General features: G+C 60.3%; 52 protein-coding genes and 2 pseudogenes (1 of these 54 running past the window's edge). 28 read left to right on the forward strand and 26 right to left on the reverse strand.

The window, feature by feature from the left end:
• Positions 1–66 precede the first annotated feature (66 nt).
• On the reverse strand, positions 67–537 hold the full coding sequence (locus tag HU765_RS20670) for a DUF1289 domain-containing protein (protein ID WP_186622626.1): 471 nt from the start codon (positions 535–537) through the stop codon (positions 67–69).
• A gap of 467 nt (positions 538–1,004) precedes the next feature.
• Here HU765_RS20670 and acnB point away from each other — a divergent pair, with 467 nt between their 5' ends.
• Positions 1,005–3,614 carry a bifunctional aconitate hydratase 2/2-methylisocitrate dehydratase gene (gene acnB / locus HU765_RS20675; RefSeq protein ID WP_186622702.1) on the forward strand — a complete coding sequence of 870 codons (2,610 nt, stop codon included), beginning with the start codon at positions 1,005–1,007 and terminating at the stop codon, positions 3,612–3,614.
• Positions 3,615–3,866: 252 nt separating this feature from the next.
• On the opposite strand, the gene HU765_RS20680 is transcribed toward acnB, so the two are convergent.
• From HU765_RS20680 to HU765_RS20690, 3 genes are all read right to left on the reverse strand, one after another.
• Positions 3,867–5,147, reverse strand: a complete 1,281-nt coding sequence (locus HU765_RS20680; protein ID WP_186546706.1) for an HAAAP family serine/threonine permease — start codon at positions 5,145–5,147, stop codon at positions 3,867–3,869.
• Positions 5,148–5,391: 244 nt separating this feature from the next.
• A complete protein-coding gene (locus tag HU765_RS20685) occupies positions 5,392–5,574 on the reverse strand; it encodes a hypothetical protein (RefSeq protein WP_186546687.1) in 183 nt (60 codons plus the stop codon).
• 58 nt (positions 5,575–5,632) lie between these two features.
• A complete protein-coding gene (locus tag HU765_RS20690) occupies positions 5,633–5,827 on the reverse strand; it encodes a hypothetical protein (RefSeq protein WP_186622627.1) in 195 nt (64 codons plus the stop codon).
• A 248-nt stretch (positions 5,828–6,075) separates the two neighbouring features.
• On the opposite strand from HU765_RS20690, the gene HU765_RS20695 reads away from it, so the two are divergent.
• From HU765_RS20695 to HU765_RS20715, 5 genes are all read left to right on the forward strand, one after another.
• Entirely contained in the window at positions 6,076–6,459 is a 384-nt protein-coding gene (locus tag HU765_RS20695) for a tautomerase family protein (RefSeq protein WP_186622628.1), read from the forward strand.
• Between the two features lie 216 nt (positions 6,460–6,675).
• Positions 6,676–7,200 carry a cysteine hydrolase family protein gene (locus tag HU765_RS20700; protein ID WP_186622629.1) on the forward strand — a complete coding sequence of 175 codons (525 nt, stop codon included), beginning with the start codon at positions 6,676–6,678 and terminating at the stop codon, positions 7,198–7,200.
• A gap of 371 nt (positions 7,201–7,571) precedes the next feature.
• The gene (locus tag HU765_RS20705) at positions 7,572–8,072 is read left to right on the forward strand and encodes a DUF4822 domain-containing protein (RefSeq protein WP_186622630.1); all 501 of its coding nucleotides are present in this window, start codon (positions 7,572–7,574) and stop codon (positions 8,070–8,072) included.
• Positions 8,073–8,087: 15 nt separating this feature from the next.
• On the forward strand, positions 8,088–8,513 hold the full coding sequence (locus tag HU765_RS20710; protein WP_186622631.1) for a hypothetical protein: 426 nt from the start codon (positions 8,088–8,090) through the stop codon (positions 8,511–8,513).
• A gap of 172 nt (positions 8,514–8,685) precedes the next feature.
• Positions 8,686–9,654, forward strand: coding sequence for a 2-hydroxyacid dehydrogenase (locus HU765_RS20715; protein WP_186546689.1), 969 nt, complete (start codon positions 8,686–8,688; stop codon positions 9,652–9,654).
• Here HU765_RS20715 and HU765_RS20720 read toward each other — a convergent pair.
• Positions 9,651–9,845: pseudogene (locus tag HU765_RS20720) on the reverse strand (type VI secretion system protein TssA); the annotation flags it as partial. The gene HU765_RS20715 and the pseudogene HU765_RS20720 overlap by 4 nt on opposite strands.
• Positions 9,846–9,916: 71 nt before the next feature.
• Between HU765_RS20720 and HU765_RS20725 the strand changes: the two are divergent.
• Positions 9,917–10,021: pseudogene (locus HU765_RS20725) on the forward strand (toxin-antitoxin system YwqK family antitoxin); the annotation flags it as partial.
• Positions 10,022–10,137: 116 nt separating this feature from the next.
• Here HU765_RS20725 and HU765_RS20730 read toward each other — a convergent pair.
• A complete protein-coding gene (locus HU765_RS20730) occupies positions 10,138–10,533 on the reverse strand; it encodes a DUF4280 domain-containing protein (protein WP_186622632.1) in 396 nt (131 codons plus the stop codon).
• Between the two features lie 190 nt (positions 10,534–10,723).
• On the opposite strand from HU765_RS20730, the gene HU765_RS20735 reads away from it, so the two are divergent.
• Together HU765_RS20735 and HU765_RS20740 are read left to right on the forward strand one after the other, a co-directional pair.
• The gene (locus HU765_RS20735; RefSeq protein WP_186546691.1) at positions 10,724–11,791 is read left to right on the forward strand and encodes a phosphotransferase family protein; all 1,068 of its coding nucleotides are present in this window, start codon (positions 10,724–10,726) and stop codon (positions 11,789–11,791) included.
• 37 nt (positions 11,792–11,828) lie between these two features.
• On the forward strand, positions 11,829–12,596 hold the full coding sequence (locus HU765_RS20740; protein ID WP_095120260.1) for an SDR family oxidoreductase: 768 nt from the start codon (positions 11,829–11,831) through the stop codon (positions 12,594–12,596).
• Positions 12,597–14,161: 1,565 nt separating this feature from the next.
• Here HU765_RS20740 and HU765_RS20745 read toward each other — a convergent pair.
• The 4 genes from HU765_RS20745 to HU765_RS20760 form a co-directional block, all read right to left on the reverse strand.
• Complete coding sequence (locus HU765_RS20745; RefSeq protein WP_186622633.1) at positions 14,162–14,419, reverse strand: DUF1652 domain-containing protein; 258 nt, start codon at positions 14,417–14,419, stop codon at positions 14,162–14,164.
• A gap of 138 nt (positions 14,420–14,557) precedes the next feature.
• Positions 14,558–16,054, reverse strand: a complete 1,497-nt coding sequence (locus tag HU765_RS20750; protein ID WP_186622635.1) for a helix-turn-helix transcriptional regulator — start codon at positions 16,052–16,054, stop codon at positions 14,558–14,560.
• Positions 16,055–16,255: 201 nt separating this feature from the next.
• Entirely contained in the window at positions 16,256–17,539 is a 1,284-nt protein-coding gene (locus HU765_RS20755; protein WP_186622637.1) for a Zn-dependent hydrolase, read from the reverse strand.
• Between the two features lie 133 nt (positions 17,540–17,672).
• Positions 17,673–19,157 (reverse strand): NCS1 family nucleobase:cation symporter-1, encoded by a 1,485-nt coding sequence (locus HU765_RS20760; protein WP_186622639.1) that lies wholly within the window; start codon positions 19,155–19,157, stop codon positions 17,673–17,675.
• Between the two features lie 623 nt (positions 19,158–19,780).
• On the opposite strand from HU765_RS20760, the gene hydA reads away from it, so the two are divergent.
• The 3 genes from hydA (at position 19,781) to preA (ending at position 24,020) form a co-directional block, all read left to right on the forward strand.
• A complete protein-coding gene (hydA, locus tag HU765_RS20765) occupies positions 19,781–21,220 on the forward strand; it encodes a dihydropyrimidinase (protein WP_186622641.1) in 1,440 nt (479 codons plus the stop codon).
• A 157-nt stretch (positions 21,221–21,377) separates the two neighbouring features.
• The gene (locus HU765_RS20770) at positions 21,378–22,745 is read left to right on the forward strand and encodes an FAD-dependent oxidoreductase (RefSeq protein WP_186622643.1); all 1,368 of its coding nucleotides are present in this window, start codon (positions 21,378–21,380) and stop codon (positions 22,743–22,745) included.
• The gene (gene preA / locus HU765_RS20775; RefSeq protein ID WP_186622651.1) at positions 22,746–24,020 is read left to right on the forward strand and encodes an NAD-dependent dihydropyrimidine dehydrogenase subunit PreA; all 1,275 of its coding nucleotides are present in this window, start codon (positions 22,746–22,748) and stop codon (positions 24,018–24,020) included.
• A gap of 115 nt (positions 24,021–24,135) precedes the next feature.
• Here the strand turns inward: preA and HU765_RS20780 are convergent, their stop codons facing one another.
• From HU765_RS20780 to HU765_RS20790, 3 genes are all read right to left on the reverse strand, one after another.
• A complete protein-coding gene (locus HU765_RS20780) occupies positions 24,136–24,756 on the reverse strand; it encodes a TetR/AcrR family transcriptional regulator (protein WP_186622652.1) in 621 nt (206 codons plus the stop codon).
• Positions 24,757–24,907: 151 nt separating this feature from the next.
• Positions 24,908–26,050, reverse strand: coding sequence for an HlyD family secretion protein (locus HU765_RS20785; RefSeq protein ID WP_186551874.1), 1,143 nt, complete (start codon positions 26,048–26,050; stop codon positions 24,908–24,910).
• Positions 26,047–27,702 carry an MFS transporter gene (locus HU765_RS20790; protein ID WP_186622653.1) on the reverse strand — a complete coding sequence of 552 codons (1,656 nt, stop codon included), beginning with the start codon at positions 27,700–27,702 and terminating at the stop codon, positions 26,047–26,049. Before HU765_RS20790 ends, HU765_RS20785 begins: the two co-directional genes overlap by 4 nt.
• A 414-nt stretch (positions 27,703–28,116) precedes the next feature.
• On the opposite strand from HU765_RS20790, the gene HU765_RS20795 reads away from it, so the two are divergent.
• From HU765_RS20795 to HU765_RS20820, 6 genes are all read left to right on the forward strand, one after another.
• A complete protein-coding gene (locus HU765_RS20795; protein WP_238344743.1) occupies positions 28,117–29,304 on the forward strand; it encodes an OprD family porin in 1,188 nt (395 codons plus the stop codon).
• A gap of 266 nt (positions 29,305–29,570) precedes the next feature.
• The gene (locus tag HU765_RS20800; protein ID WP_186622656.1) at positions 29,571–30,395 is read left to right on the forward strand and encodes an NAD(P)-dependent oxidoreductase; all 825 of its coding nucleotides are present in this window, start codon (positions 29,571–29,573) and stop codon (positions 30,393–30,395) included.
• A 45-nt stretch (positions 30,396–30,440) separates the two neighbouring features.
• Complete coding sequence (locus HU765_RS20805) at positions 30,441–31,334, forward strand: SMP-30/gluconolactonase/LRE family protein (RefSeq protein ID WP_186622658.1); 894 nt, start codon at positions 30,441–30,443, stop codon at positions 31,332–31,334.
• A gap of 61 nt (positions 31,335–31,395) precedes the next feature.
• A complete protein-coding gene (locus HU765_RS20810) occupies positions 31,396–32,367 on the forward strand; it encodes a TRAP transporter substrate-binding protein (protein WP_186622660.1) in 972 nt (323 codons plus the stop codon).
• A gap of 74 nt (positions 32,368–32,441) precedes the next feature.
• Positions 32,442–32,969: a TRAP transporter small permease gene (locus HU765_RS20815; protein ID WP_186622662.1), complete on the forward strand. Its 528-nt coding sequence runs from the start codon at positions 32,442–32,444 to the stop codon at positions 32,967–32,969.
• Positions 32,969–34,249 (forward strand): TRAP transporter large permease, encoded by a 1,281-nt coding sequence (locus HU765_RS20820; protein WP_186622664.1) that lies wholly within the window; start codon positions 32,969–32,971, stop codon positions 34,247–34,249. The genes HU765_RS20815 and HU765_RS20820 overlap by 1 nt, the downstream gene beginning before the upstream one ends.
• Positions 34,250–34,361: 112 nt before the next feature.
• Here HU765_RS20820 and HU765_RS20825 read toward each other — a convergent pair whose 3' ends face one another.
• The 3 genes from HU765_RS20825 to HU765_RS20835 all read right to left on the reverse strand — a co-directional run bounded on the left by HU765_RS20825 (position 34,362) and on the right by HU765_RS20835 (position 36,922).
• A complete protein-coding gene (locus HU765_RS20825; RefSeq protein ID WP_186622666.1) occupies positions 34,362–35,162 on the reverse strand; it encodes a sulfite exporter TauE/SafE family protein in 801 nt (266 codons plus the stop codon).
• Between the two features lie 9 nt (positions 35,163–35,171).
• Entirely contained in the window at positions 35,172–36,416 is a 1,245-nt protein-coding gene (locus tag HU765_RS20830; RefSeq protein WP_186622668.1) for an FAD/NAD(P)-binding oxidoreductase, read from the reverse strand.
• A 164-nt stretch (positions 36,417–36,580) separates the two neighbouring features.
• Positions 36,581–36,922 (reverse strand): metalloregulator ArsR/SmtB family transcription factor, encoded by a 342-nt coding sequence (locus tag HU765_RS20835; RefSeq protein WP_016775194.1) that lies wholly within the window; start codon positions 36,920–36,922, stop codon positions 36,581–36,583.
• Between the two features lie 92 nt (positions 36,923–37,014).
• On the opposite strand from HU765_RS20835, the gene HU765_RS20840 reads away from it, so the two are divergent.
• The gene (locus tag HU765_RS20840; RefSeq protein WP_186622669.1) at positions 37,015–37,878 is read left to right on the forward strand and encodes an MBL fold metallo-hydrolase; all 864 of its coding nucleotides are present in this window, start codon (positions 37,015–37,017) and stop codon (positions 37,876–37,878) included.
• 87 nt (positions 37,879–37,965) lie between these two features.
• Here HU765_RS20840 and bkdR read toward each other — a convergent pair whose 3' ends face one another.
• Positions 37,966–38,454 carry a Bkd operon transcriptional regulator BkdR gene (gene bkdR, locus HU765_RS20845; RefSeq protein WP_039762201.1) on the reverse strand — a complete coding sequence of 163 codons (489 nt, stop codon included), beginning with the start codon at positions 38,452–38,454 and terminating at the stop codon, positions 37,966–37,968.
• 185 nt (positions 38,455–38,639) lie between these two features.
• Here bkdR and HU765_RS20850 point away from each other — a divergent pair, with 185 nt between their 5' ends.
• The 5 genes from HU765_RS20850 (at position 38,640) to HU765_RS20870 (ending at position 44,850) form a co-directional block, all read left to right on the forward strand.
• The gene (locus HU765_RS20850; RefSeq protein WP_007952906.1) at positions 38,640–39,875 is read left to right on the forward strand and encodes a 3-methyl-2-oxobutanoate dehydrogenase (2-methylpropanoyl-transferring) subunit alpha; all 1,236 of its coding nucleotides are present in this window, start codon (positions 38,640–38,642) and stop codon (positions 39,873–39,875) included.
• A gap of 1 nt (position 39,876) precedes the next feature.
• Positions 39,877–40,935: an alpha-ketoacid dehydrogenase subunit beta gene (locus HU765_RS20855; protein ID WP_186622671.1), complete on the forward strand. Its 1,059-nt coding sequence runs from the start codon at positions 39,877–39,879 to the stop codon at positions 40,933–40,935.
• On the forward strand, positions 40,936–42,204 hold the full coding sequence (locus HU765_RS20860) for a dihydrolipoamide acetyltransferase family protein (RefSeq protein WP_186622673.1): 1,269 nt from the start codon (positions 40,936–40,938) through the stop codon (positions 42,202–42,204).
• 7 nt (positions 42,205–42,211) lie between these two features.
• Complete coding sequence (lpdA, locus tag HU765_RS20865) at positions 42,212–43,585, forward strand: dihydrolipoyl dehydrogenase (protein WP_186622674.1); 1,374 nt, start codon at positions 42,212–42,214, stop codon at positions 43,583–43,585.
• Positions 43,586–43,830: 245 nt separating this feature from the next.
• On the forward strand, positions 43,831–44,850 hold the full coding sequence (locus HU765_RS20870; protein WP_186551860.1) for a branched-chain amino acid aminotransferase: 1,020 nt from the start codon (positions 43,831–43,833) through the stop codon (positions 44,848–44,850).
• A 125-nt stretch (positions 44,851–44,975) separates the two neighbouring features.
• On the opposite strand, the gene HU765_RS20875 is transcribed toward HU765_RS20870, so the two are convergent.
• The 3 genes from HU765_RS20875 to HU765_RS20885 form a co-directional block, all read right to left on the reverse strand.
• Positions 44,976–45,797, reverse strand: coding sequence for a TIGR03915 family putative DNA repair protein (locus HU765_RS20875; protein ID WP_186622676.1), 822 nt, complete (start codon positions 45,795–45,797; stop codon positions 44,976–44,978).
• Entirely contained in the window at positions 45,794–47,014 is a 1,221-nt protein-coding gene (locus tag HU765_RS20880; protein ID WP_186551858.1) for a putative DNA modification/repair radical SAM protein, read from the reverse strand. The genes HU765_RS20875 and HU765_RS20880 overlap by 4 nt, the downstream gene beginning before the upstream one ends.
• Before the next feature lie 197 nt (positions 47,015–47,211).
• Positions 47,212–47,967 carry a helix-turn-helix transcriptional regulator gene (locus HU765_RS20885; RefSeq protein ID WP_186622678.1) on the reverse strand — a complete coding sequence of 252 codons (756 nt, stop codon included), beginning with the start codon at positions 47,965–47,967 and terminating at the stop codon, positions 47,212–47,214.
• A 79-nt stretch (positions 47,968–48,046) separates the two neighbouring features.
• Here HU765_RS20885 and HU765_RS20890 point away from each other — a divergent pair, with 79 nt between their 5' ends.
• A complete protein-coding gene (locus HU765_RS20890) occupies positions 48,047–49,156 on the forward strand; it encodes a cytochrome P450 (RefSeq protein ID WP_186622680.1) in 1,110 nt (369 codons plus the stop codon).
• A 61-nt stretch (positions 49,157–49,217) separates the two neighbouring features.
• Here the strand turns inward: HU765_RS20890 and HU765_RS20895 are convergent, their stop codons facing one another.
• Positions 49,218–50,516 carry an Nramp family divalent metal transporter gene (locus HU765_RS20895; RefSeq protein ID WP_186622704.1) on the reverse strand — a complete coding sequence of 433 codons (1,299 nt, stop codon included), beginning with the start codon at positions 50,514–50,516 and terminating at the stop codon, positions 49,218–49,220.
• A gap of 165 nt (positions 50,517–50,681) precedes the next feature.
• Positions 50,682–51,209, reverse strand: coding sequence for a chalcone isomerase family protein (locus HU765_RS20900; RefSeq protein WP_186622682.1), 528 nt, complete (start codon positions 51,207–51,209; stop codon positions 50,682–50,684).
• Between the two features lie 144 nt (positions 51,210–51,353).
• Here HU765_RS20900 and HU765_RS20905 point away from each other — a divergent pair, with 144 nt between their 5' ends.
• Positions 51,354–52,136: a hypothetical protein gene (locus HU765_RS20905; RefSeq protein WP_186622684.1), complete on the forward strand. Its 783-nt coding sequence runs from the start codon at positions 51,354–51,356 to the stop codon at positions 52,134–52,136.
• A 232-nt stretch (positions 52,137–52,368) separates the two neighbouring features.
• Complete coding sequence (locus HU765_RS20910) at positions 52,369–52,926, forward strand: hypothetical protein (RefSeq protein ID WP_186622686.1); 558 nt, start codon at positions 52,369–52,371, stop codon at positions 52,924–52,926.
• On the opposite strand, the gene HU765_RS20915 is transcribed toward HU765_RS20910, so the two are convergent.
• The 4 genes from HU765_RS20915 to HU765_RS20930 form a co-directional block, all read right to left on the reverse strand.
• A complete protein-coding gene (locus HU765_RS20915) occupies positions 52,916–53,632 on the reverse strand; it encodes a prolyl oligopeptidase family serine peptidase (RefSeq protein WP_186551852.1) in 717 nt (238 codons plus the stop codon). The two genes, HU765_RS20910 and HU765_RS20915, sit on opposite strands and share 11 nt — an antisense overlap.
• Positions 53,633–53,816: 184 nt before the next feature.
• Positions 53,817–54,929 (reverse strand): succinylglutamate desuccinylase/aspartoacylase family protein, encoded by a 1,113-nt coding sequence (locus tag HU765_RS20920; RefSeq protein ID WP_186622688.1) that lies wholly within the window; start codon positions 54,927–54,929, stop codon positions 53,817–53,819.
• 198 nt (positions 54,930–55,127) lie between these two features.
• Positions 55,128–55,907 carry an ABC transporter substrate-binding protein gene (locus tag HU765_RS20925; RefSeq protein WP_186622691.1) on the reverse strand — a complete coding sequence of 260 codons (780 nt, stop codon included), beginning with the start codon at positions 55,905–55,907 and terminating at the stop codon, positions 55,128–55,130.
• A gap of 349 nt (positions 55,908–56,256) precedes the next feature.
• Positions 56,257–56,685 (reverse strand): rhodanese-like domain-containing protein, encoded by a 429-nt coding sequence (locus tag HU765_RS20930; RefSeq protein ID WP_186622693.1) that lies wholly within the window; start codon positions 56,683–56,685, stop codon positions 56,257–56,259.
• A gap of 100 nt (positions 56,686–56,785) precedes the next feature.
• Between HU765_RS20930 and ftrA the strand changes: the two genes are divergently transcribed.
• A protein-coding gene (gene ftrA, locus HU765_RS20935) for a transcriptional regulator FtrA (protein WP_186622694.1) crosses the window boundary here: on the forward strand, positions 56,786–56,915 show its 5' end (the start). 860 nt of this gene lie beyond the right edge of the window; the window shows 130 of its 990 coding nt (coding positions 1–130); its start codon is at positions 56,786–56,788; its stop codon lies beyond the right edge, outside the window.

Consider the following 56,915-nt stretch of genomic DNA (forward strand, 5'->3'; position numbering starts at 1 on the left):
GGCTCGCTCCCACATCTGGAATGCATTTCCCTGTGGGAGCGAGCCTGCTCGCGAAGCTTTTGAAGTTCAGGCGCCGAAGGCGTCTTTGAGGAACCCGGGTGCGATATAGCGCTGATAATGCGCTTCCGACAGCAGGAAAAATTCCCGATCAATGGCATCGCGCAACTCTGGCAGATTCCACTCGCGAAACTCCGGCAGCAGCACCATTCCGTAAGCTTCCAGATTAATGATCACCCGTGCGCCCCGGGCAATCAGTTGATACGCCCAGCAATATTCCGACTGATGCGGCACAAAGCGGATCTTGCGCTGTTCCAGTTGCTCGCGCAGGCGCGCCGGGTCGAAGATCTCGACCTTGCTGGCCATCACCTGTGACAGCAATTGCTCCAGACGCAGCCAGACCGCGCGCTTTTCCTCCTCGTTGTAACCGTTCCAATGGATCACTTCGTGGTGGAATCGCTTGCAGCCACGGCACACCAGATCTCCATAAACCGTGGAGCAGAGGCCGACGCAAGGGGTCTTGATGGTCTGATTGGGCATAAGTAGACAAAACACTGAAACGCGGAACAGGCCGGCATGTTAGCCCTTTGTCGGGCATTGATCACCCCTCAAACACCAAGGTCTCAGGCGCGCCGTGGCTTTGCCGCCCCGGCGCGCATTGCCACGAAAGTCCAATAGAGCGCGACTTACCTTTAAATTTTTTTTGCCGTAGAATCAGCCAGCCTTTTAAGGCGCCAATGTCCGTTAGAAGCTGTTTTCAAAGCGTCACGAGCACAGTCGTTCCTTCAGAGCGGTGTTGGCGAAGGGTTTTTCCAGCGGGGAAAAGCCCAACGCCAACCCTCATCAGCTCCCCGTTCTGCAGGCGTAAAACTTTGAAAGCAGCTTCTGTAAGGAATGGTCGGTAATTCTGGCTAAGCGGCCCACAACGCCACGCAGCGCATGAGTACGAGCATTTCGCGACGAGCGTCCCGGACACCCATTTGGGACCACTGATGAGGGTAATAACTGTGCTTGAAGCCTACCGCAAACATATCGAAGAGCGTGCAGCCCTGGGTATCGTTCCCCAGCCGCTTAACGCCGAACAAACAGCAGGCCTGGTCGAGCTGCTGAAGAACCCTCCGGCTGGCGAAGAAGCTTTCCTCGTTGACCTGATCACCAATCGTGTACCACCAGGCGTTGACGAAGCCGCTTACGTCAAGGCCGGTTTCCTGTCTGCCCTGGCCAAGGGCGAAGTCTCCTCCCCTCTGCTGGACAAGAAGCGCGCTGTCGAACTGCTCGGCACCATGCAGGGCGGCTACAACATCGTTACCCTGGTCGAACTGCTGGACGACGCCGAGCTGGCGCCAGTCGCCGCCGAAGAACTCAAGCACACCCTGCTGATGTTCGATGCCTTCCACGACGTCGCGGAAAAAGCCAAGAACGGCAACGTTCACGCCAAGGCCGTGCTGCAATCCTGGGCTGACGGCGAGTGGTTCAAGAAGCGCCCGGTGCTGGCCGACAAGATCAGCCTGCGCGTGTTCAAGGTGACCGGCGAAACCAACACCGACGACCTGTCGCCTGCGCCAGACGCCTGGTCGCGTCCTGACATCCCGCTGCACGCCCTGGCCATGCTGAAAATGGCCCGTGACGGCATCGTTCCGGACGAGCAAGGCAAGACCGGCCCGATGAAGCAGATTGAAGAAATGCGCGGCCAGGGCTTCCCGATCGCCTACGTCGGTGACGTGGTTGGTACCGGTTCCTCGCGTAAATCGGCAACCAACTCGGTGCTGTGGTTCTTCGGCGACGACATTCCTTACGTGCCGAACAAGCGCGCCGGCGGTTTCTGCTTCGGCAGCAAAATTGCACCGATCTTCTACAACACCATGGAAGATGCCGGCGCCCTGCCGATCGAGTTCGACGTATCGAACATGAACATGGGCGACGTGATCGACCTGTACCCGCACGCTGGCAAAGTCTGCAAGCACGGTACCGACGAAGTCATCACCACCTTCGAAATGAAGACCCCTGTGCTGCTGGACGAAGTCCGTGCCGGCGGTCGTATTCCGCTGATCATCGGCCGTGGCCTGACCGAGAAGGCTCGCGCCGAACTGGGTCTGCCAGCGTTCGACCTGTTCAAGAAGCCTGATGCACCGATTGAAAGCACCAAGGGTTACACCCTGGCGCAGAAAATGGTCGGCAAGGCTTGCGGTCTGGCAGAAGGCAAAGGCATCCGCCCTGGCACCTACTGCGAACCGAAGATGACCACAGTGGGTTCTCAGGACACCACAGGTCCCATGACCCGTGACGAACTGAAAGACCTGGCGTGCCTGGGCTTCTCCGCTGATCTGGTGATGCAGTCGTTCTGCCACACCGCGGCCTATCCAAAGCCGATCGACGTGACCACCCACCACACCCTGCCTGACTTCATCATGACCCGCGGCGGCGTTTCCCTGCGTCCGGGCGACGGCATCATCCACTCGTGGCTGAACCGCATGCTGCTGCCAGACACCGTCGGTACCGGTGGTGACTCGCACACCCGTTTCCCGATGGGTATTTCGTTCCCGGCCGGTTCCGGCCTGGTTGCGTTTGCCGCGGCCACCGGCGTCATGCCGCTGGACATGCCGGAATCGATCCTGGTGCGCTTCAAAGGCAAGATGAAACCTGGCATCACCCTGCGTGACCTGGTGCATGCCATTCCGTACTTCGCCATCCAGAACGGTCTGCTGACCGTCGAGAAGAAAGGCAAGAAAAACGCCTTCTCCGGCCGCATCCTGGAAATCGAAGGCCTGGAAGGTCTGACCCTGGAGCAGGCGTTCGAACTGTCCGACGCCTCGGCCGAACGTTCGGCTGCCGGTTGCACCATCAAGCTGTCGAAGGAATCGATCACCGAGTACCTGAACTCCAACATCACCCTGCTGCGCTGGATGATCGGCGAAGGCTACGGCGATGCACGTACCCTGGAACGTCGTGCGCAAGCGATGGAAGCCTGGGTTGCCAACCCGGAACTGATGGAAGCCGATGCCGACGCCGAATACGCCGAAGTCATCGAAATCGATCTGGCCGACATCAACGAGCCTGTGCTCTGCGCACCGAACGATCCGGACGACGCCCGTCTGCTGTCCAGCGTTGCTGGCGAGAAGATCGACGAAGTGTTCATCGGTTCGTGCATGACCAACATCGGTCACTTCCGCGCTGCCGGCAAGCTGCTGGATCAGGTCAAGGGTCAGTTGCCAACTCGTCTGTGGCTGTCGCCGCCGACCAAGATGGACGCTCACCAGCTGACCGAAGAAGGCTACTACGGCATCTACGGCAAGGCTGGCGCACGCATGGAAATGCCAGGCTGCTCGCTGTGCATGGGCAACCAGGCACGCGTTGAGCCGAACAGCACCGTGGTCTCCACGTCGACCCGTAACTTCCCGAACCGTCTGGGCGACGGCGCGAACGTCTACCTGGCTTCGGCTGAGCTGGCGTCCGTTGCGTCGATCTTGGGTCGCCTGCCGACCGTCGAGGAGTACATGGAATACGCTGGCAAAATCGACAGCATGGCGGCCGATATCTACCGCTACCTGTCCTTCGACCAGATTGCCGAGTTCCGTGAGGCTGCTGCGAACGCCAACATCCCGGTCGTTCAAGCCTAACGCTGCAACGCAATAAAAAACGCCGCCCATCGTCAGATGAGCGGCGTTTTTTTTGCCTGTAACAATCCAGAACCACCGCAAATCCCCTGTAGGAGTGAGCCTGCTCGCGATAGCGCTTATTCAGACACGTATGTATACCTGACGCACCGCTATCGCGAGCAGGCTCACTCCTACAAGGGATCGTCGCCATGCGAACGTAAAAAAACCGCTGCACACAGGGCGTGCAGCGGCTGTCGTTCACTTGAAGCGACGTTACATCGTCAGCTTGTAAACCAGCGCCGAAATCGCCACCAGGCCCACCGCCGTGACAAACACGTTCGAGGCCTGGCCGCGATAACGGGCCATCGCTGGCACTTTACGGATGGCGTACATCGGCATCAGGAACAGGATCGCGGCAATCACCGGACCACCGATGGTTTCGATCATGCCCAGGATGCTCGGATTCAGCGTCGCCACGATCCAGCAGATCACCAGCATGAACGCCGCGACGATGCGATCCAGCGCCTTGGCACCCGGACGCTTGCCACTCTTGACGATCAGGCCTTTGAGGCCTTCGCTGGCACCGATGTAGTGACCGAGGAATGACTTGGAAATCGCCACGAACGCAATCAACGGCGCGGCGAAGGCGATGGTCGGGTTGCTGAAGTGGTTGGCCAGGTACGACAGGATCGACAGGTTCTGCGCTTTCGCCTCAGCCAGTTGTTCCGGCGACAGGGTCAGCACGCAGCTGAACACAAAGAACAGCACCATCAGCACCATCAACGCATGGGCGCGGGACAGGATCTGCGAGCTGCGCGCCTCGGCGTGCACGCCGTAACGGCGTTTCTGATCCACCGCAAACGCCGAAATGATCGGCGAATGGTTGAACGAGAACACCATCACCGGAATCGCCAGCCACAGGGTATGCAGCAGCGCCGACGGCGCCGGCACCTGCGATGCCGTGGCGAGGATACCGCCGTTCCAGTGCGGAATCAGGTACACCGCGAGAAACAGCAGCGCGACGATGAATGGGTAAACCATCAGGCTCATGGCTTTGACGATGGCCTGCTCACCGCAACGCACCACGGCCAGCAGCCCGAGAATCAGCACGAACGACAGCAGCACACGCGGCGGCGGCGTGATGTGCAGTTGGTGCTCAAGGAAACTGGCGACCGTGTTGGTCAGGCCGACGCTGTAGATCAGCAGAATCGGAAAGATCGCGAAGAAGTACAGCAGCGTGATCAACGCACCGGCCTTGATGCCGAAATGCTGCTCGACCACTTCGGTGATGTCGGCGCCCTCACGACCGGACAATACAAAACGGGTCAATCCACGGTGCGCATAGAACGTCATCGGGAACGCCAGCAGCGCGAGGATCACCAGCGGCCAGAAGCCACCCAGCCCTGCGTTGATCGGCAAAAACAGGGTACCGGCGCCAATGGCCGTCCCAAACAGTCCCAGCATCCAGGTGGTGTCCTGGCGATTCCAGCTCGAAAGTTCAGCGGGGGCTGCTGCGTCAAAGCGCTTTTCGAGGCTATTGGCCTGATCATTCATCCGGTCGGATCTCCGCATTCCGGTCACTTGCCACTCGGTCGGGACGCGTCGAAAAAAACCGACAGACATGCTCCGGCCGAAACAGGGGCGCGATTCTCCGTGATAAATCAAGCGAAGCAAAGACTTAGCTGAGGAATGGTTGTGCGGAGCAGATTGATGAGCAGTCGTTTTCAGGATATTAACTGTCGTTATCCGACATGATACGTGTCGTTTACTGGAACGAAGCGGACGCCGATGCGCAACATCAAAGGGTTCGGGCCAACACGAACGCGAGTCCGATACCGATGGCAGCCAACAACATACCAAGACCAAAAAGCATAAGCGCTTCACGCATCTCGGCTTTGTGGAAAGGTCTCATGGCCTCCCTGAAATCAAGCTCTTCTTCATACAGCCTTTCTATTCTGGCCCTGCGTTGTTCTGAATTCATAATCGTCTCGTTATTTGAAATAAGCGGAGGGTTGTGACGAGTTCCTTGTCCGGTGGTTTTACAATTTGAGGAATAGTCCAAACACAGACGCGAATGCAGTTAACACTGCGGCGCCTGCCACGAGCGGATAAAAGAACGTCTCGCGCTTCAGCTTTGCTTCCTCAGCCAAGAGCTTGCGCTTCTCCGCCCCGAGTTTTTGAGCTTCCGTCTGAAGCTTTTCAATTTCAGTACTTTCGCGATCATCAAAAAACATGTGCCTTCCCTGGCTTGTCATGGGCATCCGCGGCAAGCACATACTTGATCAGCGTCGCCTTCTTGCATCCATCATTTCGGTTTCAGCAAATGCTGGCTAGCAGACACATCTGCCATCCCCGTAGGCAAAATCCGCGAGTCTCGTAAGCTCCCTCATACACAGAAATCCAAACGATTCCAGACCAATCGCCCGCCAGAATCCCGTGTTTGATCTAGCTTGAGAGAAGCCACTCACCCCAGGAGTCTGCCATGCCACTGGTTCGCGTCGACATCCAGCAAAACCCCGACCCCACCTTCGCCAAACGTATCGGCGAACAGATCTACGCCGCCCTGCGCAGCTGTATCGATGTGCCGGAACACGATAACTTTCAGATCCTCGCCGAACACGACCGCCAGCACTTTGTCTACGATCCGCAATACCTCGGCATCCAGCGCAGCGAGGGCGTGGTGTTCATCCAGATCACCATCAGCGAAGGTCGCACGGTGGAGAAAAAGCAGTTGCTGTTCAAAACCATCGCCGAGAGTCTTCACGCACAATTGGCGGTGCGCCTGGAGGATGTGTTCATCAATCTTGTGGAGGTGAAAAAAGAGAACTGGTCATTCGGCAACGGCCTGGCGCAGTACGTCACCTGATCCGCCGGTTGACAGCCCGAGCGCGCCATGGGCATGCTCGGCCCATGAACCTTTGCGCGCTGTACCTCACCCGCACCACCACGACCACCACCGGCGGGTCGTGGTGTTTCTGTCTGAGGTAACCAGCGCAGCAGACCCACGGCCCCGCCAGCAATGGACGGGGCCTTTTTGTGTCTCCCGTCCGTGCGGCTTGTGCAGCACCCAAGGAGAACCACCATGTCCGCAGCACTGTTGATCATCGATATGCAGGTCGGTCTGTTCCACGGCCCCGAAAAGCCCCACGACGGCGAGCGGGTTCTGGCGAATATTCAGCGCCTGATTGCGCAGGCTCGGGAACGTCGAGTGCCGATTTTCGCCGTACGCCACACCGGACCTACAGGCTCAGCGATTGCCCCTGGCAGCCCATACTGGCAAGCGCTGCCCGCGCTTGAGCTGAACGCTGAAACTGACACGCTCCTCAACAAATTCCGCCCCAATGCTTTCCACGACACCGATCTCGCGCAGCAACTCAACGCCGCGCAGGTCGAAGAGCTTTATCTGGTCGGCATGAAAACCCAGTTCTGCATCGACAGCACCTGCCGCGCCGCCGCCGACCTGGGCTTCAAACCGCTGCTGGTCGCAGACGCCCACACCTGCATGGACACTGCCACGCTGCCGGCCAACGCGATCATCGCGCATCACAACGCGACCCTCGGTGGCGCATTCGCGCAATTGATCAATGGCGCCGAAGTCACGTTCTGAGCCGACACTCGCCAGAGTTGACGTAACTTCGCTAAATAAAGTTGCGTCAATCGGGCACTTGCATTCGATCCCTTCCGCCCTGCAACCCTGTTTAATCAACAACTATATACACGACATTACTGACAGAAGCTCAAGCCTATTTCCGCCGGATATTTCTGAATTATCCTACAACTCAATCCGACCAAAACAACCATGACAATGCATTACCAAAAGTAAATATCAGCCATTTGTTACAAGCGACTACTCGACCATTGAATACTCGCTCTCGACAGGACTATATTTCTTGCGGCCTCACAAGAACTACAAGAACAACAAGAACAACAAGAACTACATAGCCTGCTTAATTTCATTGCTGATCCAGAGGACACCGCATGCATAAGAAAACGATGACCTGCCTGTTACTTGCATCGCTGTTTTTGCCGCTGGCCAGCGTTGCGCAACAGACCCCTTCGACAGCGGACGCGCGCGACCTGGCTTCCTCTGCGCGATGGCTGACCACCCGGGTCTATATCGACGGCGCCCCTGAAACCGACGTGAAAGCAAAGTACCCCGGCGTTGTTGGAATATCGACGTGGGATCCGGAGCGCAATCGATATGAGTTCTTTTACACCGACACCGGAGAATCGAAGTACAACAACGGTGGCGGCGGTTATTTCTTCGTCACTGGCGATAGAAAACACCATGTTCTGGCGCCAGATATCGGGACAACCAAAACGATTGCCCGACGCCTGGAAACATTGAACAACAATGAGTTCACCTACTCCCGGGAAGTCCCCCGCGACATGATCGACGGCAATCCCCTTGTCCGCATTCATGTCGTTCATGCGCCTTATACCGGAACAGTCGAAACCAAATCTGCCATCAAACAATAATTCCAGAGGTCGGACATGCAAAAGATATTTAAAACCTTGCTGATATCGACGCTAATTGCGTCCTCGGTCTATTGCACCGGAGTCAGCGCCCAGGCCGCCAGCCCAACCGCAAAAAGTGTCGCCACCGCAGACAACGCCATGATGCTTACGGTGTTTCTCAAGCACGATCAGTCCCGCCCCTTGAGCGAACTCAAGGCCCAACTCACACAACAAGGCTTCTACAAAACCTTTCCCCCGGCCGGAGTAGAGGTGGTGAGCTGGAATATCATGATGGGCATCGGGCAAGTCGTGACCGTGCGTTTTCCCGCCTCCCGACTGGCTGAAGTGAATCTGGCTCTGGAAAATACCGCTTGGGGCAGTTACCGCACCGAGTTCTACCCGACTTACGATTTCAAGCCAATCGCGCTGGCAGAGCAGAACAAGGCCAAAGCGGCGCAATGAAGGCCATGGCACACCGGACAACCGGTGTGCTGCAAATCCTTGCTTCTTGCTCGATGCCGTCCAGAATCAGAGCATTGCGGCGCGGATGACAGCGATTGCCAAGCCGCTGCGGATTCAGCACGCTGAATGACTTTCGCGACCATCCCCCGCCGCCGATCACAGGAGCCGCGCAATGCCCGCAACCGTTCTGGTACTGGTTGAAACCATCAATGACTATCTGCCGATTCTCGAACGTCAAGGCTTTCACCTGATTCTCGCCCCTACGCCGGCCGAGCGTGCGCAAGCCATCGTCACCCACGGCAGCCGCATCGATGCGGTGCTGACCCGTGGCCCGCTGGGCCTGAACGCCGATGAAATCGCCGCCCTGCCCGCGCTGAAAATCATCACGGTGATCGGCGCCGGTTACGAGCAAGTCGACCTGCAAGCGGCCAGCGACCGCGGCATTACCGTCACCAACGGGGCCGGCGTCAACGCCTCCTCGGTAGCCGACCATGCAATGGCGATGCTGTTGGCGCTGGTGCGTGACATTGCGCGTTGCGACGCTGCCGTTCGCCGCGGTGAATGGCCGAAGATCATGCGTCCGTCGCTGGCCGGCAAACGCCTGGGCATTCTTGGATTGGGTGCGGTGGGCATGGCAATCGCCAAACGCGCGGCCCTGGGCTTTGACATGCAGATCTGCTATCACAGCCGCCAGATGCGCAGCGATGTGCCCTATGCCTTCTGCTCGACACCGACCGAACTGGCGCGGGCCGCGGACTTCCTGATCGTCGCCACCCCCGGCGGACTCGGCACCCAGCATCTGGTGACCCGCACGGTGCTTGACGCCCTCGGACCGAACGGTTTTATCGTCAACATTGCCCGGGCCAGCGTGATCGCCACGGCGGACCTGATCAGCGCGCTCGAGCAACGGCGGATCGCCGGCGCCGCGCTGGATGTGTTCGACCACGAGCCGCACGTGGCGGATGCGCTGAAAGCCCTGAGCAACGTGCTGCTGACGCCACACGTCGCCGGCCTGTCACCGGAAGCCACCCAGGGCACGGTGGAACTGGTGGGCAAAAATCTCATGGCGTTCTTTTCCGGCGAGCCGGTACTGACGCCCATCACGCTGCCGCCCAGGCTCAACGATCAGCGTGTGCACTAAAGTACACCGAGCAGGGTCCACAACCGCCGCGATTCGGCATCGGCGCTGATCAACTCACCCAATAACTCGCTCAACGGTTTATTGCCCCATTCGACCCCGCGCCGGATCAGGTACGGCACCGGGCTGTGGGGTTCGGTGCGGGCCAGGTACTCGGCGATCAGCAGCAACTGCCGATACGCCTCGTCACGGCTGGCCGGTCGCGCAAAGCCTGGGCCACCGCTGCCGGCGCTTCAGGCTGCGTCAGGGCGGACGGTGTTTCGAGGAATAGGGCTTTGCCGAAGATGGGCGGCCGTTGGGGGCGGACGGCAAGCCGATTTCGCGGGTGCGCTGGTGGTATCGGCGGTGGGCGGATCCACAGCAGGCCTGACAGCTCTCTGTTGGCAGAACCGGCCTCTTCGCGAGCAAGCCCGCTCCCACAGTTGATCGCATTCCCATGTGGGAGCGGGCTTGCCCGCGAAGGGGCCGGCACACTCAACTCGGATCTCAGGGAATCAGCATCTGCATCTGCCCCGGCATCACGATCTCGATCACCCCCGCCCAGTTGCACATCAATGTGCTGTTGGCATCGATCGCCGGCATCCCGCCGAGCAACAGCGTCGGCGCGCCCCCAGGGATCCACGGCGTCGCCGTCGCCGGAATGCACGGCATCGGCGTCAGCACGCCGAGCGCCGCCGCGGTGGCGGTCGCCACCATCGGATCGGCCATGCTCATGCACACGCCGAACGGCAAGATGTTGACCAGCGGGATGTGATCCATGATGTTCGCCGCTGGCATCCCGCCCGTCAGGGTGCGATTGACCGGCAACACGTTGAGCATCGACGGCGCAGCGCCGAAGCTGCATTGCAAGGTGGCGCTGGCACAGGCTTGCGGGCAGCCCATTTGCACTCTCCCTGTTGGACACGGCATACCTGCTAAACCTTAGTCGGCTGCGCCCCGTTGTGCACATTCCCACAGGTGATTATTCGGCAACACGCTAACCTATAAGACCTGCCCGCGCTTGTGAGCGACCGAGCGCGCCATTAGATTAGCCAATGATGTCTGGCCTCCAAAATAAGCAGAAGGGATAAGCATGGCGCTTACTGACCAGTCCACCCGTATCCGCTCCGGCGAAGAACTCGATGCCAGCCTGATCGATCCGTACCTCAAGGCGCACATTCCGGGCCTGACCGGCACACCTGCAATCAGCCAGTTTCCCGGTGGTGCGTCGAACCTGACCTACCTGTTGGAATACCCGCAGCAGGAGTTTGTCCTGCGCCGCCCGCCGTTCGGCCACAAAGCCAAATCGGCCCACGACATGGGCCGTGAATTCCGCATCCTCAATCAATTGCGTGACGGCTTTCCCTACTGCCCGAAAGCCTACGTGCATTGCACCGACGAAGCCGTGATTGGCGCCGAGTTCTACGTGATGGAACGCGTCAACGGCATTATCCTGCGCGCCGAACTGCCACCGGAACTGGGTCTCGATTCGGCAAAAACCGAAGCGCTGTGCAAAAGCTTCATCGACCGTTTCGTCGAACTGCACCGCGTTGACTACAACGCCTGCGGCCTCGGCGACCTCGGCAAGCCTGAAGGCTACGTCGCCCGCCAGATCAAAGGCTGGAGCGAACGCTACGAAAAAGCCCTGACCCCGGACGCCCCGCACTGGGAGAAAGTCAAAACCTGGCTCAACGACAAGATGCCGGCCGACCACCCGACCTCGAGCATCGTCCACAACGATTACCGCTTCGATAACGTCATCCTCGACCCGGACAACCCGATGCAAATCATCGGCGTACTCGACTGGGAACTGACCACCCTCGGCGACCCGCTGATGGACCTGGGCAACACCCTCGCCTACTGGATCCAGGCCGACGACCCGGCGCCGGTGCAACTGATGCGCCGCCAGCCGAGCCACGCACCGGGCATGCTGACCCGCCGTGAATTCGTCGATTACTACGCCGAGCGCTCGGGCATCCAGATCGACAATTTCGACTTCTACTACACCTACGGCCTGTTCCGTCTGGCCGGCATCGTGCAGCAGATCTACTACCGCTTCTACCATGGCCAGACCCAGGACAAACGCTTCGCGCAGTTCATTCACATGAACAAACTGCTCGAGCAGATGAGCTTGCAGGTCATTTCGAAATCGAGCCTCTGATCCAGGCCTCCAACAAGACTTTTCACAAGGGAACCCCATGTCCAAGACTCAGTTGTTCGACCTCGACGGCAAAATCGCGTTCGTCTCCGGCGCCAGCCGTGGCATCGGTGAAGCCATCGCCAAACTGCTGGCCCAGCAAGGCGCCCACGTGATCGTCTCGAGCCGCAAACTCGACGGCTGCCAGCACGTCGCCGACGCGATCATCGCCGCCGGCGGCAAAGCCACCGCCGTCGCCTGTCACATCGGTGAAATGGAGCAGATCAGCCAAGTGTTTGCCGGGATCAAGGAACAGTTCGGCCGCCTCGATATCCTGGTCAACAACGCCGCCACCAACCCACAGTTCTGCAACGTGCTCGACACCGATCTGGGTGCCTTTCAGAAAACCGTCGACGTGAACATTCGCGGTTACTTCTTCATGTCGGTGGAAGCCGGCAAGTTGATGCGCGAAAACGGTGGCGGCAGCATCATCAACGTCGCCTCGATCAACGGTATCTCGCCGGGGATTTTCCAGGGGATCTACTCGGTGACCAAAGCCGCGGTGATCAACATGACCAAAGTCTTTGCCAAGGAATGCGCGCAGTTCGGCATCCGCTGCAATGCCCTGCTGCCAGGCCTGACCGACACCAAATTCGCCTCGGCGCTGGTGAAGAACGACGCGATCCTGAAACAGGCACTGACGCAAATCCCGCTCAAGCGCGTCGCCGACCCGAGCGAAATGGCCGGAGCGGTGCTCTACCTGGCCAGCGACGCGTCGAGCTACACCACCGGTGTTGCGCTGAATGTGGACGGCGGATTCCTGTCCTGATTTTTCAAGACACGCTTAACTTCCGTGGGAGAGAGCTTGCTGGCGAACGGTGTGTCAGTCACCTGCATCCGGACTGACACAACGCCTTCGCGAGCAAGCCCGCTCCCACAGGATCGGTGCATGATTCCAGGCTTCCTGCACCCGAGTCATCGCCAACCTTATTGCGTGACGCAGCGGGTAGTCGTGATATGGCGTGTCACCTGCTCATCCACATACATATCCCCGGCCACCTCAGTATTTTCCAATACCTCACACCTGCGTTCCGGCGGTGGCGGCGGCGCTGCCGGCGGAGGGGGTGGCGGGCTGGCACAGCCAGCCATCAACACTGCAAAAAAAGCCAACGGCAACACGCGTTTCCCAAGATTATTCATAGGACGACCCGCGGAAAGTTAGAGACAAATTCCCGCAACCGAACCGGTCACGGGAGACCTGACACCCATTCTTTATAGCCGAGCCCCCGGCGAGCGCCAGTAAAGCCGGGTTTTCGGAGGAGACTGGCTGTCGAAATTGCGTTGCCGGACAGGACGCCTTCGCGAGCAGGCTCGCTCCCACAGTGGAATTGTGGTGGGTCAGGAGGATAGGGGTCGGCTGGCAGGCCGCCTTCGCTGGCAAGCCAGCTCCCACAGTTGGGATGGGGTGAATCTGATGGAAATGAGGCGGTTGGTTGGACGCCTTCGTGAGCAGGCTCGCTCCCACAGTGGGATTGTAGTGGGTCAGGAGGATATGGGTCGGCTGGCAGGCCGTCTTCGCTGGCAAGCCAGCTCCCACAGTTGGGATTGGGTGAAATCTGATGGAAATGAGGCGGCTGGTTGGCCGTCATCGCGAGCTGGCTCGCTCCCACAATGGGATTGTGGTGGGTCAGCAGGATCGGGGGCGGCTGGCAGGCCGCCTTCGCTGGCAAGCCAGCTCCCATAGTTGGGATTGGGTGAATCAGATGGAAATGAGGTGGCTGGTTGGCCCTCATCGCGAGCAGGCTCACTCCTACAATTGAATCGCGTGGAGTCTGATGGATATGGGTCGGCTGGCAGGCCGCCTTCGCTGGCAAGCCAGCTCCCACAGAAAAGCAAAAACAAAAGCAAAGCAAACCGCGCTGGCTTCTAACCACTCATCACAATGAGCGTTAGCTCAAGTACCGCGTTGGCTTCTAACCACTCATCACGATGAGCGTTAGCTCAAGTAAAGCTTTTGCTTCTCACCACTCAACACAATGAGCGTTAGCTCGAGTAAGGCTCTTGATCTTGATGCACGGCGCCCGTCGGCAGGCTGAGCGGAGGGATTGATCCGGGGGTGGGAGCGCAGCGACCGTACGACGCAGTCGTACACAGCGGAAGGAGGTGCAGCGAAGCAAACCGGAAACGCTGCGCCCGGATCGATCCCGCAGCGAAGGCACCCCGAGCCACAGCGAGGGGCCGCACGTCAGGGCAAAAGGCCTTTGGTTACTTTGGGCCCCCAAAGTCACCCGCCGTCAGGGCGGAACCGTAAGCAGCCGTTACCGCAGCAACGGATATGCCCCCCCAAACCCCCAGAGCATGGTCGGCCCAAAGGCCGCCAAGACCAACCGCCCCCTAAGCCAACCCCGAATCCCGCGCCGAGCGCAAAGAATTGCTCTCAAGCTCATACCGCAACTCATCCACCAACGCCTCAACCGACTCAGGCGTACGCAGCGAACCCAGATCAAGACCACTGATCACCAGATCCACCTCCCCCGACTCGGGGTGATACAACTTGACCGTCAGCGAATGATCACCATCCACCGAACAATCACAAGCCAGCGGCGCAAAACTCTGCTCAAGCCGCACGCGCAACTGCGCAAGATTCAACATGGACGTGATTCCTATAGCCGTTTCGAAGGGGCACGATCGCAAGCCCGACATGGCTCGCACCGCACCCCACCAGCCTAAGAACCCACAGCCCTCGCCAAAACATGAATTTGCACCCTTGCACCTAGTGCATTTGCACCCCTAGCGCTGCCCTTTGGTGCCCCACTCTCCGGAAAACAAGCCACGCTCACGAGCCCAGACAATCGCCTCGCTGCGGCTGTGCAGGTCGAGTTTGGAATACACCGTCGCCACATGATTGCGCACGGTATTGGGCGCCAGCTTCAGTCGGGCGGCGATCTCCTTGTCGGCCAGACCTTCGCAGATCAACCCCAGCACATCGCGCTCGCGCGCCGTCAGATCGGTAAACGAGGCGCTGGGCAACTGTGGCGAATTGAACTTCTTCACGTTCGCGAGCTTTTCGATCAGGGTCCGGCTGAACCACGAGGCATCCTTCATCACCTCTTCAATCGCGGCCACCAGCTCCAGCTCCGTACGCTTGCGTTCAGTCATGTCCATCAACACCAGCAAATAGCAGGACGTGTCGTGAATATTCACGGTGTCGGCCGATAATGCGCAGTCCAGCAGATCCTCATTCTTCTTGCGCACCCGTACGTCTACGCGGTCCACCCGACCGTTTTTCGCCAGCGCCGCAAGCAACCCCACACGCACACCGTCGTCGTCAATGAAGTTCAACTGCGTCACGGTTTTGCCCAGCACCTCCTCGCTGTCATAAGCGAGGGTTTCGAGGAAGGCCTGATTGACGTCGATGACGTGCTGATCCTCGGCGCTGCAGATCAGAATCGGCACAGGACTGAGACGAAAAGCCTTGGCGAACCGCTCCTCGCTCTGGCGCAGGGCCACTTCGACTTTGCGCCGTGGCTCCATGTCGACGAAAGACAACAACATGCAGTTCTCGTCGTTGAGCAGCAGCGGCTGCCCGGCAACGATCACCTGTTTGCTGCCGCCATCGGGCAGGCGCAGTTCGGCCTGCATTTGCGGAATGGTCGCAACGTCGCGCAGACGCTGAATGGCAAGGTCGCGTCGCTCGGCCTGTTCGAAAATATCGATTTCATAGGCCGACGTGCCGATCACCTGCTCGCGGGTGTAGCCGGTCATCTCCAGGAAACCCGGATTGACCTTGATATAGCGCAAGTCGCTGAGCCGACAGATCACCGCCGGTGCCGGGTTGGCATTGAAAGTTTTTTCGAAGCGCTGCTCGGCGTTGGCCCAATCGGTGACGTCGCTCATGATCAGCACCAGTGACTCGGGCTGGCCTTCACGGTCAGTCAGCACCATGCTGCGCACACTGTGCACCCAGAGGCGCTCCGGATCGTCCACGGGTGAGACTTCGATGAGCAGGTCATTGAACACCTCACAGCGCGCGACACGGCTGATCGGGTAGTGCTCCGGCGACAAGGTGTGATTATTGCGATAGCGCAGGCTGAAGCGCTTGGCGTACTCGTCGGCGTGGGCGCCCAGATCGCCGATAGTGCTGACGCCGTGCATGGCCAGCGCCGCCTCGTTGGCCCAGAGAATGCTCTGGTCGAGCTCCAGCAAAATGACGCCATCGGACAGGCCGGCAATGATTTGCTGCAACTGACGACGATTGGTTTCGGTGGTCAGGACTTCCTGGCTCATTGGATCTCCACAACGTAATGCGGCTAGGTGAAGAGTACGACCGCAGCGGTTCGGGATCGTGCCACAGCCTCAAAATCGCCAAAAATCCACTGTGGGAGCGAGCCTGCTCGCGAAAGCGTGGTGTCATTCAGAGCATTCATTGACTGACTCAGCGCATTCGCGAGCAGGCTCGCTCCCACAGGTTTGCTGGGTGCGTTTACCTTAGGCGGCACGCTCGCTGGCCGCCACCATCGCCGAAGCCGCCAACATTGCCCTTAGTAACACCGCGCACCCTGCCGCGAGATCATCCGGTGCTGCGTTCTCGATTTCGTTGTGGCTGATCCCGCCTTCACACGGCACAAAAATCATGCCCGCCGGGCCGAGTTCGGCGAGGAAGATCGCGTCGTGGCCGGCGCCGCTGACGATGTCCATGTGCGACAGACCTAGCCCTTTCGCTGCGCCACGCACCGCCTCCACGCAGCCCTTTTCAAAGTACAGCGGCGGGAAGTCGGCGGTCGGGGTCAATTCGTAGGTGAGGCCGTGCTGTTGGCAAGTGGCGTCGATCACCTGCTGCACTTCGGCGATCATCGAATCCAGGCGCGCCGGTTCCAGATGCCGGAAATCCAGGGTCATGCGCACCTCGCCAGGGATGACGTTGCGTGAGCCGGGGTAGGCTTGCAGGCAGCCGACCGTGCCGCAGGCGTGGGGCTGGTGGCCTAGGGCAGCGCGGTTGACGGCGCCGACGATCACGGCGGCACCGACCAGGGCGTCCTTGCGCAAGTGCATCGGCGTTGGGCCGGCGTGTGCTTCGACGCCGCGCAGCTTGAGGTCGAACCACTTCTGCCCTAGCGCGCCGAGTACCACACCAATAGTTTTCTGCTCATCTTCGAGGATCGGGCCTTGTTCGATGTGCGCTTCGAAATAGGCGCCAACCTTGTGTCCGCTGACCTTGCGCGGGCCGGCGTAGCCAATGGCGTTGAGCGCTTGGCCGACCGTGACGCCGTCGGCATCGACCTTGGCCAGGGTCTCTTCGAGGGTGAATTTCTCCGCGAAGACGCCGGAGCCCATCATGCACGGAGCGAAGCGCGAGCCCTCTTCGTTGGTCCAGACCACCACTTCCAGCGGCGCTTCGGTTTGCACGCCGAGGTCATTGAGGGTACGCAGCACTTCGACACCCGCCAGGACACCGAAGCAACCGTCGAACTTGCCGCCGGTGGGCTGGGTGTCGATGTGGCTGCCGGTCATCACTGGCGGCAGATCCGGATTGCGCCCCGGGCGCCGGGCGAAGATGTTGCCGACCGCATCGACCGTGACGCTGCAACCGGCGTCCGTGCACCATTGCACGAACAGGTCGCGGGCCTGCCGGTCGAGGTCGGTCAGGGCCAGGCGACAGACACCGCCCTTGACCGTCGCGCCGAGTTTGGCCAGTTCCATGAGCGAGGCCCACAGGCGATTGCGGTTGATGTGCTGATGGCTCGATTTCAGAACGTCTACGGCTGCGTTCATGGGGATCTCCTCAGGCTGATTTCTATGGTCGTTTCTTTGGTGTCAGGTAAACCGCTATCGCGAGCAGGCTCACTCCTACAGGGGAACGCATTTCAAACTGTAGGAGTGAGCCTGCTCGCGATGACGGCAGTCGCTACACCGCTGTTTTCACGGCAGACGGCTGCGGCCGCATCACGCACAACCCGTAATAAATAACCCCGCCCAGTGCCGAGCCGGTAAACCAGCCATAGCTGTAGAACCAGCTGAACGCGTCACTGCCCAGCGACAGCAAGGTCAGCACCACCGGCACGCCAAACGCGACAAAACCGGCCAGGTTCCACGCCGGATAGACGTCGTCACGGTACAAACCGGCGAGGTCCAGTTGCTGTTTCTTGATCAGGAAATAGTCCACCACCATAATTCCGGCAATCGGTCCGAGCAGGCTCGAATAGCCCAGCAGCCAGTTGGAATAGACACTCTCCAGGCTGACCTCGGAAACGATCCAGCCGAGCTTTTTCATCAGTTCGTGGGCCATCAGCGCCAGCCCCACCAGCCCGGTCAACAACACCGCTTTGGTGCGATTGATGACCTTCGGCGCGAGGTTCTGAAAGTCGTTGGTGGGCGAGACGATATTCGCCGCAGTGTTAGTCGACAGCGTGGCAATGATGATCAGCGCCATCGCCAGCGCGACCCATACCGGACTCTGAATATGGCCGATCAGCGTGACCGGATCAGACACCGTGACGCCAACGAGTTTCACCGACGCGGCGGTCATCACCACGCCCAGCGCGGCGAACAAAAACATGGTCAGCGGCAAGCCGATGATCTGCCCCAGAATCTGGTCCTTCTGGCTCTTGGCATAACGGCTGAAGTCGGGAATGTTCAGCGACAATGTCGCCCAGAAACCGACCATCGCCGTCAGCCCGGCGGCGAAGTAACTGACCACACTGACGCCTTCGGGCCGTTTCGGCGGGATCGCCAGCAACTCCGTCATCGACACATTGGGCATCGCCCACACCAGCAGGCCGATACCTACCGCGACCAGCAGCGGCGCGGACAGGGTTTCGAGCCACTTGATCGATTCGGCGCCACGAATCACCACCCACAGGTTCAGCGCCCAGAACACCATGAAACCGATGACCTCGCCCGTGCCGCCAAGGGATTTCCAGCCCTCGAACACCGACCCGAGGAACAGGTGAATCGCCAGCCCGCCGAACATCGTTTGAATGCCGAACCAGCCGCACGCCACCAGCGCGCGAATCAGGCACGGCACGTTGGAGCCGAGGATGCCAAACGACGAGCGCAGCAGCACCGGGAACGGTATGCCGTACTTGGTGCCGGGGAAGGCGTTCAGCGTGAGTGGGATCAACACGATGATGTTGGCAAACAGAATCGCCAGCAGCGCCTCACCCACGGTCAGGCCAAAGTAGGCGGTGAGCACACCGCCGAGGGTGTACGTCGGCACGCAGATCGCCATGCCGACCCACAACGCGGTGATGTGCCATTTGTTCCAGGTGCGTTCGCGCACCTGAGTCGGTGCCATGTCGTGGTTGTAACGGGGACTGTCGAGGACGTCGCTGCCGGCTTCGAGTTCGTACAAGCCGTCGCGCTCGGTCACTTGCGATCTGATCTGTTGCATGGCCGCTCCACTGTTCTTCTGATTATTTTTTGCTCATCAGGCGGCTGGCACACGCAGGTACAAGCCGGACGATGGCCGGAGGAACTGACAACTTTCTGCACCGACCATCGTGCAGCGGCGGCATCAATAAACGTGCCGGGTGTCCCGCTTGCGCCTCGGACGGTGTCGCCAATGCGGTGCAACTTTCTGATATTCATCAGTTTTAATTGTTGATGGGAGGAGTCCTCGAAAACCGCGCGGCGCGTTCAGGCTAAACGACCGACAAGTTGTCCGAACTGTCAGGACTCAAACTGGTGCACTGCACTTTTTTTTCATCACGGGCGAGCAATCGCAGCTCAACTTCAAGCGGCTGATTTCACATAGGAAATCTTGCTCATATTTCCATCCTGTCAAGTGCGTCAAAATGGTGAGCCGCCTCACCATTTTGGTGAATTAACGATTTAATCGTTACTTTTCAATCATTTAATTCAGACATAAGCTTATAAAAAATAATCTTGATCTATTACAAATCTGCGACTAGTTTCTATTCCTGACAGCACTGACAGGAATACAACCCGCTGTGTTGTCTATCAATAAAACATCTAGAGCCGGCACAAGTCGGTCATGCCTGCGAGGAACTCGGAATGTCTCTGTTGATCCGTGGCGCCACCGTTGTTACCCATGATGAAAGTTATCGCGCCGACGTCTATTGCGCTGACGGCGTGATCAAAGCCATCGGTGAAAACCTCGATATTCCCGCCGGCGCCGAAGTGCTCGATGGCAGCGGCCAATACCTGATGCCCGGCGGCATCGATCCGCACACGCACATGCAATTGCCCTTCATGGGCACGGTTGCCAGCGAAGATTTCTACAGTGGCACGGCGGCCGGTCTGGCCGGCGGCACGACCTCGATCATCGACTTCGTGATTCCCAATCCGCAGCAATCTTTGATGGAAGCGTTTCATCAATGGCGCGGCTGGGCGGAAAAGTCCGCGTCGGATTACGGTTTTCACGTGGCGATCACCTGGTGGAGCGAACAGGTGCGCGAGGAAATGGCTGAGTTGGTCAACCAGCACGGCGTCAACAGCTTCAAGCATTTCATGGCCTATAAAAACGCGATCATGGCCGCCGACGACACCCTGGTGGCGAGTTTCGAGCGCTGCCTGGAACTCGGCGCAGTGCCGACTGTGCACGCCGAAAACGGCGAGTTGGTCTACCACCTGCAACGCAAGCTGATGGCGCAGGGCATCACCGGCCCAGAGGCGCATCCGCTGTCGCGTCCGTCGCAAGTCGAAGGCGAAGCGGCGAGTCGCGCCATTCGCATCGCCGAGACCCTTGGCACGCCGTTGTATCTGGTCCATGTCTCGACCAAAGAAGCCCTCGATGAAATCACCTACGCGCGCAGCAAGGGCCAGCCGGTTTACGGCGAAGTATTGGCCGGACACCTGCTGCTCGATGACAGCGTCTACCAACACCCGGACTGGCAGACCGCCGCCGGTTACGTGATGAGTCCGCCGTTTCGCCCGCGCGGTCATCAAGAAGCGCTTTGGCACGGGCTGCAAAACGGCAATCTGCACACCACCGCCACTGATCACTGCTGCTTCTGCGCGGAACAGAAAGCCGCCGGCCGCGACGATTTCAGCAAAATCCCCAACGGCACCGCCGGTATCGAAGACCGCATGGCGGTGCTCTGGGACGAAGGGGTGAACACCGGGCGATTGTCGATGCAGGACTTCGTCGCCCTGACCTCGACCAACACCGCGAAGATTTTCAATCTGTACCCGCGCAAAGGCGCCGTCCGCGTCGGTGCCGATGCCGACCTGGTGCTGTGGGACCCGCACGGCACGCGGACCATTTCCGCCAAGACCCACCATCAGCAGGTGGACTTCAACATTTTCGAAGGCAAGACCGTGCGCGGCGTGCCGAGCCATACCGTCAGCCAGGGCCGGGTGGTCTGGGCCGATGGCGATCTGCGCGCCGAGCGCGGCGCGGGCCGCTACATCGAACGGCCGGCGTATCCGGCGGTGTTTGATTTGCTCAGCAAGCGAGCTGAGTTGCAGCGCCCGACCGCCGTCAAGCGCTGAAGCGAGGCCTTCGGCCTCATCGCGAGCAGGCTCACTCCTACAGGGGGAACGCATTTCAAATGTAGGAGTGAGCCTGCTCGCGATGAGGCCCGCCCAGACGACACAAAACCACTGCCCACCAGAGGCAGCACCTCAATTAGCCATGAGGCCATAAACCGTGATCGAGACCCTGAACCACCTCCCCCACCCGCACGAAAGCGCGGCCGCCCTCGCCGGCCATTTCACTGATCTGGCGCCGCCGCTCAATGCCCGGCAGGCGCATCTGGAAGCGTCGCGCTGCCTGTATTGCTACGACGCGCCTTGCGTCAACGCATGCCCGAGCGAGATCGATATCCCTTCGTTCATCCGCAACATCCATCAAGACAACGTAGCGGGCGCCGCGCAGAAAATCCTTTCGGCGAACATCCTCGGCGGCAGTTGCGCGCGGGTCTGTCCGACGGAAATCCTCTGCCAGCAAGCCTGCGTGCGCAACAACGCCCAGGAATGCGCACCGGTGCTGATTGGCCTGCTGCAACGCTACGCCGTCGATAACGCCCACTTCACCGAACACCCGTTTCAGCGCGCCGCCGCCACCGGCAAACGTATCGCCGTGGTCGGTGCCGGACCTGCCGGTTTGTCCTGCGCACACCGCAGTGCCATGCACGGTCATGAGGTGGTGATTTTCGAAGCCCGGGACAAGGCTGGCGGCCTCAACGAATACGGGATCGCCAAGTACAAACTGGTCGATGATTACGCGCAGAAGGAACTGGATTTTCTCCTGCAGATCGGCGGCATCGAGATCCGTCATGGGCACAAACTCGGTGAGAACCTGACCCTCAGCGAACTGCATCAGCAGTTCGACGCCGTGTTCCTCGGCCTGGGTCTGAATGCCAGCAAACAACTCGGGTTGGCCCACGAAGATGCGCCCGGCCTGCTCGCCGCCACCGACTACATTCGCGAGTTGCGCCAGGCCGACGACCTCACGCAACTACCATTGGCCGATCGTTGCATCGTTCTCGGCGCCGGTAACACGGCCATCGACATGGCCGTGCAGATGGCCCGCCTCGGAGCGCGCGAAGTGAATCTGGTCTATCGCCGTGGCGCGGCGGACATGGGGGCGACTGTTCATGAGCAAGACATCGCCAAAGCCAATCAGGTGCGCCTGCTGACCTGGGCACAACCGGAGCACGTGCTGCTCGACGAGTTGGGCCGCGTGCGCGGCATGCGTTTCGTCCGTACCGCCCTGGTCGACGGTCGTCTGCAAAGCATCGCAGAGACCTTCGAACTGGCGGCCGACGCGATCTTCAAAGCCATCGGCCAGAGCTTCGACGGTGCGGCCCTCAGCGATCCACTGGCGCGCGAACTCAAGCGCCAGGGCGAACGGATTCAGGTCGATGAAAACCTGCGCACCAGCATCCCCGGGGTATACGCCGGCGGTGACTGCACCAGCCTCGATCAGGACCTCACCGTGCAAGCGGTGCAGCATGGCAAACGCGCCGCCGAGGCGATCAATGTGCAACTGATGCTCAACGTGGAGGCTGCGTAAATGGCCGATCTCTCGATAGTCTTCGCTGGCATCAAGGCGCCGAACCCGTTCTGGCTGGCCTCCGCGCCACCCACCGACAAGGCCTACAACGTCGTCCGCGCCTTCGAAGCAGGCTGGGGCGGCGTGGTCTGGAAAACCCTTGGTGAAGACCCCGCGGCGGTCAATGTTTCATCACGTTATTCGGCGCACTACGGCGCCAACCGCGAAGTGCTGGGCATCAACAACATCGAACTGATCACCGACCGTTCGCTGGAGATCAACCTGCGCGAAATCACCCAAGTGAAGAAGGACTGGCCGGACCGCGCGCTGATCGTTTCGCTGATGGTGCCGTGTGTCGAGGAGTCGTGGAAACACATTTTGCCGCTGGTCGAGGCCACCGGCGCCGACGGCATAGAACTGAACTTCGGCTGCCCCCACGGCATGCCCGAACGCGGTATGGGCGCGGCGGTCGGTCAGGTGCCGGAATACGTCGAGCAGGTGACGCGCTGGTGCAAGACGTATTGCTCGCTGCCGGTGATCGTCAAACTGACGCCGAACATCACCGACATTCGTGTCGCCGCGCGTGCCGCCCATCGTGGCGGTGCGGATGCGGTGTCGCTGATCAACACGATCAACTCGATCACCAGTGTCGACCTGGAACACATGGTCGCCCTGCCCACCGTCGGCAGCAAAAGCACCCACGGCGGTTATTGCGGTTCGGCGGTCAAGCCGATTGCGCTGAACATGGTTGCGGAAATCGCCCGTGATCCGCAGACCCAGGGCCTGCCAATCTGCGGCATCGGCGGTATCGGCAGTTGGCGCGACGCAGCCGAGTTCATGGCACTGGGCAGCGGCGCGGTGCAAGTGTGCACGGCGGCGATGCTGCATGGCTTCCGCATTGTCGAGGAGATGAAGGACGGCTTGTCGCGGTGGATGGACAGCCAGGGTTACGCCAACATCGCCGAGTTTTCCGGGCGTGCCGTGGGCAACACCACGGACTGGAAATACCTCGATATCAACTATCAGGTCATCGCAAAGATTGATCAGGACGCGTGTATTGGTTGCGGGCGCTGCCACATTGCTTGTGAAGACACCTCACACCAGGCGATCGGCAGTCTTAGACAGGCCGACGGCACCCATAAATACGAAGTGATCGATGACGAGTGTGTGGGCTGCAATTTGTGCCAGATCACCTGCCCGGTGGCGGACTGCATTGAAATGGTCGCGGTGGAGACGGGCAAGCCGTTTCTGGACTGGAACCATGATCCGAGGAATCCTTACCATGTTTCTGCTTGAGGGAAGCGGTGCCTGAACCGAAGCCATCGCGAGCAGGCTCACTCCTACATTTGGAATGCGTTCCCCTGTAGGAGTGAGCCTGCTCGCGATGAGGCCCGCCGGCACAGCACAACTCTCAAGGCTCCAGGCCGATCCCGCGCAAAATCACACTAGTCACCGTCTGCACCGCCCGCTCGAACTGCATATCCGACAACGGCTGATGTTCGTTGAGGATATTCACCTGATGATCGAAGTCGGCATAGTGCTGCGTTGACGCCCAGATCATGTACAGCAGACTCGACGGTTCAACCGGCAGGATCCGCTGGTCCTCGACCCACTGGCGGATCTTCGCTTCCTTCATTTTCGCCCAGTCGTACAGGCTGACATCCAGTGCCTCGCCCAGCGTCGGTGCGCCGTGGATGATTTCGTTGGCCCAGACTTTCGAGCCGTACGGCCGGCTGCGCGAATGGTTCATCTTGGCGCGGATGTAGCTGCTCAACACCACGCGCGGATCGTCAAACATTTCGAAGCACAGCGCGTCCTGCTTCCACACTTCCAGCAGGTCGAACAGCACCGCACTGTACAGCTCGCTCTTGGTGCTGAAGTAGTAATGCAGGTTGGAGCGCGGCAGTTGCGCCTGGGCCGCGATGTCGGCCATGGCCGTACCGCCGAAGCCTTTTTCGGCGAAGACTTTTTCCGCCGCCAGAAGGATTTTCTCGACGTTGCTGCGGCGAATTTCGATTTTGTGATTGCCCATGTGGGCTCCCTGACGGCGGCGTTGCTGAAGACTAGCGGATAATGACCTGTAGGAGTGAGCCTGCTCGCGATAGCGATCTTTCAGGCATTTGATCATCGACTGACAGACCGCTATCGCGAGCAGGCTCACTCCTACAATTGATCGCGGTGGATCAATGCGGTTGGGTATCGCCCGCCGCCGTGTCGATGCTGACCACCACCGACATCCCCGGGCGCAGGCGCTCTTCTTCCGGCTGATCCGGGTCAATGGTGATCCTGACCGGCACCCGCTGGGCGATTTTGACGAAATTGCCGGTCGCATTATCGGCCTGCAACAAGGCAAATTCAGAGCCGGTACCCGGCGAAATATGCTGCACATGCCCGGTGAATTTGCGGTGGTTCAGCGCATCGACAGTGAAGCGCACCGGTTGCCCGACCCGCACGTTGGCCATCTGGGTTTCCTTCATGTTGGCGATCACCCATTTCTGCTCGGGCACTAACGCCATCAGTTGCGCGCCGGAGTTGACGTAGGCGCCGAGGCGCACGCCAATCTGGCCGAGCTGACCGTCACGCGGCGCGACAATCCGTGTGTTCGACAGGTCGATCCGCGCCAGTTGCACCGCCGCTTCGGCACTGGCCACCGCCGCTTCCAGCGAGCCGCGATTGACGATCACCGTTTGCAGATCCTGGCGGGCGATTTCCAGATTGGCCTTGGCTTGCGCCACCGCCGCCGTGCTTTGCGCATTGGCCGCCAGGGTCACGTCGAACTCGCGCTTCGACACCGAACCGTCGCGCACCAGTTCCTGATTGCGGCGCAGGTCCGCCTCGCTCTTGCGCAACTGCGCCTGGCTGTCGGCCAACACGGCTTGACGCAACTTGATCGTCGCTTCGGCGCTGTTGCGTTGCTGCACCACATTGGCCAGCCCGGCTTTTTGCACCGCCAGTTGCGCCAGTGACTGGTCGAGGCGCTGCTGATAGATGCGGTCGTCAAGACGCACCAGCAGGTCACCGGCCTTCACGTACTGGAAGTCCTGCACCGGCACCTCGAACACATAACCGCTGAGCTGCGGCCCGATGATCGTCACCTGCCCCCGGACCAAGGCGTTCTCTGTGGTTTCGACGGCGCTGCTGAACGGCGGCAGTTGCCAGGCATACAAGACGATCAGCACGCCGACGATGGCAATTGCCGCAAAGCCCAGCGAAGAAATGATCCGCACGCGTAAAGAACGCGGCTCGGTGTTTGGCGATGACGGCGGCGCCTCGCCTTCAGGGGTGGCGGCAATGGCATTGGTGGTTGTGGTGGTCGGTTCGGTCATGAAGAAGTGGCGCCGCTGGAAGGTCCGTTAGGTGTCGGTTCGACGGTTTTGGTGGTGCTCATCAGCCACAGCGCCCGGATCGAAATCCAGATCATGGTCAGCACCGCAATCACCGCGATCAGCATGAAGACATCGTTATAGGCCAACACGTTCGCTTCACGCGTGGCCGCATTGGCCAGACTGCGGATGCCGGCCAGGTTGCGCAGGCTCGGGTCGGCGAGCAGCGAGCCGTACGCCGAACCGCCGCTTTGCACCCGCGCGGCAACCAACGGATCGGACATCACCAGGTGATCGACGATGTGGCTGGAGTGAAACTTCTCGCGCACGACCTGGAACGTACCCAGCAGCGCCGCGCCAATCAACCCGCCGAGGTTGTTACAGATCCCGAAGAGCACGGAAAAACTCACCAGATTGCGCGGATTGGTCAGCACGTTGCGCGTCCCCAGCACCAGGGTCGGACCGAGGAAAAACGTGCTGCCGAACGCCAGCAGGAACTGACTGAAATACAGGTTTTCGGGACGGGTCAGGTTGTTCGAAAAACTGTCCATCACTGAACCGGTGGCCATCAGCGCCAGCGAGATGATCAGCGGCAGCAGCAGGTGTTTCGGGTCGATCGTCAGCGCACTGATCAGCAACCCGGCGACGCTGCCCAGCAGCATCACCACGTACAGGCTGTGCAATTGCTGACTGCTCATGTTGAGGTTCTGCATGAAGCCCACGGCACCGGTCGATTGTTCGGAGGTGACCATGCGGATCAGCACCACCGCCAGCGCCAGTCGCACCATCGCCCCGCTGCCCAGCCAGCGGGTCATCAGCATCGGGTTGCTGCGGTTATGTTCGATCGCCAGGCCCATGATGATCAGCGCAATCGACCCGGCCAGGGCAATGCCGATCCAGTCCGCCTCCAGCCACCAGTCGATGCGTCCCAGCGACAGCACCGCGCACAACAGCGCCACGCCGCTGGCGAGAATCGCGAAGGTCAGAAAGTCGAGCTTTTCGAACGTTTTGAAGCGGTCACCGGGCGGCAACTTCAGCAGCAGCACACAACCGAGCGAGAGCAGCGCCATGCCCAATTCAAACAGGTACAAGCCGCGCCATTCGGCAATCTGCAGTAGATCTTCGGAGAACAGCCGTGCCAGCGGCAGGGCCAGTTGCGAGGTGCCGAGGCCTAGCACCAGCGCTTTCAGTCGCCACTTCGCCGGGAACGCCTGGACCATGTAATACAGACCCAGCGAACTCAGCGCCGCACCGACCATGCCGTGGGCCGCACGCACCGCCACGGCGGAATTCAAGTCGTTGACGAACAAGTGGCCGAAGGTCACCAACGCGTACAGCACCAGGAACACTTCGGTGAAAGCGCGCAAGCCGAACTGTTGGCGAAACTTCACCAGCAGCAGGTTCATTGACACGTTGGTCATCACATACGCCGCCGGCAGCCAGGCCATTTCCGCAGTGGTCGCGCCGAGCGAACCTTGCAGGTAAGGCAGGTTGGCAACCACCAGCGAGTTACCCAAACCACCGGTCACCGCCACCAGCACTCCGACCGCCGCATACGCCAGGCGTTTGGGCGTTGAGTGCAGTGGTGTCGAGGGAGAACCGGGCAGGCTGGGCTTTTCGTGCGGCTGCCAGTTGCGCGGGGCGTATTTATCCATGGATCGGCCTTGTGCGGGGGTGAGGGAAGTTTGCCGCAATTTCACTGACAACACACTTTCCCGTAGACAACAAAAAACCCTGTAGGAGTGAGCCTGCTCGCGATTGCGGTGTGTCAGTCACCAATTGATTGTCTGATAGATCGCTATCGCGAGCAGGCTCACTCCTACAGGGGGAACGTTCCGCCTTGGAGTCATCGTATAACTTCCAGTTGACATTCCCTGAAAATCTGGGAAATATCCGCATCCATGTTGTACGACGACGTATGACAAATAATAAAAACAACAAACGATCCAGGGAGCGTCACAGTGAGCACACTCGCCCGCAATTCCATCCGCCCTTCCCGCTTTACCGCCATTCGCACGCGTTCCACCTTGAGCCTGGTCGGCTGCAGCAGCCTCGCCTTTGCCTTGCCAATGAGCGCCGATGCCGAGGGCTTTCTCGACGACAGCAAAGCCACGCTGAACCTGCGCAACGCCTATTTCAACCGCAACTTCGTCAACCCGGCCAACCCGCAGGGCAAGGCCGAAGAGTGGACGCAGAACTTTATCCTCGATGCCAAATCCGGCTTCAGCCAGGGCACCGTCGGCTTCGGTCTCGACATCCTCGGCATGTATTCGCAGAAGCTCGATGGCGGCAAAGGCACGGGCGGCACGCAGCTGTTGCCGATCCACGATGACGGGCGTCCGGCCGATAATTTCGGCCGTCTCGGCGTGGCGCTGAAAGCCAAGGTGTCGAAAACGGAATTGAAAGTCGGCGAATGGATGCCGGTGCTGCCGATCCTGCGTTCCGACGACGGTCGCTCGCTGCCGCAGACCTTTCGCGGCGGCCAGATCACCTCCACCGAGATCAACGGCCTGACCGTCTACGGCGGCCAGTTCCGCGGCAACAGCCCGCGCAACGACGCCAGCATGGAAGACATGTCGATGAACGGCCGCGGCGCGTTCACTTCCGACCGCTTCAACTTCGGCGGCGGCGAATACAGCTTCAATGAAAAGCGCACCATGGTCGGCGTGTGGTACGCCGAACTCACTGATATCTATCAGCAGCAGTATTTCAACCTCAGCCACAGCCAGCCGATGGGCGACTGGACGCTGGGCGCCAACCTCGGTTTCTTCACCGGCAAGGAAGACGGCAGCGCCCAGGCCGGCGACCTCGACAACAAAACCGCATTCGCCCTGCTTTCAGCCAAATACGGTGGCAACACCTTCTACGTCGGCCTGCAGAAACTCACTGGCGACGATGGCTGGATGCGCGTCAACGGCACCAGCGGCGGCACCCTGGCCAACGACAGCTACAACGCCAGTTACGACAACGCCAAAGAGCGCTCCTGGCAGTTGCGCCACGACTACAACTTCGCCGCCCTTGGCGTGCCTGGCCTGACCCTGATGAACCGCTACATCAGCGGTGACAACGTGCACACCGCCACCACCAGCGATGGCAAGGAATGGGGGCGCGAGTCGGAACTGGCCTACACCGTGCAGAGCGGCCCATTGAAGAGCCTGAACGTGAAATGGCGCAACGCGACGATTCGCCGGGACTTCAGCACCAACGAGTTTGACGAGAACCGGATCTTCATCAGCTATCCGATTTCGTTGTTGTAATTTCCGAGGCGACACCGAACCCCTGTAGGAGTGAGCCTGCTCGCGATAGCGTCGTGTCAGCCGACATATTCCTTGACTGATACACCGCTATCGCGAGCAGGCTCACTCCTACAATGGGATCGCGTTGCAAGGAAGGAAAACGGGCTGGCCCTTCCGTCATCTACACCAAAAGTCGCGTTGACAAGATCCGGAAACCCTACCGATACTTCAGCGCAGTCATACGACAACCTACAACAAACCTAATAACAATGTGTTCAGGGATTGCCATGACGTCTACTTCTACCCCCCGCGCTCCATTCAACCGCCTGCTGCTGACCGGTGCCGCCGGAGGCCTGGGCAAAGTGCTGCGCGAACGCCTGCGTCCTTACGCCAACGTGCTGCGTTTGTCCGACATCGCCGCCCTCGCCCCGGCGACCGACGAGCATGAAGAAGTCGTGCTCTGCGACCTCGCCGACAAGCAAGCCGTGCATCAATTGGTCGAAGGTGTCGACGCCATCCTGCATTTCGGCGGCGTCTCGGTTGAGCGTCCGTTCGAAGAGATCCTCGGCGCCAACATTTGCGGCGTTTTCCACATTTACGAGGCCGCACGCAAGCACGGTGTGAAGCGGGTGATTTTCGCCAGCTCCAACCACGTCATCGGATTCTACAAACAGGACGAAAAGCTCGACGCCACTTCCGCGCGCCGCCCGGACGGTTACTACGGTCTGTCCAAGTCCTACGGCGAAGACATGGCCAGTTTTTACTTTGATCGCTATGGCATCGAAACCGTCAGCATCCGCATCGGCTCCTCGTTCCCCGAGCCGCAAAACCGCCGGATGATGCACACCTGGCTGAGCTTCGACGATCTCACGCAACTGCTCGAACGCTCGCTGTACACACCGAATGTCGGCCACACCGTGGTCTACGGCATGTCCGCCAACAAGGACGTCTGGTGGGACAACCGCTACGCCAGCCACCTCGGCTTCGAAGCCCGCGACACCTCGGAAGTATTCCGCGACAAGGTCGAAGCGCAGCCGATGCCGGCCGAGGATGATCCGGCGCGGATCTATCAGGGCGGCGCCTTCGTTGCAGCAGGCCCGTTCGGCGACTGACCACTCGACTTGATCCCCCTCCAACAAAAAGCCAAGGGAATGAGTATGCAAGCCGAATTGATCGTCGACGCTCGCAACGCGGTCGGTGAAAGCCCGGTCTGGGTGCCGCAGGAAAACGCGCTGTACTGGGTCGACATCCCCAACGGCGGACTGCAACGCTGGAGCGCCGATACCGGGCACGTCGACTCCTGGAAAACCCCGGAAATGCTCGCCTGCATTACCCGCCACCGCAGGGGTGGCTGGATCGCCGGCATGGAAAGCGGTTTCTTCCATTTGCATCCGCACAGCGACGGCAGCCTGGACGCCACGTTGCTGGCGACCGTCGACCACAGCCGCCCCGACATGCGCCTCAACGACGGTCGCTGCGACCGTCAGGGCCGTTTCTGGGCCGGCAGCATGGTCTTGAACATGGGCCTGAACGCGCCTGAAGGCCGGCTTTATCGCTACAGCGCCGGGCAGAGTGGCGTGGTCGAAGCGCAACTTGACGGTTTCATCGTGCCCAACGGTCTGGGTTTCAGCCCTGACGGCAAAACCATGTACCTGTCGGATTCGCATCCCGACGTGCAATTGATCTGGGCTTTCGATTACGACACCGAGACCGGCACGCCATCGAATCGGCGCGTGTTTGTGGACATGAACCACTTCCCCGGCCGTCCCGATGGCGCCGCCGTGGATGCCGAAGGCTGCTACTGGATCTGCGCCAACGATGCCGGCCTGATCCACCGCTTCGCCCCTGACGGTCGCCTCGATTTCTCACTGGAAGTGCCGGTGAAGAAGCCGACCATGTGTGCGTTCGGCGGGCGCGACATGGACACCTTGTTCGTCGCCTCGATTCGACCTGGCGACGATCAGGATCCGCAGTCCCTGGCCGGCGGCGTGTTCGCCTTGAAGCCCGGCGTCAAAGGCCTCGCCGAACCTGAATGCAACGATTTGCTTTAAAACCCTCTGCTGCACCGCTGCGCCTTGAACACAAAAATAACAAGACTGGAGACTCACCCCCATGAACTTCAAACGCACCTTGCTCGCCGCTGCACTTCCGCTGATGTTTACCCTCGCTGGCGCCGCCCAGGCACTGGAACTCAAAGTCGCCGACATCCACCCCAAGGGTTATCCAACCACGGTGGCGGAAGAAAGCATGGGCAAGACGCTGACCAAAGAGACCAACGGCGAGCTGACTTTCAAGTACTTCCCAGGCGGTGTGCTGGGTTCTGAAAAAGAAGTCATCGAACAGATGCAAGTCGGCGCGATACAGATGTCCCGGGTCAGCCTGGGGATCGTCGGCCCTGTGGTGCCGGACGTGAACGTTTTCAACATGCCGTTCATCTTCCGCGACCAACAACACATGCGTAACGTTATCGACGGTGCAGTGGGCGATGAAATCCTCGACAAGATCACCAACTCCGAATTCGGCCTGGTGGCCCTCGCCTGGATGGACGGCGGCACGCGCAACATCTACACCAAGAAGCCGGTGCGCAAGCTTGAAGACCTCAAGGGCATGAAAATCCGCGTGCAAGGCAACCCGATGTTCATCGAGATGATGAACGCCATGGGCGCCAACGGTATCGCCATGGACACCGGCGAGATCTTCAGCGCCCTGCAGACCGGCGTGATCGACGGCGCGGAAAACAACCCGCCGACCCTGCTCGAACACAACCACTTCCAGAACGCCAAGTTTTACAGCCTGACCGGTCACCTGATCCTGCCAGAGCCAATCGTGATGTCGAAAATCACGTGGGAAAAACTCACCCCGGATCAACAGACCCTGGTCAAGAAAGCCGCCAAGGCTGCCCAGGCTGAAGAGCGCGTGTTGTGGGACGCGAAGTCCAGCGCCAGTGAGGAAAAACTCAAGGCCGCCGGCGTCGAGTTCATCACCGTCGACAAAAAACCCTTCTACGACGCCACTGCACCGGTGCGGGCCAAGTACGGCGCGCCGTATGCCGACCTGATCAAGAAAATCGAAGCCGTTCAGTAACCTCCCGCTCTGTACTTATGAAAAAGGCCCGACGCGCCTGATGTTCGAGGCGCGCCCGGTTACGGTGAAACCCGATGAAGAATTTGCTGCTGCGTATCAACGACAAGATCTACATGACGTGCATCTGGGTGGCCGGCCTTTCCGTTCTGGCAGTCTCCCTGATGATTCCCTGGGGCGTGTTTGCCCGCTACGTGCTGGGCACCGGCTCGAGCTGGCCGGAGCCTACGGCCATCCTGCTGATGATCGTGTTCACGTTCATTGGCGCCGCTGCCAGCTACCGCGCCGGTGCGCACATGGCGGTGGCCATGGTGACTGATCGCATGCCGCCGCACCTGCGCAGCGCAGCGTCGGTTTTTTCCCAACTGCTGATGGCTCTGATCTGCATCTTCATGACGATCTGGGGATTCAAATTGTGCATGTCCACCTGGAACCAGTTCATGGCGTCCCTGCCCAGCCTTCGGGTTGGCGTGACCTACTTGCCGATTCCCGTGGGCGGCTTGCTAACCCTGGTTTTTGTCCTGGAAAAACTCTTGCTCGGTGACCAGAGCAAACGTCGGGTCGTGCAGTTCGATCTGGTTGAAGAAAGTGAAGGTGCCGTTTAATGGACGCTCTGATTCTGCTGGGCAGTTTTATCGTATTGATCCTGATCGGCATGCCGGTCGCCTACGCATTGGGGGCCGCCGCCCTGATCGGTGCATGGTGGATCGACATTCCGTTCCAGGCCGTGATGATTCAGGTCGCGGGCGGGGTGAACAAGTTCTCGCTGCTGGCCATTCCGTTCTTCGTACTGGCCGGCGCGATCATGGCCGAGGGCGGCATGTCCCGCCGGTTGGTGGCGTGCGCCGGGGTGCTGGTAGGTTTCGTCCGTGGCGGCCTGTCACTGGTGAACATCGTCGCCTCGACCTTCTTCGGCGCGATTTCCGGTTCGTCGGTGGCCGACACCGCTTCGGTGGGTTCGGTGCTGATTCCGGAAATGGAACGCAAGGGCTATCCACGGGACTTCTCCACCGCTGTGACCGTCAGCGGTTCGGTACAGGCCCTGCTGACACCGCCAAGCCACAACTCGGTGCTCTACTCGCTGGCGGCCGGCGGTACCGTTTCGATCGCCTCGCTGTTCATGGCGGGCATCGTGCCGGGCTTGCTGATGAGCGCATGCCTGATGGTGCTGTGCCTGATCTTCGCGAAAAAGCGCAACTACCCCAAGGGCGAAGTGATCCCGATGCGCCAGGCGCTGAAAATCGTCGGCGAAGCCCTCTGGGGCCTGATGGCGATGGTGATCATCCTCGGCGGTATCCTCTCCGGTGTCTTCACCGCCACCGAATCGGCCGCTATCGCCGTGCTGTGGTCGTTCTTCGTGACCATGTTCATCTACCGCGACTACAAGTGGCGTGAACTGCCCAAGCTGATGCATCGCACGGTGCGCACCATCTCCATCGTGATGATCCTGATCGGCTTCGCCGCCAGCTTCGGCTACATCATGACGCTGATGCAGATCCCGGCGAAGATCACCACCATGTTCCTGACCCTGTCGGACAACCGCTACGTGATCCTGATGTGCATCAACGTGATGTTGCTGCTGTTGGGCACGGTGATGGACATGGCGCCGCTGATCCTGATTCTCACGCCGATCCTGATGCCGGTGATTCTGGACATCGGTGTCGATCCGGTGCAGTTCGGCATGATCATGCTGGTGAACCTGGGGATCGGACTGATAACGCCGCCCGTGGGCGCGGTGCTATTCGTTGGCTCCGCCATCGGCAAGGTCAGCATCGAAAGTACCGTGAAGGCACTGCTGCCGTTCTACGCAGTGCTGTTCATGGTGTTGCTGCTGGTGACTTACGTCCCGGCCCTGTCGCTGTGGCTACCGCATCTGGTCCTGTAACAATGTGACTTGTGGCGAGGGAGCTTGCTCCCGCTGGACTGCGTAGCAGGCCCTTAAAGAGCGGCCGCTGCGCGCCCGAGCGGGAGCAAGCTCCCTCGCCACAGGTTTTGCTTCATGCCTGCAACAACATGTACCCCGCCACCACCAGACACACACTCGCAAACCCCACCTGCAACGCCCGCGCCGGCACCCGAGCGCACAACTGGCGTCCGACGATCATGCCGACCACGCTGGCAACGATGAACGCCGCTCCCTGGCTGTCGATCCGCACACCGGCGTGAAACGAGCCGATCACCCCGATCGCCGAAATCAGACTGATCACCATCAGCGACGTCGCCACGATCCCGCGCATCTGCACATCGGTCAGTTGCTTGAACGCCGGCACGATCAGGAACCCGCCACCGACACCGAGCAATCCCGACACCACGCCGGTAACCGCACCCAGCGCTGCCAGGGTGGCGGTGCACTTGGCGGTCCAGTCGAAACGCCCGGTTTGCTCGTTGAGCATGCAGTTTTTCTGATCCCAACTGGCGTGCCCATGATCGCTCGGTCCCGCTTGCTGACGCTCTTTCCTGAACATTCGCCAGGCGACCATGACCATCAGCAGGCTGAACAGGATCATCAGGATTTTTTCCGGCAACTGATGCGCGAAGTAGATGCCCAGCGGCGAAAATACCGCGCCGAGGGCCGCAATCAACAACGCCGCGCGATAGCGCACCAGGCCATGGCGCAGGCCATCAATTGCTCCGACCGCCGCCGCACTGCCGACGGCAAACAACGCCACCGGCGCGGCCTGGGTCATCGTCCAGCCGAGGCCGAGCACCAGCGCCGGCACCGCGAGAATCCCGCCGCCGGCCCCTGTCAGGCCAAGCACCAACCCCATCACCACGCCAAACAGACTTGCCAGCAACATAGGGTTATCTCAATCGACCTTGGACACACGCGTCAGCCACTCGCGGCCCTTGAGCATGCCGTTCCAGTAGAACCATGGCAGCAGCGTCGCTTTCAGCCACCACGCCGAGCGGCGGGGCACGGTCGGGTCCAGTGCAAAAGTCGGCAGCAGTTTGCCGCCGTAGCCGAACTCGGCGAGGATCACCTTGCCCTTCTCCACCGTCAGCGGACAGGAACCGTAGCCGTCGTACTTGAGTGGCAGCGGTTGCTGCTTGCGCAAGGCCAAGAGATTTTGCGCAACCACCACGACCTGCTTGCGCACCGCCGCAGCGGTTTTGGCGTTGCTGGTGCCGCAGATATCGCCCAGCGCGAACACCTCGGGATATCGCAAATGCTGCAGGCTGTGCGGATCGACTTCACACCAGCCGGCGGTGTCGGCCAGCGGACTTTGCGCGATGAAATCCGGCGAGACCTGCGGCGGGACGACGTGTAGCAAATCAAAGGTTTTCGCTATGCGGCTGACGTTGCCATCGGCGTCCTTGACCTCGAACCACGCGGTTTTCGCCGGGCCGTCGACCTTGACCAGATTCGAGTTGAAGGCCAGTTGCGCGTTGTATTTTTCGATGTACTTCATCAATGGCGGCACGAACGTCGCCACACCGAACAGCGCGGCGCCGGCCAGATTGAATTCAACGTTGATGTTGTGCAGCACAGCGGATCTGCGCCAGTGGTCGCAGGACAGGTACAGCGCCTTTTGCGGCGCGCCCGCGCATTTGATCGGCATCGCTGGCTGGGTAAACAAGGCTCGTCCATCGCGCAGTTTCTGCACTTGATCCCAGGTGTACTGGGCGTGTTGATAGCTGTAGTTGGAGGTGACGCCGTGTTGGCCGAGGCTTTCCTGCAAGCCTTCGATTTTCTCCCAGGCCAGGCGCAGGCCTGGGCAGACGATCAGGTTTTGATAGCCGATGGTGCGTTGGTCATTGAGGGTGAGTTGGCGTTTGTCCGGATCAATGGCGCTGACGCTGGCCTGAATCCAGGTCGCCTGGCGCGGCATGACTTTGCTCATCGGCCTGACAGTGTCTTTCACATCAAAGGCGCCACCGCCGACCAACGTCCAGGCCGGTTGGTAGAAGTGTTGTGAACTCGGTTCGATCACGGTGACGTTGAGGTGCGGGTCACGCTTGAGCAGGCTGGCGACAAAACCGATGCCGGCCGTCCCGCCGCCGATGACCACGATGTCCGCACTGATGGATGGGCCCCAGTGTTGATCGTTCATTGCTTGTTCCTTTTGCTGCACGCAAGATTTCTAAGCCTTCACACAATCCATTTGTAGGAGTGAGCCTGCTCGCGATAGCGGTGTAACAGTCAATGAATGTGTTGGCTGACACACCGCTATCGCGAGCAGGCTCACTCCTACAGGGGGCGTGTGATAGCTGGCATTTATGGCTGTTCCCAGCTTTTGAGCACCGCTCCGCAATAAAGCCCCGACAGGGTCTTCATCACCTGGATCACTTCGTGACTGGCCAGCCCATAGAAAATGTATTTGCCTTCACGGCGGGTCGCGACCAGCCCCTCGTCGCGCAGGATGCCCAGTTGCTGGGACAGCGTTGGCTGGCGTACGCCGGTCATCTTTTCCAGTTCGCCAACATTGCGTTCGCCCTGGGTCAGTTGACACAGAATCAGCAGGCGATCCTCATTGGCCAGGGCCTTGAGCAGCGCGCAGGCCTTGGAGGCCGAGGCGCGCAGTTGGGCGACTTCACATTCGGTCAGACTGGATTGCATTTGCACGAGGCCTTGAAGGTCACTTAAGCTGCGAACATTATGTTTTTACATAAAGTGTTGCAACCCTGAATTCCTCTGCACAGGTTTTTGCCATGCCCGCCCTGATTGAAGCGTTCCTCGACCCCGCCTCCTCGACCTACAGTTACGTGGTCTATGAAGACGATGGCGGGCAATGCGCGATCGTCGACCCGGTGCTCGATTACGACGGTGCCGCCGGTCGCACTTGCACGGCGCAGGCGGACAAGCTCATCGCCTTCGTCCGTGCGCATCAGTTGCAAGTGCAATGGTTGCTGGAAACCCACGCTCACGCAGATCATCTGTCGGCCGCGCCGTACCTGCGCCGGGAACTGGGCGGCAAGATCGCCATCGGCGCATCGATCAGCAAGGTGCAGGACGTGTTCAAGGCGCTGTTCAACCTGGAACCGGAATTTCGTGTCGACGGCTCGCAATTCGATCACCTGTTTGCACCGAACGAATCGTTCATGATCGGCAATCTCAAGGCCACCGCCCTGCATGTGCCCGGCCATACACCAGCGGACATGGCGTACCTGATCGACGGCGAGCAGATTCTGGTGGGCGACACGCTGTTCATGCCCGACGTCGGCACGGCGCGCTGTGATTTCCCCGGCGGCAACGCGCAGCAACTGTTCAAATCGATCCAGAAGCTGTTGGCCTTCCCGGCGAGCGTGAAGCTTTACGTTTGCCACGATTACCCGCCCGAAGGACGCGCTTCGCAATGCCAGACCACGGTCGGCGAGCAACGCAAAAGCAATATTCATGTGCATGACGGGATCGATGAAGCGGCGTTTGTTGAAATGCGCACGAAGCGCGACGCCGGGTTGGGCATGCCGACGCTGCTGGTGCCGGCGATTCAGGTCAATGTGCGGGCGGGGAATCTGCCGGCGGCGGAAGACAACGGTGTGGTGTATCTGAAGATTCCGCTTAACAAACTTTAACGTCAAAAGATCGCAGCCTTCGGCAGCTCCTACATCTGGAATACGGTGCAACTGTAGGAGCTACCGAAGGCTGCGATCTTTTGATCTTCAGGTTCCTAACGTCAGCCCATTAGCCGGCAACGGCAACGCGGTCTTGTAGCGCACCTGCTTCAGCGCAAAGCTTGAGCGGATGTTCGCCACTCCCGGAACCTTGGTCAGAAAATCCATCATGAAGCGCTCCAAGGACTGGATGCTCGGCACCAGCACCCGGATCAGATAATCCGGATCGCCCGCCATCAAATAACACTCCATCACCTCGGGGCGGTCAGAGATCGCTTCCTCGAAATGCTGCAGCGCTTCCTCGACCTGCTTTTCCAGGCTGACGTGAATGAACACATTCACGTGCAGCCCCAGCAGGTCGGCATCGAGCAGCGTCACTTGTTCGCGAATCAGGCCCAGCTCTTCCATCGCCTTGACCCGGTTGAAGCACGGCGTCGGTGAAAGGTTCACCGAGCGGGCAAGGTCGGCGTTGGTGATGCGCGCGTTCTCCTGAAGGCTGTTGAGAATGCCGATGTCGGTACGGTCCAGTTTGCGCATGAGACAAAACCACCTGTTTTTTATGTTTATGCAGAATTTCTATCTGCAAATGGTCGCCAGCGCAACGAAACAGAGAGAAATATTCTTCTTCGCCGGGCCTATGATTGTTGTAGGACAAGATTTCCTCTACCCAGGAATGACTGCCAGCTCACTACAAGAAATTCACAAGATCGAGCGTAGAAGCCATGACCCAAGCGTATGAACCGCTGCGCCTGCACGTCCCTGAACCCTCGGGCCGTCCCGGCTGTAAAACCGACTTTTCCTACCTGCATCTGACCGATGCGGGTACGGTGCGCAAACCTTCCATCGATGTAGAACCGGCCGATACCGCCGACCTGGCCCGTGGCCTGATTCGCGTACTCGACGATCAGGGCAACGCCCTCGGGCCGTGGGCCGAAAACGTGCCGGTCGAGATTCTGCGCAAGGGCATGCGCGCCATGCTCAAGACGCGCATCTACGACAACCGCATGGTGGTCGCCCAGCGGCAGAAAAAGATGTCGTTCTACATGCAGAGCCTCGGCGAAGAAGCCATCGGCAGCGCCCAGGCCCTGGCGTTGAACATCGATGACATGTGCTTCCCGACCTACCGCCAGCAAAGCATCCTGATGGCCCGCGACGTGCCGCTGGTCGATCTGATCTGCCAACTACTGTCCAACGAGCGCGATCCGCTCAAGGGCCGGCAGTTGCCGATCATGTACTCGGTCAAGGACGCCGGTTTCTTCACCATTTCCGGCAACCTCGCCACCCAGTTCATTCAGGGCGTGGGCTGGGGCATGGCCTCGGCGATCAAGGGCGACACCAAAATCGCCTCGGCGTGGATCGGTGACGGCGCCACCGCCGAATCGGACTTCCATACTGCCCTCACCTTCGCTCACGTTTATCGGGCGCCGGTGATTCTCAATGTGGTCAACAACCAGTGGGCGATTTCGACCTTCCAGGCCATCGCCGGCGGTGAAGCGACGACCTTCGCCGGACGCGGCGTCGGTTGCGGCATCGCCTCGCTGCGTGTCGACGGCAACGACTTCTACGCGGTCTATGCGGCCTCGGCCTGGGCTGCCGAACGCGCCCGCCGCAACCTCGGCCCGACCATGATCGAATGGGTCACCTACCGCGCCGGCCCGCACTCGACTTCCGACGATCCGTCCAAATACCGCCCCGCCGATGACTGGAGCCACTTCCCCCTCGGCGATCCGATCGCACGCCTGAAACAGCACCTGATCAAGGTTGGCCACTGGTCGGAAGAAGAGCACGCCGCCGTCAGCGCCGAACTCGAAGCCGAAGTGATTGCTGCGCAGAAACAGGCCGAACAGTACGGCACCCTCGCCGGTGGCCAGATTCCCAGCGCCGCGACCATGTTCGAAGACGTCTACAAAGAGATGCCGGAGCACTTGAAGCGCCAGCGTCAGCAGTTGGGAATCTGACATGAACGATCACAACAACAATATTCAGTTGGAAACCGCCATGACCACGACCACCATGACCATGATCCAGGCCCTGCGCTCGGCCATGGATGTGATGCTTGAGCGTGATGACAACGTCGTCGTGTTCGGTCAGGACGTCGGCTACTTCGGCGGTGTGTTCCGCTGCACCGAAGGCCTGCAGACCAAGTACGGCACCTCGCGGGTGTTCGACGCGCCGATCTCCGAGAGCGGCATCGTTGGTGTCGCCGTCGGCATGGGCGCTTATGGCTTGCGCCCGGTCGCCGAAATTCAGTTTGCCGATTACGTCTACCCCGCTTCCGACCAGATCATCTCTGAAGCCGCGCGTCTGCGTTATCGCTCGGCCGGCGAGTTCACCGCGCCGATGACCCTGCGCATGCCTTGCGGCGGCGGCATCTACGGCGGCCAGACCCACAGCCAGAGCATCGAGGCGATGTTCACTCAGGTCTGCGGTCTGCGCACCGTCATGCCATCCAACCCGTATGACGCCAAAGGCCTGCTGATTGCCTCCATCGAAAACGATGACCCGGTGATCTTTCTCGAGCCGAAACGCCTGTATAACGGCCCGTTCGACGGCCATCACGATCGCCCGGTAACGCCGTGGTCGAAACACCCGCAAGCCCAGGTGCCGGACGGTTATTACACCGTGCCACTGGACGTCGCCGCGATCACCCGCCCGGGCAAGGATGTGACGGTGCTGACCTACGGCACCACCGTGTACGTCTCGCAAGTCGCTGCTGAAGAATCCGGCGTCGATGCCGAAGTCATCGACCTGCGCAGCCTGTGGCCGCTGGACCTAGAGACCATCGTCAGATCGGTGAAGAAAACCGGCCGTTGCGTGGTGGTTCACGAAGCCACGCGCACTTGCGGTTTCGGCGCCGAACTGGTGTCGCTGGTGCAAGAGCATTGCTTCCATCACCTGGAAGCGCCGATCGAACGCGTCACCGGTTGGGACACGCCCTACCCGCACGCGCAAGAGTGGGCGTATTTCCCAGGGCCGTCCCGCGTGGGCGCGGCGTTGAAACGGGTCATGGAGGTCTGAATGGGCACGCACGTTATCAAGATGCCGGACATCGGCGAAGGCATCGCAGAAGTAGAACTGTCGCAGTGGCACGTCAAGGTCGGCGATCTGGTGGTTGAAGATCAGGTGTTGGCGGATGTGATGACCGACAAGGCAATGGTCGATATTCCGTCCCCGGTACACGGCAAGGTCATCGCCCTCGGCGGTCAGCCGGGTGAAGTGATGGCGGTCGGCAGTGTGCTGATCAGTATTGAAGTGGAAGGCGCCGGCAATTTGAAAGAATCGGCGGCCCCGGCTCCGGTTAAAGAGGCGCCAGTTGCACCGAAAGTCGAAACCATTGTCGAGAACAAACCTGCTGCGGCACCGCGCCCCGCACCGGCTTGCCAGGGTCCGGTGGTTGCCCGCGAAGCCGATGAGCGCCCGCTGGCCTCGCCGGCCGTGCGCAAACATGCGCTGGATCTGGGCATTCAACTGCGTCTGGTGCGAGGCACCGGTCCTGCCGGTCGCATCCTGCACGAAGACCTTGAAGCCTATCTGGCCCAGGGTCAGGCGAACGCTTCGGCGCCCGCTGCTGCCGCTTACACCCAACGCAACGATGAAGAGCAGATTCAGGTTATCGGCATGCGCCGCAAGATCGCCCAGCGCATGCAGGACGCCACTCAGCGTGCCGCGCACTTCAGTTACGTCGAGGAAATCGACGTCACCGCGATCGAAGAACTGCGCGCGCATCTGAATGAAAAGCATGGCGCCAGCCGCGGCAAGTTGACCCTGCTGCCGTTCCTCGTGCGCGCACTGGTTGTTGCACTGCGCGACTTCCCGCAGATGAACGCCCGTTATGACGACGAAGCCCAGGTCATCACCCGCCTCGGCGCGGTGCATGTCGGCGTCGCCACGCAAAGCGATGTCGGCCTGATGGTGCCAGTGGTGCGTCACGCCGAAGCCCGCAGCTTGTGGGACAGCGCCGCGGAGATTTCCCGTCTGGCCAACGCTGCACGCAACGGCAAGGCCAGCCGCGACGAGTTGTCCGGCTCGACCATCACCCTGACCAGCCTCGGCGCATTGGGCGGCATCGTCAGCACACCAGTACTGAACCTGCCGGAAGTGGCGATCGTCGGCGTGAACAAAATTGTCGAACGGCCGATGGTCGTCAAAGGCCAGGTGGTGATTCGCAAGATGATGAACCTCTCCAGTTCCTTCGATCACCGCGTGGTCGATGGCATGGACGCGGCACTCTTCATCCAGGCCATTCGTGGCTTGCTCGAACAACCTGCCACTCTGTTTGTGGAGTAAGCCAGCCATGCAATCTTTGAACACTACGCTGCTGATCATCGGCGGTGGACCCGGCGGTTACGTCACGGCGATTCGCGCCGGACAGCTAGGTATCCCGACCATTCTGGTCGAGGGCCAATCGTTGGGCGGCACTTGTTTGAACATCGGCTGCATCCCGTCGAAAGCGCTGATCCATGTGGCTGAGCAGTTCCACCAGACCCGGCACCACAGCGAGCATTCTGCGCTGGGCATCAACGTGTCCGCGCCGACTCTCGACATCAGCAAGAGCGTCGAGTGGAAGGACGGCATCGTTGACCGCCTGACCACCGGTGTCGCTGCATTGCTGAAGAAAAACAAGGTTCAGGTCATCAACGGCTGGGCGAAAATCATTGATGGCAAGACCGTGGAAGTCGGCGACACGCGCATTCAGTGTGAGCATCTGGTGCTGGCCACCGGTTCGACCAGCGTCAACTTGCCGATCCTGCCGATTGGCGGGCCGGTCATCTCGTCCACCGAAGCACTGGCGCCGACGTCGGTGCCAAAACGCCTGACCGTGGTCGGCGGCGGTTACATTGGCCTGGAGTTGGGTATCGCCTACCGCAAGCTGGGGGCTGAAGTCAGCGTGGTCGAGGCGCAGGATCGCATCCTCCCGGCCTATGACGAGGAGCTGACGCAACCGGTGCATGACGCATTGAAGCAACTGGGCGTGAAGCTCTACCTCAAGCACAGCGTGCTGGGTTTCGACGGCACGTTGCAGGTGCGCGATCCTGAGGGCGAAACCCTGAACCTGGAAACCGATCAGGTGCTGGTCGCGGTCGGGCGCAAACCCAACACCCAAGGTTTTAACCTTGAAGCGCTGAATCTGGACATGAACGGTTCGGCGATAAAGATCAACAACCGTTGCCAGACCAGCATGCTCAACGTCTACGCCATCGGCGATGTTAGCGGCGAACCGATGCTTGCGCACCGCGCCATGGCCCAGGGTGAGATGGTTGCCGAACTGATCAGCGGCAAGACCCGCGAATTCAACCCGACGGCCATTGCTGCGGTGTGCTTTACCGACCCGGAACTGGTAGTGGTCGGCAAGACGCCGGACGAAGCCAAGGCTGCGGGCATCGACTGCATCGTTTCCAGCTTCCCGTTCGCCGCCAACGGCCGGGCGATGACGCTGGAGTCCAAAAGCGGCTTCGTGCGTGTGGTCGCTCGTCGTGACAACCATGTGATTGTCGGCTGGCAAGCGGTGGGCGTCGGGGTGTCGGAATTGTCGACGGCGTTTGCACAAAGCCTGGAGATGGGTGCGCGGCTGGAAGACATCGGCGGCACCATCCATGCGCACCCGACCCTGGGTGAAGCGGTGCAGGAAGCGGCGTTGCGTGCGCTGGGGCATGCGTTGCATCTGTAACAGTTGCAGCTGAATGCCCCTGTGGCGAGGGGATTTATCCCCGCTGGGTTGCGCAGCAACCCCAGAACAAGTCACCGCCAGGCGTCAGATATCCGAGCCAAAGGGGCCGCTTCGCAGCCCAGCGGGGATAAATCCCCTCGCCACAAGCTGCGAAACCGCCCCAGAATGAAGTATTGTTGTGCCCATCCAAAAAAACGTCAGAAGCCTTGAACCGTTTCGGCGGTTGTTCAGTGATAGAGGGTGTCATGGGTAACGAAAGCATCAATTGGGACAAGCTGGGTTTTGACTACATCAAGACCGACAAGCGCTATCTGTCGTACTTTCGCAATGGCGAGTGGGACAAAGGCACCCTGACCGAAGATAACGTCCTGCACATCAGCGAAGGCTCCACTGCCCTTCACTATGGCCAGCAGTGCTTCGAAGGCATGAAGGCCTATCGCTGCAAGGACGGTTCGATCAACCTGTTCCGTCCGGACCAGAACGCCCTGCGCATGCAGCGCAGCTGTGCGCGCCTGCTGATGCCGACGGTCGACACCGAGCAGTTCATCGAAGCCTGCAAAGCCGTGGTTCGCGCCAACGAGCGTTTCATCCCGCCGTATGGCACCGGCGGCGCGCTGTATCTGCGCCCGTTCGTGATCGGCGTAGGTGACAACATCGGCGTGCGTACCGCGCCCGAGTTCATCTTCTCGATCTTCTGCATCCCGGTCGGCGCCTACTTCAAGGGCGGCCTGACCCCGCACAATTTCCAGATTTCCAGCTACGACCGCGCCGCCCCACAAGGCACCGGCGCGGCCAAGGTCGGTGGCAACTACGCCGCCAGCCTGATGCCGGGCTCGAAAGCCAAGAAAGCCAACTTCGCCGACGCGATCTACCTCGATCCGATGACTCACACCAAGATCGAAGAAGTCGGTTCGGCCAACTTCTTCGGGATCACCCACGACAACAAGTTCGTCACCCCGAACTCGCCGTCCGTCCTGCCAGGCATCACCCGCCTGTCGCTGATCGAACTGGCAAAATCGCGTCTGGGCCTGGAAGTGGTTGAAGGCGACGTGCTGATCGACAAACTGTCGGACTTCAAGGAAGCCGGGGCCTGCGGCACCGCGGCGGTAATCACCCCGATCGGTGGCATCAGCTACAACGACCATCTGCATGTGTTCCACAGCGAAACCGAAGTGGGCCCGGTGACCCAGAAGCTCTACAAAGAGCTGACCGGTGTGCAGACCGGCGACATCGAAGCGCCAGCGGGCTGGATCGTCAAGGTTTGATTTGACGGTTGTTGATACCGAAAAAGCCCTCCATTGAGTGATTGATGGAGGGCTTTTTTGTTGGGCTACAAAAAGATCAAAAGATCGCAGCCTTCGGCAGCTCCTACAGAGCGATCTGTGATCTTCTATTTCAAGGTGATTCGCTTGCCCGAGCGACTCGAGATCCCGCTCGCCTGCCCATTCTGCTGCTTGCCCATCCGCGCTTGGGTAATCAGCCCCGGAATCAGCTCCCCCTCCGGTAAATTCTTCCAGAACCGCGCGGGCAAATGCCCCTGCATGACCTTTGGGTTCAACCGCGCCGGGTTGAAGATGTGGCTGTAGTAGGTCAACCACAAATCGCCATGGGGATCGTCGACGTTTTGCGCCATCTGCTGCCATTCGACGGGGCATTGGCGTTGATGAATCAGCTGTTCGCCGTCGTAATACACCCCGTCACGCGGGGTCGCGATCAACCAGCGGTGCTGGCCCATGCGTCCGATGAAATGTGCGCTGGCGCTGTGCAGAATGTCGTGCGCCGGTTCGTGCCACGCCACGTATTGCGGGCCGGGCAAATCCCCCGGTCGCTCGATGAAGCGCACGAAGGCATGTAGATGATGGGCCTCGCGGTGCACTTGCTTGAGGCGGCGTTGCAGCTCGCTGCCCAGTTTGTCGCCGGCCATCATCGCGGTGCGGTCACCGTGGCTCACACGCCAGAGCACTTCATACAAAAGGCTCCAGCGCTGCTCGCCACAATACTGTGCCGCCTGCTCCAGGGTATCGAGCAGCGCACGCGGAATGCGCGCCTGGAACGGCCCCTGCTCTTCAGGCACGCGTTCATCGCTGGCAAACAGATCGCCCACCCCTTCCGCCGCCCAGCCCACCCGACTCGGGTCGACTTCATGACTGAGCAACCAGCGCGCCTGCTGGCGCCAGGTGTCGAACAGATCATCGCAATCAAGACTGATCATCCCCACAACCCCATCTGTTGTGGCATCGGTCGGTCGCGCAATTGCTGATAGAGCATATGGCTGGTGACTTCGGCCTGCTGCGGATGGTAGTCGCTGGTGATGATGAACGGCTTGGCCTTGGCCAGTACACAGCGCATCCGCGCCACATCCTCGTAGCGGATGCGGCGCTGGCGGCGCAGCTCGACCAGGCGCTCGGTGGTGCGCAACCCGATGCCGGGAATGCGCGCGATCAACGACGGTTCGGCGCGGTTCAGGTCCAGCGGGAACACCTCGCGATTTGCCAATGCCCATGCGAGTTTCGGATCGATATCCAGCGCCAGATTGCCCGGCCCTTTCAACAATTCGTCTGCGCTGTAGCCATAACTGCGCAGGAGAAAGTCAGCCTGATACAAACGGTGCTCGCGCATCAGCGGCGGCGCGGCGAGCGGCACGCTTTTCGGGCTGTCGGGGATCGGGCTGAACGCCGAATAATAGACCCGGCGCAGGCGGAAGTTGCCATACAAGGATTGAGCGCTGTGGAGGATGGTGCTGTCATCGGTGTCATCGGCGCCGACGATCAGTTGCGTGCTTTGCCCGGCCGGGGCGAATTTCGCCGAGCGCGGCTCGTTCAATACCGTCTGCACGCCGGTGTAGATGGTGTTCATCGCTTGCTTGATCGAGGCGATGTCTTTCTCCGGCGCCAGCGTCTGCAGGCTGGCATCGGTGGGCAATTCGATGTTGACGCTGAGGCGATCGGCGTAACGCCCCGCTTCTTCGATCAATGCCGGATCGGCCTCTGGAATAGTCTTGAGGTGGATATAGCCGCGAAACTCGTGTTCCTCACGCAGCAGCTTCGCCACGCGCACCAGTTGCTCCATGGTGTAGTCCGCCGAACGAATGATCCCGGAGCTTAGAAACAAGCCGCTGACGCAATTGCGCCGGTAGAAATCCATGGTCAGCGCGACAACTTCTTCGGGGGTGAAACGTGCCCGGGGCACATCACTGGAGCGGCGATTGACGCAGTACTGGCAATCGTAAAGGCAAAAATTGGTCAGCAAAATCTTCAATAACGACACGCAGCGGCCGTCCGGCGTGTAGCTGTGGCAGATGCCCATGCCATCGGTCGAACCCAGCCCGCTCTTGCCTTCGGAACTGCGCTTGGGCGCACCGCTGCTGGCGCAGGAGGCGTCGTACTTGGCGGCGTCGGCGAGGATGCTGAGCTTGTCGATGATTTGCATGGCACGGGCTCTATACTGTGTGCATATACAGTATAGATTCCACCACTGTGACACAAGCGGGTCGACACCCCCTCGACGGCTGGACGTCCTTGTGGGAGCGGGCTTGCTCGCGAAGAGGTCGGCACATTCAAAATCGCAGCGCCTGACACACCGTCTTCGCGAGCAAGCCCGCTCCCACATTCGAACGATGGGATTGTTCAGGAAGTGTAAACACCCTCAACACTCAAAGGCTGCGGCGTTTTGATCTGGATGTTTTCACTCGCCAGTTCGAGCCCAAACCGCGCACTGATCTCCTTGCGCCCCAGTGCCGTCAAACCCAACGCCCGGCTGTCCAGGTCCTGCGTCAGCCATTTGCGCTTCAGTGCCGTTTGCAGCAATGCCGCTCCCAGCGATCCGCCAAGATGCGGCCGGCGCATGCTCCAGTCCAGGCACGGGCAGGCAAATTTGCGGCGCAGCGTAGCCAGGTGATGCACTTCGATGTCCAACCCCAGCAACAACGCCTCGCCACTGGCGCTCAAGCGATACGCCTGCTGATCGGCGGGCAGCAGCCATTCCGCCTCCATCAAGCGGTCATGCAGCAACACCGCCAGTGTGCCGGCCATGTGGTCGTAGCAAGTGCGGGCAAATTGCAGACGATCCGGCGTGTGCGGCTTGAAACTCGGCGCGGCGTTCTGACCGATCACCATCAACGCTTCCAGCGCCTGAGCGACGCGCGGGTCGGCCAGACTGTAATAACGATGCCGGCCCTGTACGTGCAGGCGCACCAGGGCCAGCTCCTTGAGTTTGCTCAGGTGGGCGCTGGCGGTGGAAGCGCTGACGTCGGCGATGGTCGCCAGCTCGGTGCTGGTGCGGGCGTGGCCGTCCATCAGCGAACAGAGCATCCTCGTCCGCGCCGGTTCGGCGATGGCGGCGGCGACGTGCGAGACGCCGATGTCGTGATGCTCTGCGTGCATATTTCGCTCCCCAACGAATCGTCGCCTGCAATGACTGGAGATAGTAGCAACACTTTCTCCACTGACAAGGCCGCCAATCATGGACCCGATCATCGCTGCGACTCACGCCGATCCCTATCCTTATTACGCCGAACTTCGCACTGCGGGCGGATTGACCTTTCACCGCGAGCTGAAGCTGTGGGTCGCCAGCAGCGCGCGGGCAGTCTGTGCGGTGATGGCGCATACCGAGTGCCGGGTGCGCCCGGTGCAGGAACCGGTGCCTCATGCCATTGGGCAAGGCCCGGCCGGCGTGGTCTTCGGCCAATTGATGCGCATGAATGACGGCGCCGGCCAGCGCTGCCCGCGCGCGGCCATCGAGCCTACGCTCGGGTTGATCAACGAAACCGACGTCCAGGATTTAGTCGCCGCGAGGCTATTTTCAGCAAATGCCGACGGACTCTATAAAGCGATGTTCCGCGGCCCGGTAGCCGTCGTCGCGACATTGCTCGGTTTCTCGCCAGCGCAGAGCCGCACGATCAGCGAACTGACCGCTGATTTTGTCGCCTGCCTGTCACCCTTGAGCAATGAGCTGCAAATCACCGCCGCCCATGCCGCAGCGGCACAGTTACGCGGCTGTTTCATCGAGCTATTGGCTGACCCTGTTGCGCAGAGCGTTTTGCTCAGGGGCATCACACAGCGTTTCGAGGGCGACGAAGACATATTGCTCGCCAACCTGATCGGCCTCTGCTCGCAGACCTACGACGCCTGCGCCGGGCTGATCGGCAATGCATTGGTGACGTTGAGTCGTCAGCCAGATCTGCGCGGGGCACCGCTGGAGGAGCTGCTGGCGGAAGTCCAGCGCTTCGATCCGCCCGTGCAGAACACACGCCGCTTCGTTGCAACTTGCTGCGATATCGACGGCATGCGGCTTGAGGCAGGTGATGTAATTGTGCTGTTGTTGGCCTCGGCCAACCGTGATCCGGCGCTGAATGACCAGCCGGAGCGGTTTCTGCTCGACCGACCAAACCGGCGCAGTTTCAGTTTTGGCAGCGGTCGGCATGAGTGCCCGGGGCAAGGGCTGGCGATGTGTATCGCCGCTGCGACCTTGAAGGAGATCCTTGCCAGTGGCCTTGACCTCAAGTGCCTGAGCTGGAGTTACAGGCCTTCGCTCAATGGGCGGGTTCCACTTTTCAATCTTGGCGGCGTCTGATGATCAGTCTTCGCGAGCAGGCTCGCGAAGCGGCCTGTCGCAGTCAACACACATTTATGGCTCAAACCACCCACTGCAAAATCAACCAGCTATTCGCCCCACTGATCAACACAAACAACCCCCACGCCAGCACCCGCGTCGGCCAGCGATTGACAAAAGGCCCCATCAATTGCCGGTCATTGGTCATGCGGATCAATGGATACAAGGCAAACGGCAGTTGCAGACTCAACACCACCTGACTGAGCACCAGTAATTTGCCGACCGCGCCATCGCCCAACAGCCACACGCCGATAAACGCCGGAATCAGCGCCAGCCCGCGCGTCAGCAAGCGTCGCTGCCAGCACGGGATGCGCAGGTTCAGATAGCCTTCCATGATCACCTGTCCGGCAATGGTCCCGGTGAAGGTCGAACTCTGCCCGGAGGCGAGCAATGCCACGCCGAACAACACGCTGGCCAGCGCACCGCCAACCAGCGGGTCGAGCAGGTGATAAGCATCCTGGATATCCACCACGTCGGTATGCCCGGACTGGTGAAAGGCTGCGGCGGCGAGGATCAGAATCGCTGCGTTGACCAGCAGGGCCAGGGCCAGCGAACCGATGGTATCGATGCGCGCCAGCTTCACCGCGTCCTGCTTGCTCGCCAGGTCCTTGCCGATCATGCGGGTCTGCACAATCGAGGTGTGCAGATAGAGGTTATGCGGCATTACCGTCGCCCCAAGAATGCCGATCGCCAAGTACAGCGGCGCGGCATCGCTGAGGGCTGACAGCGAGGGTTTGAAACCCTGCGCCACGTCTGGCCAGTACGGTTTGATCAGCAACAGCTCGACGAAAAAGCACACGCCGATGGTCGCGACCAGCACCAGCATGATCGCCTCCAGACGGCGGAAACCGCGGTTCTGCAGGGCCAGCACCAGCAGCGTGTCGAACGCTGTCAGGGCAATGCCGAAGGTCAGCGAACAACCGAGCAACAGGTGAAACGCCAGCGCACAGCCGAGTACTTCAGCGAGGTCGGTGGCGATGATCGAGACCTCCGCAAGTCCCCATTGCAGCCGTGCGGTCGCCGGGCTGTAGCGCTCGCGGGACAGCTGCGCCAGGTCGCGCCCGGTGGCGATGCCCAGCCGCGAGCACAGGCATTGCACGACCATCCCCGCCAGGCTCGCCAGCAAGACCACGAACAACAGGCTGTAACCAAAACGCGATCCGGCCTCGATGGCCGTCGCCCAGTTGCCCGGGTCCATGTAGCCGATCGACACCAGCAAACCGGGGCCGGCGAAACGCAGCACGCGTTTGAAGAACGAGGCAGTTGGATCGACCGCGACACTACCGGCCACTTCCGGCGGGCAAAACGGCGCGGTGGCGATTTTGGGCAAGCTGAATTTCACGCACACATCCAGAAACAAGTCGAAAAGACGCAGCTTAGACGTTTCGACCAAAGCCTTGAAGAACAAAAAATCGCAGCCTTCGGCAGCTCCTGCATTGGGATGCAATTTCGTGTAGGAGCTGCCGAAGGCTGCGATCTTTAGATCTTACTGACTTGCCCCTAGCAACTGCTCGCGCAATTGAGGGTCGCGCGTGCGCGGATCCAGCCAGATGTCGAAAAACGCCTGCGCGAACTGCGGATCGTTCACCGCGTGCTGTAACTGCTGACCCACAAAAAAACGCGCGCCCTGCCCCGGCAGATAGACGCCGGTAATGCGCGTGCCGGCCTGCACATCGATAAACGCTTGCTCCATCTGACGCTGCCAGCCGGCCAGTTGCACAGGGCTGACGCCAGGGCCCGCCAGACGTTTTATTTCATCGACACTGGCCTTGACCAGTTCGTCCCGGGACAGCGAGCGCCGGTAGATCAGTTCCAGCGCGAAGGGTTGCCCTGGCGCCAGCGGTTGCGCGGCACTCCACAGGCGCGCGCTGTAGACATCGAAGCCCCAGACACTGAAATCACCACTGCCGATGATGCGTGCGCCCGGCACAGCGTCCTGCCAATTGGCCCAGGCCGGCATCAGCAACAAGGCCCACACGCCGATGCCGGACAGGACCTTTAGTGTTCTGCTCATTGCGTTATCGACTCCGGCATGCCCTGACAGTCGGAGCATAGCCGATTCGATGTCCGAACTTTGTATACAAAAACCGCACACATAGGCAGCAATCTTCAGTCGGCAATGCTAACGTGGCTCACCCCACCCGACGGAGACACCTGCGTGCTGATCCTCAAACTGCTGCTGATTCCCGGATTTCTGCTGCTGATTTCCCTGGCAGGCAAACGTTGGGGGCCGAGCGTGGCCGGTTGGCTGTCGGGGTTGCCAGTGGTGGTCGGGCCGATTCTGTTTTTCCTCGCCATTGAACAGGGACCGCAATTTGCCGCGCAATCGGCGGTGGCGGCGCTGTCGGCAATGTTCGCGATGATTGCGTTCTGCATCACTTACGCGCAGGTCGCGCAACGGGCGAACTGGCCTTTGGCATTGATGGTTTCACTGTCAGTTTGGGGCATGCTGGCGCTGATGCTGTCCGTGATTCCGGCATCGTTGCCGTTCTCGGTGATCGCGGCGGCGGTGGCGCTGCTCGCTTCGCCTTATCTGTTCCCAGAGGTGCAGCCGATATTGAACGGGCCAGCGCCGAAGTCGGACAAACTGATCTGGCGGATGATTGCCGGTGCAGCGCTGACGCTGGTGGTGACGATGCTCGCCAGCACCGTCGGCGAACGCTGGAGCGGCCTGCTCGCGGTGTTTCCGGTGCTGGGCAGCGTCATGGCAGTGTTCTCGCAACAGACACGCGGACCGGCGTTCACCGCTGCATTACTGCGCGCAACCGCGACCGGCATGTATTCGTTTTCGGCGTTCTGCCTGGTGTCAGCCTTGACCTTGCCAAGCATGGGCCTCAGCGGTTTTGCAGTGGGAGTGGCGGTGTCGGTGGCGATGCTCGGAGTGACGCGCAAACTGCTGGCCAGACCCGCCCCCGCCAAAACCTCATCCTCTCAAGCCTGAGACAATTCTGTGGCGAGGGAGCTTGCTCCCGCTGGGTAACGAAGCGCCCCCAAAACCATCCGACCCAATACATCGGACGCACCACGGTGTCCGCTTTTACCCATGCTGCGCACTGGAGCGAGAGCAAGCTCCCTCGCCACAGTTGCCTCTTGTCCAGATGAGCCGGGCTGGAGTGATCGCGCTCTGCGTGGGATGATCGCCCGCCTCGCACGACCATTCACCGGAGATTCACATGTCATTGCTGAGCAGAAAAGCCGCCGTCCTGTTGTTGGCGACTGTCGCCGGTCTCGGTGCGATCAACGCGCACGCTGCCAGGGAAAAAGTCAAAACCGAGAAAGTCTCGATGCTCGACGGCAAGCTCACCTTTGTCCTGCCCAAGGGCTTTGTCGCTGAGCCGCTGCCGGTCAGCCCCAGTGGCGCCCAGGGCACGATGTACACCAACCAGACCACAAAAACCGTGGTCATCACCGCCGAAAACCAGATTCCCGCCGGGCAGAACGTCAAGGACAACGACGGCGAATTCCTCGATGGCAGCGTGTCGAGTTTCATCGATGATCAACGCAAGGCCCTGCCGGATTTCAACAAGCTCAGCGAAAAGAGCCTGACCCAGAAAGGCACCGGCCTGGGCCTGCGTCAGGTTGACAGCACTGCCACGCAGGGCGGCGGCCAGACCCTCAACACCACGTTGATGGCCGGCTCCGGGACGAAGATGGCGCTGGTTCAGGTGATCTCCCGGGCCAGCGACAAGAAGGCCCACGACGCCTTGGTGAAAACCATCGTCAAGGATTGAGCCGCTGCAACCAGCCATTCAAGTCGCGCAGCTCGGCCGCACTGATGCTGTGGCCGACGCCGGGATAAGCGTGGAACTCGGGCTTGTAATCGAGTTTCTGCAACAGTGCATCGGCTTCCGTGCCGTGGCGATAAGGCACCGGATCGTCTGCGGTGCCGTGGCCGATGAAAACATGCACCGGCAGCGGCGGCTGCCCTGGCTTCAGTTCGCTTTTCAGCACGGGCAAGAGACGCCCGCTCAACGCCGCGAACCCGCCCACGATGGCGGGCGGGCGCAAGCCCACTTCGTAGCTCATCATCGCGCCCTGGCTGAAGCCGACCAGGTACACCTTGTCCGTGGTCGTGTGGTATTTCTTCGCCGCCTGAGCAATGAAGTGACGCAGTTTCTCGCCGCTGGCCTTCAGATCGTCGGTCTCGCCGTTGTAGGCGCCTTCGCCTTTTTTGCGAAACCACTGGTAACGCCCTTCGCCCAACGCCATCGGCGCCTGCACCGACAGGTAGTTGTACTGCGCCGGTAGCTGAAATTTCATACCGATCAGGTCGGCCTCGTTACTGCCGTAACCGTGCAGAAAAATCACCAGCGGACGCGGCTCGGCGTCGGCGTGGACCTGTTCGAGGTACTTGAGCGGCAGGTCGGTTTGCAGGGTGGTCTGGGCGTGGACGGCGGTGGATGCGAGCAAGGTCAGCAGGGCGAATATTTTCAGCATTGGAGCGTTCCTTCACAGAGTGTCGGGTTCGGATGGGAGCCTAACATCCTCGGGTGAGGATCCAAATTTTGTGCTGTGGCTGATGTCGCTATCGCGAGCAGGCTCACTCCTACAGGGGGAACGCATTGCAAAATGTAGGAGTGAGCCTGCTCGCGAAGAGGCCCGCACCTTCACCCACACGCTGTCAGTCGTTGGTCAGCTTGCCTGTACGAAACGCCACCCGCCCCGCCACTTTCGCCTGCCAGATCCCCGGTTCGGTATAACGCCCGCGATCAATCGCAAACAACACGCCGCTGGTGCCGGCGCGCACGGTGGTCACGCGATCCTGCAAGGGATCGACCACCTCGAACAGCGCGTCACCCTGCTCTACCCACTCACCGGCATTGCGCAAGAAACTCACCACGCCATGGTGCGGCGCGAACAGGTATTCGGTGCCTTCGAACGGCAGGCCCTCACAGCACTCGCTCGGCGCTGCCGGCCATTCACCACTGATCAAGCCCTGCTCGGCGAGAAAGCCAAGGATTGCTTCGCAATTGGCCCGGGCTTGTTCGACGCGGGTATCACCCATGCTGCCCAGCTCCAGCGTGGTCGCCAGATTCGCCGGCGGAATCGCCGCGTTCGGGAATGATTTGGCCAGACGCAACCACGGCGTCGAGCAGGACTCATCGAACGAGCTGCCGCCGGAATCTTCGCAGAGCAACGCTACGCCCGCTTGCAGCCGCGCGGCCAGCGATTGCCACTGCGGCCAGTGCTGCGGCAGCGCGTAGAGGTGAATCGCAGCGTCAAAGTCGCAATGCAAATCGAGGGTGATGTCGGCGTCGCATGCGTGGCGCAGCAGCAGTCGATGCAGAGCCTCAAGTTGCGAGGCCGGCGCCGGCAATTCAGCAAACACCTGCCCCATGGCCTCGCGGATCAACGCCACGTTGGCCTCGGCATCCGCGCCCAGACGCTCGCCCACCAGCGCCGCAACCGGGGCACTGAGTTCGACGAAGGCGCGGTTGAAATTCTTGCCGCTGCCCAGTTCGAAACGGCCCATGTGATTGCCTTGCAGGTGCTGGTCCAGGCCGATCGGGTTGGCCACCGGCACCAACTCGATGACGCCCTGCAGGCGGCCCTGCTGTTCAAGCTCGTTGAGGCGCAGCTTGAGTTCCCACGCGGTGCGCATGCCTGGCAGTTCATCGGCGTGCAGGCTGGCCTGGATGTACGCTTTGCGGTTGCCGGTGCCGTAACGGAACACGCTGAGCGAGCGCTCGCTGCCCAAATGGCTCCAGGGCAGGACATGGTCGATGCGTTGCATGGGAAACTCCTTGCTATCCGGATCACGCCGACACCCCTGTAGGAGTGAGCCTGCTCGCGATAGCGGTTTACCATTCAACATCATCATTGACTGACGAACCGCTATCGCGAGCAGGCTCACTCCTACAGGGGATCGGTGAATTTAGAGTGCAAAAAAAGTGGCCACCGCGCAAACGGGGCCACTTTTTTCTACGGCGTATTAATGGCCGTACACGTCAAAGTCGAAGTACTTGCCTTGCACTTTCTTGTACTCGCCATTGGCGCGGATTTCGGTGATGGCTTTGTTGAACTGCTCGGCCAGCGCGGTATCGCCCTTGCGCACTGCGATGCCGGCGCCGCCGCCGAAGTACTTGGCGTCTTCGTAAGTCGGGCCGACGAATTCGAAGCCTTTGCCGGCGTCGGTTTTCAGGAAGCCGTCGCTGAGGTTGACCGAGTCGGCCAGCATCGCGTCCAGACGACCCGAGGTGATGTCCAGGTTAGCTTCCTGCTGCGAGCCGTAGCGCACCAGTTCGATCCCGGCCGGGACCAGCACCTCGGTGGCGTAACGGTCATGGGTACTGGCGCGCAGCACGCCGACTTTCTTGCCCTTGAGTTCGGTCAGCGGGTCTTTGACGCCCGAGCCAGCCTTCATCACGAAGCGCGCCGGGGTATGGTAGTACTTGATGGTGAAATCAACGTTTTTCTTGCGGTCATCGGTGATGGTCATCGACGATAGAATCGCGTCGATTTTCTTCACTTTCAGTGCCGGGATCAGGCCATCGAACTCTTGCTCGACCCAGGTGCATTTGACGTTCATCTGTGCGCACAGCGCATCGCCGATATCGACGTCGAAACCGGTCAGTTTGCCGTCAGGGGTTTTCATCGAGAATGGCGGATACCCGGCTTCGATACCGATGCGGATCGGCTTGGCGTCTGCAGCCACCGCGGTCAAGGACAACATCGACAGTGCCAGGGCACCGAACATCACTAGCTTTTTCATTTATTACTCCCGTGCGGAGGCTTTTATTGGCAGCTTTCGATTCAGCGTTCGGCAATGGCTTTTTAACAGCAAACACCGAAGTGGCCGGCAGTCTATGGCGCCGCGCACGGAGGCAATTGTCTTTAAGCGACAAATACTTACAGAAGATCGGCGGACCCATTGACCGGAGTCAACGCGTGCGCCGCGGTGGTGCAAAGGCTGTAGGACAGGACCTTTATTCGCGCAGGAAAAACACAACGGACATGCAAATTGTGGCGAGGGAGCTTGCTCCCGCTGGGTCGCGCAGCGGCCCCCATGATTTTACGACCGCTGCGCAGCCGAGCGGGAGCAAGCTCCCTCGCCACAAGTATCAGCATGCGCAGGCGACAGGTGTGTTGGCGACCGGCGCCACGCTCAGCTTAAAGCCTTCGTCCAGCCATCCCGTCACGCCGCCGATCATCTCCTTGACCGGGTAGCCCAGCGCCGCCAGTTTCACGGCCGCCTTGTTCGCGCCGTTGCAATGCGGACCGGCGCAATAGACCACGAACAGGGTACTTTTCGCATAGTCCGCCAGGCTTTCGGCCGTCAACAACCGCGTCGGAATATTGATCGCCCCCGGCACATGCCCGCGCTCGAAGGCCAACGGCCCGCGCACATCGACCAGAACAAAATCAACCTCACCGGCTTCCTGGCTACTGAAGACGTCAGAACAATCGGTTTCGAAAGTCAGACGATTGCTGAAATGCATCAGGGCGATGGCCGACGGGGCTGCGGGAATAGTACGAACCAGGCTGGTCATGGGGTATTGCTCCTATGTCTGCGGGTGTAAACAGACTTTATCGAGCCGCCGCCTGGCGCTACAGTGGCGTACAAGACACCGACCGGGAACTTTCCGCCAAATGCCGACTTCACCAGGACTGGTTACGATTCTGGCCTATGACGGCCTCTGTACTTTCGAGTTTGGCATCGCCGTGGAGATCTTCGGCCTGGCCCGGCCGGAGTTCGATTTCCCTTGGTACGAACACGCGA

This window comes from Pseudomonas sp. SWRI81 (assembly GCF_014268545.1).
Taxonomy (GTDB): domain Bacteria; phylum Pseudomonadota; class Gammaproteobacteria; order Pseudomonadales; family Pseudomonadaceae; genus Aquipseudomonas; species Aquipseudomonas hamedanensis.

Excerpts from the sequence above, each read along its gene's own strand:
- HU765_RS20670 (WP_186622626.1), bottom strand. The coding sequence starts at position 537 with ATGCCCAATCAGACCATCAAGACCCCTTGCGTCGGCCTCTGCTCCACG.
- HU765_RS20680 (WP_186546706.1), bottom strand. The coding sequence starts at position 5,147 with ATGAATGATCAGGCCAATAGCCTCGAAAAGCGCTTTGACGCAGCAGCC.
- HU765_RS20685 (WP_186546687.1), bottom strand. The coding sequence starts at position 5,574 with ATGAATTCAGAACAACGCAGGGCCAGAATAGAAAGGCTGTATGAAGAA.
- HU765_RS20690 (WP_186622627.1), bottom strand. The coding sequence starts at position 5,827 with ATGTTTTTTGATGATCGCGAAAGTACTGAAATTGAAAAGCTTCAGACG.
- HU765_RS20695 (WP_186622628.1), top strand. The coding sequence starts at position 6,076 with ATGCCACTGGTTCGCGTCGACATCCAGCAAAACCCCGACCCCACCTTC.
- HU765_RS20700 (WP_186622629.1), top strand. The coding sequence starts at position 6,676 with ATGTCCGCAGCACTGTTGATCATCGATATGCAGGTCGGTCTGTTCCAC.
- HU765_RS20705 (WP_186622630.1), top strand. The coding sequence starts at position 7,572 with ATGCATAAGAAAACGATGACCTGCCTGTTACTTGCATCGCTGTTTTTG.
- HU765_RS20710 (WP_186622631.1), top strand. The coding sequence starts at position 8,088 with ATGCAAAAGATATTTAAAACCTTGCTGATATCGACGCTAATTGCGTCC.
- HU765_RS20715 (WP_186546689.1), top strand. The coding sequence starts at position 8,686 with ATGCCCGCAACCGTTCTGGTACTGGTTGAAACCATCAATGACTATCTG.
- HU765_RS20730 (WP_186622632.1), bottom strand. The coding sequence starts at position 10,533 with ATGGGCTGCCCGCAAGCCTGTGCCAGCGCCACCTTGCAATGCAGCTTC.
- HU765_RS20735 (WP_186546691.1), top strand. The coding sequence starts at position 10,724 with ATGGCGCTTACTGACCAGTCCACCCGTATCCGCTCCGGCGAAGAACTC.
- HU765_RS20740 (WP_095120260.1), top strand. The coding sequence starts at position 11,829 with ATGTCCAAGACTCAGTTGTTCGACCTCGACGGCAAAATCGCGTTCGTC.
- HU765_RS20745 (WP_186622633.1), bottom strand. The coding sequence starts at position 14,419 with ATGTTGAATCTTGCGCAGTTGCGCGTGCGGCTTGAGCAGAGTTTTGCG.
- HU765_RS20750 (WP_186622635.1), bottom strand. The coding sequence starts at position 16,054 with ATGAGCCAGGAAGTCCTGACCACCGAAACCAATCGTCGTCAGTTGCAG.
- HU765_RS20755 (WP_186622637.1), bottom strand. The coding sequence starts at position 17,539 with ATGAACGCAGCCGTAGACGTTCTGAAATCGAGCCATCAGCACATCAAC.
- HU765_RS20760 (WP_186622639.1), bottom strand. The coding sequence starts at position 19,157 with ATGCAACAGATCAGATCGCAAGTGACCGAGCGCGACGGCTTGTACGAA.
- hydA (WP_186622641.1), top strand. The coding sequence starts at position 19,781 with ATGTCTCTGTTGATCCGTGGCGCCACCGTTGTTACCCATGATGAAAGT.
- preA (WP_186622651.1), top strand. The coding sequence starts at position 22,746 with ATGGCCGATCTCTCGATAGTCTTCGCTGGCATCAAGGCGCCGAACCCG.
- HU765_RS20780 (WP_186622652.1), bottom strand. The coding sequence starts at position 24,756 with ATGGGCAATCACAAAATCGAAATTCGCCGCAGCAACGTCGAGAAAATC.
- HU765_RS20785 (WP_186551874.1), bottom strand. The coding sequence starts at position 26,050 with ATGACCGAACCGACCACCACAACCACCAATGCCATTGCCGCCACCCCT.
- HU765_RS20790 (WP_186622653.1), bottom strand. The coding sequence starts at position 27,702 with ATGGATAAATACGCCCCGCGCAACTGGCAGCCGCACGAAAAGCCCAGC.
- HU765_RS20795 (WP_238344743.1), top strand. The coding sequence starts at position 28,117 with ATGAGCGCCGATGCCGAGGGCTTTCTCGACGACAGCAAAGCCACGCTG.
- HU765_RS20800 (WP_186622656.1), top strand. The coding sequence starts at position 29,571 with ATGACGTCTACTTCTACCCCCCGCGCTCCATTCAACCGCCTGCTGCTG.
- HU765_RS20805 (WP_186622658.1), top strand. The coding sequence starts at position 30,441 with ATGCAAGCCGAATTGATCGTCGACGCTCGCAACGCGGTCGGTGAAAGC.
- HU765_RS20810 (WP_186622660.1), top strand. The coding sequence starts at position 31,396 with ATGAACTTCAAACGCACCTTGCTCGCCGCTGCACTTCCGCTGATGTTT.
- HU765_RS20815 (WP_186622662.1), top strand. The coding sequence starts at position 32,442 with ATGAAGAATTTGCTGCTGCGTATCAACGACAAGATCTACATGACGTGC.
- HU765_RS20820 (WP_186622664.1), top strand. The coding sequence starts at position 32,969 with ATGGACGCTCTGATTCTGCTGGGCAGTTTTATCGTATTGATCCTGATC.
- HU765_RS20825 (WP_186622666.1), bottom strand. The coding sequence starts at position 35,162 with ATGTTGCTGGCAAGTCTGTTTGGCGTGGTGATGGGGTTGGTGCTTGGC.
- HU765_RS20830 (WP_186622668.1), bottom strand. The coding sequence starts at position 36,416 with ATGAACGATCAACACTGGGGCCCATCCATCAGTGCGGACATCGTGGTC.
- HU765_RS20835 (WP_016775194.1), bottom strand. The coding sequence starts at position 36,922 with ATGCAATCCAGTCTGACCGAATGTGAAGTCGCCCAACTGCGCGCCTCG.
- HU765_RS20840 (WP_186622669.1), top strand. The coding sequence starts at position 37,015 with ATGCCCGCCCTGATTGAAGCGTTCCTCGACCCCGCCTCCTCGACCTAC.
- bkdR (WP_039762201.1), bottom strand. The coding sequence starts at position 38,454 with ATGCGCAAACTGGACCGTACCGACATCGGCATTCTCAACAGCCTTCAG.
- HU765_RS20850 (WP_007952906.1), top strand. The coding sequence starts at position 38,640 with ATGACCCAAGCGTATGAACCGCTGCGCCTGCACGTCCCTGAACCCTCG.
- HU765_RS20855 (WP_186622671.1), top strand. The coding sequence starts at position 39,877 with ATGAACGATCACAACAACAATATTCAGTTGGAAACCGCCATGACCACG.
- HU765_RS20860 (WP_186622673.1), top strand. The coding sequence starts at position 40,936 with ATGGGCACGCACGTTATCAAGATGCCGGACATCGGCGAAGGCATCGCA.
- lpdA (WP_186622674.1), top strand. The coding sequence starts at position 42,212 with ATGCAATCTTTGAACACTACGCTGCTGATCATCGGCGGTGGACCCGGC.
- HU765_RS20870 (WP_186551860.1), top strand. The coding sequence starts at position 43,831 with ATGGGTAACGAAAGCATCAATTGGGACAAGCTGGGTTTTGACTACATC.
- HU765_RS20875 (WP_186622676.1), bottom strand. The coding sequence starts at position 45,797 with ATGATCAGTCTTGATTGCGATGATCTGTTCGACACCTGGCGCCAGCAG.
- HU765_RS20880 (WP_186551858.1), bottom strand. The coding sequence starts at position 47,014 with ATGCAAATCATCGACAAGCTCAGCATCCTCGCCGACGCCGCCAAGTAC.
- HU765_RS20885 (WP_186622678.1), bottom strand. The coding sequence starts at position 47,967 with ATGCACGCAGAGCATCACGACATCGGCGTCTCGCACGTCGCCGCCGCC.
- HU765_RS20890 (WP_186622680.1), top strand. The coding sequence starts at position 48,047 with ATGGACCCGATCATCGCTGCGACTCACGCCGATCCCTATCCTTATTAC.
- HU765_RS20900 (WP_186622682.1), bottom strand. The coding sequence starts at position 51,209 with ATGAGCAGAACACTAAAGGTCCTGTCCGGCATCGGCGTGTGGGCCTTG.
- HU765_RS20910 (WP_186622686.1), top strand. The coding sequence starts at position 52,369 with ATGTCATTGCTGAGCAGAAAAGCCGCCGTCCTGTTGTTGGCGACTGTC.
- HU765_RS20915 (WP_186551852.1), bottom strand. The coding sequence starts at position 53,632 with ATGCTGAAAATATTCGCCCTGCTGACCTTGCTCGCATCCACCGCCGTC.
- HU765_RS20920 (WP_186622688.1), bottom strand. The coding sequence starts at position 54,929 with ATGCAACGCATCGACCATGTCCTGCCCTGGAGCCATTTGGGCAGCGAG.
- HU765_RS20925 (WP_186622691.1), bottom strand. The coding sequence starts at position 55,907 with ATGAAAAAGCTAGTGATGTTCGGTGCCCTGGCACTGTCGATGTTGTCC.
- HU765_RS20930 (WP_186622693.1), bottom strand. The coding sequence starts at position 56,685 with ATGACCAGCCTGGTTCGTACTATTCCCGCAGCCCCGTCGGCCATCGCC.